This is a genomic window from Mycobacterium sp. SMC-13 (assembly GCF_045311035.1).
In the GTDB taxonomy this organism is placed as follows: domain Bacteria; phylum Actinomycetota; class Actinomycetes; order Mycobacteriales; family Mycobacteriaceae; genus Mycobacterium.
The window spans coordinates 57,672-114,226 of record NZ_JBJIAI010000014.1 but is presented as its reverse complement, the minus strand read 5'-3'; the positions used below and the strand labels follow the sequence as shown (position 1 = coordinate 114,226).

Here is a 56,555-nt window from a genome sequence, read left to right as displayed (position 1 = left end):
CGCCGGAGCCGAACTGGTGCTGTTCCCCGAGGCGACGATGTGCCGGTTCGGTGTCCCGCTCGCGCCCGTGGCACAACCACTCGACGGCCCGTGGGCCGACGCGGTCCGGGACCTCGCCGAACGTGCCGGCGTCACCGTGGTGGCGGGCATGTTCTGCCCGACCGCCGACGGCCGCGTCACCAACACGCTGCTCGCCACCGGCCCGGGCGTTGACGCGCACTACCACAAAATCCACCTCTACGACGCCTTCGGCTTCGACGAATCACGCACTGTCGCAAGAGGTTTCGAGCCCATCGTGATCGACGTGCCGACCGCCGACGGCGCCGTGCCCGTCGGCCTCACGACGTGCTACGACGTCCGCTTCCCGGAGCTGCACCTGGAACTCGCCGAACGCGGAGCCAAGCTGCTGACCGTCCACGCCTCGTGGGGGTCGGGCCCGGGCAAGCTCGAGCAGTGGACGCTGCTGGCCCGCGCCCGGGCGCTCGACACCGGCTGTTTCGTCGCCGCCGTCGACCAGCCGTACCCCGGTGACGAACTCGCGAAGAAGGGCCCGACCGGCAGCGGCGGCAGTCTGGTGGCCTCCCCCACAGCGGACATCGTGGTGCAGGCCGGGCTCGAGCCGGAACTGCTGGTCACCGACGTCGACCTGGCCGCGGTCGAGCGCGCCCGCGAGACCATCGCCGTGCTGCGCAACCGCACCACGATTCCGCGTAAGGCACAATCGCAAGGGTGACTGACCCCTGGGCCCGCCCCACCAATGAGGACGCTGCACCATCCGCCGAGCCTGCGCAGCAGGCCCCGGAGGCCCCGGGTGCCCAGCCCACCGAGGTGCTGACGGCCGCCGCACAACCGGCACCGGCCGCCGATGTCCCGCCCGCCTACGGCGCCGATACTCCGGCCCCGCCCGCCTACGGCGGCGACGTCCCGCCGACCTCCTACCCGGCGCCCCAGCAGGTGCCCGCCACCGACCCGCCCAAGAAGCGCCGCGGTGTCATGGACCTGCTGCGCGACCCGATGTCGCTGATCCTGATCATCGTCATCGCGCTCGCGCTGTCGGCGGCCGGTGTGGTCGGCGGCGAGTTCTATGCCCGAAGCCGCGGCAACAGCGTCGTCTCGCAGTCCGTCCAGTGCGTCGTCCAGGACAAGGTCGACGTGCAGTTCGGCGCGACCCCGTTCCTGTGGCAGGTCGCCAACCAGCACTACGACCACATCACGGTGACCACGGCCGGCAACCAGCTGCGGTTCGCCAAGGGCATGAAGGCCCAGATCCAGATCGACGACGTCAAGCTCGAGAAGACCGCGAAGTCGGCCGGCACCATCGGGGCGCTCGACGCGACCGTCACCTGGTCGGCCGACGGCATCAAGCAGACCATCGCCGACACCGTCCCGGTGCTCGGTGGCCTGGTCTCCGACGTCACCACCGACCCGTCGTCGGGCACCATCGTGCTGGACGCGCCGATGACCCAGATCGTGGCCAAGCCGACGCTGTCGGACGGCACCATCTCGCTCAAGGTGGAGCAGCTGACGGGGCTCGGCTTCCTGCTGCCGCGCGAGTCGATTCAGCCGGCGCTGGACTTGTTCGCCTCGCAGCTGACGAAGGACTACCCGATGGGCATCAAGCCGGAAGCCCTGCAGGTGACCGGTACCGGTGTGACCGCGAAGTTCGGCACCAAGAACGCGACGATCCCGCTGGGCCAGCAGGACAGCTGCTTCTCCGGCCTCTGATCCCCCGCCGACCCCAGGGGATTTGTGCACGATTTTCCGCGGTCACCGCGGAAAATCGTGCACAAATCCCTAGTTGAGGCCGTCGAGGACGGCGCGGGTACCGGACAGGCCGAGCCGGGTGGCGCCGGCGTCCAGCAGGGCCACGGCGTCGGCGGCTTGCCGGATGCCGCCGCTGGCCTTGATACCCAGCGCCGGGACCGTCTGCGCCATGATCTCCACGGCCTGCACCGACGCACCGCCCGCCGGGTGGAATCCGGTGGAGGTCTTCACGAAATCGGCGCCGGCATCGGCGGCCGCGCGGCAGACGTCGGCCAGCGTCGGCGCACCCGCCATGGTCAGCAGCGCCGCGGACTCGACGATCACCTTCAGCACCGCCGTCGGGGCGGCCCCGCGGACCGCGGCGATGTCGGCGAACACCGCCGAGATGTCGCCCGCGATGGCGGCACCCACGTCGATCACCATGTCGACCTCGTCGGCACCGCGCCGGCCGTCGGATCCGACGACCGACAACGCCGCCTCGCGGGCCTTGATCTGCGAGTCATGCTTGCCCGACGGGAATCCCACGACGGTCGCGATCTTGACGCGCTCGGGCACTTCGACCGCACCGAGCATCGACGGCGACACACAGACCGCGCACACCCCCAGATCGGCGGCCTCCCAGCACAGGCTCGCCACGTCGGCGGCGGTCGCCTCGGGCTTGAGCAGCGTGTGGTCGACCAGTGCGGCGACCTGCTGGCGGGTCCAACTCATCAGAACGGCTCCTCTGTGCCACCGGGATTGCAACGTGCTCTCACCATCTGGTTGTCGTCGACCACCGGGCGCCACGGCTCGAGATTCCAGCTGGTCTTGCCGGGCGCGCCCGCCTCGGCGAAATACCAGTGGCACATGAACTGGGCGCGCATTCCCGGGGTGTCGGCGTCAGGTGCCAGGGTCAGGACCTCGGCCCAGGCCTCGTCGCCCGACTGCGTGGCGCCCAGGCCGGAGGCGCGCCGGCCGGCCGACGTCGGATAGACCCGCAGGCTCGTCGCACCGTCCCACTGCGTCCACCGGGTGTGGTCGACGTAGGGCGGCGACGGAACGGGTTGTGGAACGGGTTCGGTGGGATCAGCGGCGGACGGCGGAGCCAGCGTCAACGCCGCGGCGGCCAGGGCGCCGCACAGGATCGAACGCACCGATTACCGGGATTTCCCTTGGACCTCAAGGAGTTTGGGCTTCACATCGACGAGGTAGACACCTGTGGCGCAGGCGGCGATCGCCGCGCCCACCGGCGGGCCGATGATCCAGCCCAGGACGGCACCACCGCCCAGGATCGCCAGCCACACCGGCTTGGTCAGTTTGTCGACCGCCGTGTAGGCGTCCGGCCGCTGCATGGCGGCATGCACGAACGCATAGACGGTCGTGGCCAGCACCGCGATCTGCAATGCGAAAAGGACGTAACCCACCAGGCTTCCGAGGTACACGCCCTCAGCCTATGTGGGTTACGTCCCTGACGTCGAACCTGATTACTTCTGAGTGACCTTCTTGGCCGGAGCGGCCTTCTTGGCCGGAGCCTTGGCGGCAGCCTTGGCCGGGGCGGCCTTGGTCGCAGCAGCCTTGGCCGGGGCCTTCTTGGCGGCCGGCGCCTTCTTGGCCGGGGCAGCCTTCTTGGCCGGGGCCTCTTCCTTCTCGGGCAGCTCGACGCCGACCAGCTTGGCGGCGCGCTCACCGACGGCGCGGGTCTGGCTGGCGACGTTGCCCAGGGCGTCCTGGGTCAGCTCGGTGACCTGCTCGGTGTAGTTCTCGACGCGGCCACGGACGTCCTCGACGCGCTCGCGGACGCTCTCGATCGACGACTGGGTGCGCAGGCGCTCCAGCGCGGCCTCGCCACGCTCGACCAGCTTGTTGTAGGTGGCCTGGGCATTCTCGGCGTAGGTCTCGGCGGCCTTGCGCAGCTCTTCGGTGCTGAACTTCTCGCGCAGCTCTTCAACCTGGCCCGGCAGTTCTTCCTGCAGCTTGGTCAGGCGGGCGCGGCCCTCTTCGACACGCGCGTTGGCATCGGTGCGGGCCTCTTCGGCACGCTCACGCAGGCTCGCGACGATCTCGTTGACGGTGGCCAGGGCGAGGTCCGCGGCGCCGACGGCGGCGAACAGGGGGGCCTTCAAGTCTTCGATGGTGGGCTGGCTGGTCTCTTTGTTCTCTGCCATGGTCGTTGTTTCCTTTCTCGGGTACTGCGTTGGTCAGTTCGCTACTTGGTGAGTGTCAGTCGTCGTTGTCTGCTCCTCACTCGCGGCTTCCAATTCAGGCTGATCAGGAAGCGATTTGGACTCGGCATCGTTCTGCTGCCGGAAGGACGTGTAGATGTCGAGCAGCACCTGCTTCTGCCGCTCGGTGATCGAGAGGTCCGCGATGATGGCGTCGCGCACCTCGCCGGCAGCGCTGGGCTCCAGAATTCCGGCCCGCACGTAGAGCACTTCGGCCGAAACCCTGAGCGCCTTGGCGATCTGGTTCAGCACATCGGCCGACGGCTTGCGCAGGCCACGCTCGATCTGGCTCAGGTAGGGGTTGCTGACGCCCGCCTTCTCCGCGAGTTGGCGGACCGAGACCTGCGCAGCCTCCCGCTGGGTGCGGATGAAGCTGCCGATGTCCTGGGCTGCATTCGACATGACGGCGGCGATATCTGCATCCTGCGCCATGTCGTACCCCTGTCTTCGTCGACCGCTTTTGGTTGGCGGTCCGTACCAAAACAACGGTACGAGGGGGTGCTAACTATTGCAAGCGCTAGCAAGCGCCAGCTAGCACTGTCAGACGAAAAGCTCGGCGATCGTGTAGATGACCAGGCCCGCCAGCGATCCGACGACGGTGCCGTTGATCCGGATGAACTGCAGGTCACGGCCCACATGGAGCTCGATTCGCCGGCTCGCCTCGTCGGCGTCCCAGCGTTCGATGGTCTCCGTGATGATGGCTGTGATCTCCGTCCCATATTGCGCCACAAGGTGTTTTGCGCCCCTGACGAGCCAGTTGTCGACCTTGTCGCGAAGCTCCGCGTCGTCCCGCAGGGACTCCCCGATGCGCACCACCGAGTCTGCAATCCGGGTGCGCAAAACTGACGACGGGTCGTCCACCGATTCGAGGATGATGCGCTTGGCGGTGCTCCACGCCGTCTCCGCGGCGCGGGCCACCTCGTCGCGCGCCAGGATCTGCTCCTTGATCCGCTCCGCCCGCGCGATGGTGTCCTCGTCGTTCTGCAGATCGTCGGCGAAATCGAAGAGGAACTTCGTCGCCGACATCCGCAGCTCGTGCTCAGGGTTGCGGCGCACCTTGTCGGTGAAGTCCATCAGCTCGCGGTGAATCCGGTCGCCCACGAGGTGGTCGACCCAGCGCGGCGACCACGTCGGCGAATCCCGCTCGATGACCCGCTCGATGATCTCGCCGGCGTTGAGCGACCACTGGAACGCCCGGTCGGCCAGCAGTTGCAGCAGGGCCTCCTGCCGCCGCTCCGCCAGCAGGCTCTCCAGCACGCGGCCGACCGGTGGACCCCACTGCGGTTCGGCGATCCGCTTGACGATCATCCGGTCCAGCACGTGCTGGACGTCTTCGTCGCGCAGCAGTTCCACCAGTACGCGCAGCACCGTCGACGCCTCGGCGGCCACCCGGGCCGCATGCACCGGCTCCGACAGCCACTTGCCCAGCCGGCTGGCGACCTGGGCGTCGCGCAGCTTGGTCTCCACCACTTCCTGCGACATGAAGTTCTCGCGGACGAAGGTGCCGAGCCCCTCGCCGAGCTGGTCCTTCTTGCGCGGAATGATCGCGGTGTGCGGGATCGGGATGCCCAGCGGATGCCGGAACAGCGCCGTGACGGCGAACCAGTCGGCCAGCGCGCCGACCATGCCGGCCTCCGCGGCGGCCCGCACATAGCCCACCCACGGCCCGGTCCAGCTGTACGCGCCGCCGCGGGACTGCAACCACGTGCACACCGCAAACAGCACCGTCGCACCGAGCAGGAAGCTCAGCGCGACCGCTTTCATCCGGCGCAGGTTGCGGCGTCGCTCTTCGTCGGCCGTCCGGTCCGCGCCGGCAAACGACTCCGCGAGGCTGACGTGCGGTTCGAGGGATGCCTGGTGCTTCGGATGAGCTCCAGTTCCCGGCCTGGGTCGGTGTGCCACGCTTCCATCATCCTGTATGCCAGGCATGGTCGCCCCGTATTATTAAGCGGACCTAGCGGAATGGACGTACTGCGACCGTGGCACAGCAAAACGCACCCTCGTCGGCAAAAGCCGACGGGCGTAAACGACGCTGGCACCAACACAAGGTCGATCGCCGCAACGAACTGGTAGACGGCACCCTCGAAGCCGTCCGGCGCCGTGGCAGCAACGTCAGCATGGACGAGATCGCGGCCGAGATCGGCGTGTCGAAGACCGTGCTCTACCGCTACTTCGTCGACAAGAACGATCTGACGACCGCCGTGATGATGCGGTTCGCGCAAACCACGCTGATCCCCAACATGGCGTCGGCGCTGTCGTCCAACCTCGACGGCTTCGAACTCACCCGCGAGATCATCCGGGTGTACGTCGACACCGTCGCCGCCGAGCCGGAGATCTACCCGTTCGTCTTCGCCAACAGCTCGGCGAGCAAGAGCAAGGCCATCGCCGACTCCGAACAGATCATCGCGCGGATGCTCGCCGTCGTGCTGCGCCGGCGCATGGCGCATGCCGGCATGAACACCGGCGGCGTCGAGGCCTGGGCGTTCCACACCGTCGGCGGCGTCCAGCTGGCCACCCACTCGTGGATGTCGAATCCGCGGATGACGGCCAAGGAGCTCATCGACTACCTGACCATGCTGTCGTGGAGCGCGCTGCGCGGCATCGTCGAGGTCGGCGGGTCACTCGAGGTGTTCAACTCGCAGCCCCATCCATCCCCGACACTGCCGAGTCATCTGCTTCACTGATCGCGTGACCTCCGATCTGCCGTCGTTGTGGACCCACGAACCGCACAAGCACCTGGAGTTCAAACCCGGTCTGCGCGTGAGCGACATCGATCCGGACGCGACTCCCGGATTCCGCGGCAAGAAGGCCGACGCCCCCGACCTGCAGGCCGAACGCAACGCGCGGTTCGCCGAACTGCAGGAGATGCTGTACGCCAACAGCCGCTCCGGCGACACCCGCTCGATCCTGCTGGTGTTGCAGGGCATGGACACCGCCGGCAAGGGCGGCATCGTCAAACATGTTGTGGGAGCCGGTAATCCGCAGGGAATTCGCTACTCCAGCTTCGGCAAGCCCACCGCGGAAGAGCTGTCGCACCACTACCTGTGGCGAATCCGCAACGCGCTGCCCACCGCCGGGCACATCGGGGTCTTCGACCGGTCGCACTACGAGGACGTGCTGATCGTGCGGGTGCACAACCTGGTACCGCCGCCGGTGTGGGAAGCCCGGTACGACGAGATCAACGCCTTCGAGCGCGAACTCGTCGACGCCGGGACGACGATCATCAAGGTGGCGATGTTCGTCTCGCTCGACGAGCAGAAGAAGCGGCTGGCCGAGCGGCTCGACCGGCCCGACAAGTACTGGAAGTTCAACCCGGGCGACATCGACGAGCGGCTGCTGTGGCCCAAGTACCAGGAGGCGTACCAGGCGGTGCTGGACCGCACCTCCACCGACTACGCGCCGTGGCACGTCGTGCCCTGCAACCGCAAGTGGTACTCGCGGCTGGCCATCACCGAGCTGTTGATCGAGGCGCTCGAACAACTCGAGCTGTCTTGGCCACCAGCGGATTTCGATGTCGAGGCGGAGAAGAAGCGGCTGGCGGAGGCCTAGGGCCCGGCGCGGCCAAGAGAGAGCGGAAACGAAAGCCGCCCCCGACGGCGTCGGGGGCGGCTTTTCGGAAAGCTACTTGACCAGCGTGAACTGACCGATGTTGGTGATGCCGCGACGGAAGAAGTCGGCGCAACCGGTCAGGTACTTCATGTAGCGGTCGTAGACCTCCTGGCCCTGCAGGGCGATGGCCTCGTCCTTCTTGGCGGCGAGGTTGGCCGCCCACATGTCCAGCGTGCGCGCGTAGTGCGGGCGCAGCAGGTGGGTGCGCTCCAGCGTGAAGCCCGAGCCCGCGGCGAGCTGCTCGATGTCCTCGACGGCCGGCAGCTGCCCGCCGGGGAAGATCTCGTCGCCGATGAACTTCATGAACTTCAGGTCGCTGATGGTCAGCTTGATGCCGTTCTCGCGGAAGAACTGCTGGGTGTGCGCAAGGATCGTGTGCAGCAGCATCCGGCCGCCGTTCTCCGGCAGGATGTTGTACGCCCGCTCGAAGAAGATCGGGTAGCGCTCCTGCTTGAAGGCCTCGAACGCGCCGATCGAGACGATGCGGTCGACGGGCTCGTCGAACTCTTCCCAACCCTGCATGCGGATTTCGATGCTGCGGTTGGTGTCGATCTTGGCGAGCCGCTCGCGGGCGTACTCGGACTGCGCCTTGCTGAGCGTGATGCCGATGACGTTCACGTCGAACTGGGTGATGGCCCGCTCCAGCGCGCCGCCCCAGCCACAGCCGATGTCGAGCAGGGTCATACCCGGCTTCAGGTCGAGCTTGCCGAGCGCCAAGTCGAACTTGGCGTTCTGCGACTCCTCGAGAGTCATGTCCTCGCGCTCGTAGTAACCGCACGTGTAACCCATGGTCGGGCCGAGCCAGAGGGCGAAGAACTCATTCGAGATGTCGTAGATCGACTGCGACTCCTCGTAATGGGGGGTCAAATCGATGTCGGCTTGTGACATGTCGGTATCTATCCTTTGCGTTTACGTTCGCCGGGACGGGCGGCGCGACCGCATGCTGCGGCCAGCTGACATACCCGTACGTGCGCGCCCTGACGGGCCCAGCGAAAAACAACCCGCACGCAAGGTTAACGAAAATTACTGTCAGGCTCCAACCCGGCGTCTGTCAGTAGGTGTAGAAGCCCTTGCCGGACTTCTTGCCCAGCTGGCCGGCCTCCACCATGCGCAGCAGCAACGGCGGGGCCGCGTACAGCGGCTCCTTGTACTCGTCGTACATGGAATCGGCGATCAGCTTCATGGTGTCCAGGCCCACCAGGTCAGCGAGCTTCAGCGGGCCCATCGGGTGCGACAGCCCGGCGACGACGGCGGTGTCGATGTCCTCGACGGTGGCGAAGCCGGACTCGGCCATCCGGATGGCGGCCAGCAGGTAGGGAACCAGCAGGAAGTTGACAACGAAGCCCGAGCGATCCGACGCCCGCACGACCTTCTTGCCCAGCACCTCGCCGGCGAAGGTCTCGACGCGCGCGGCGGCTTCGGGGGCGGTCGTCACCGAGGAGATGAGCTCGACCAGGGGCAGCACCGGCACCGGGTTGAAGAAGTGCAGACCGAGCACCCGGCTCGGGTTCTTGGTCGCGGCGGCGATGCGCATGATCGGGATGGACGACGTGTTCGACGCCAGCACCGCGTCGGGGTCGGTGATGATCTCGTCAAGCTGAGAAAAAACCTTCGTCTTGACGTTGACGTCTTCGACGATGGCCTCGATGACGAGCTGACGGTCGGCCATGTCGGCCAGGTCGTTGGTGAAGCTCAGTCGACCCAGCGCGGCGTCGCGGTCGGCCTCGGACAGCTTGCCCTTCTTGACGGCGTTGTCCAGCGACTTGGTGATCCGCTCCCGGCCGGCGGTGGTCAGCGCCTCTGTCGGTTCGAACGCCAGGACCTGTGCCCCGGCCTTGATGCAGACCTCGGCGATACCGCCGCCCATCTGCCCGGCCCCGATGACCCCGACTCGTTCGATTGCGTTGCTCACCGCTGTCCTCTCCTCGTGATTACTTCTGAAGATATGCGACAGGCCCCGCCCAGTTTCTGAGCGGGGCCTGCCGTAAAAGCCAGAGGACTCAGTGACTCAAGCCCTCGGTTCCACTTCGCAAGCTCAGTGGAACTGTCCCTCTTCGGTCGAGCCCTTCAGAGCCGCGGTCGAGGTGTTCGGGTCCACGGTGGTGGCGATCTTGTCGAAGTAACCGGCGCCGACCTCACGCTGGTGCTTGGTGGCGGTGTAGCCACGGGCCTCAGACGCGAACTCGCGCTCCTGCAGGTCGACGTAGGCGGTCATGCCCTCGCGGGCGTAGCCGTAGGCCAGGTCGAACATCGAGTAGTTGAGGGCGTGGAAGCCGGCCAGGGTGATGAACTGGAACTTGAAGCCCATGGCGCCGAGCTCACGCTGGAACTTGGCGATGGTGGCGTCGTCCAGGTGCTGCTTCCAGTTGAAGGACGGGCTGCAGTTGTAGGACAGCAGCTGGTCCGGGAAGTCGGCCTTGACGGCCTCGGCGAACTTGCGGGCGACCTCGAGGTCCGGCACACCGGTCTCCATCCAGATCATGTCGGCGTACGGGGCGTAGGCCTTGGCACGCGCGATGCAGGGCTCGATGCCCTTCTGGACGTTGTAGAAGCCCTCGGCGGTGCGCTCACCGGTGACGAACGGCTTGTCGCGGTCGTCCACGTCCGAGGTGATCAGGGTGGCGGCCTCGGCGTCGGTACGCGCGATGACGACGGTGGGGGTGTTGGCGACGTCGGCGGCCAGGCGAGCCGAGGTCAGGGTGCGGATGTGCTGCTGGGTCGGGATCAGCACCTTGCCACCGAGGTGGCCACACTTCTTCTCCGAGGCCAGCTGGTCCTCCCAGTGGGTACCGGCGGCACCCGCGGCGATCATGGCCTTCTGCAGCTCGTAGACGTTCAGGGCGCCACCGAAGCCGGCCTCACCGTCGGCGACGATCGGGACCAGCCAGTTGTCGACGCTCTTGTCGCCCTCGACGCGGGCGATCTCGTCGGCGCGCAGCAGCGCGTTGTTGATGCGACGGACGACGGCCGGCACCGAGTTGGCCGGGTAGAGGCTCTGGTCCGGGTAGGTGTGGCCCGAGAGGTTCGCGTCACCGGCGACCTGCCAACCCGAGAGGTAGATGGCCTTGAGGCCGGCGCGCACCTGCTGCACGGCCATGTTGCCGGTCAGTGCACCCAGCGCGTTGATGTAGGAGTCGTCGTCCTTGGTGACGCCTTCCCACAGGATCTCGGCGCCACGGCGGGCGAGGGTGTGCTCCTCGACGACGCTGCCCTGCAGCTCCTCAACCTGGGCTGCGGTGTAGTCGCGGGTGATGCCCTTCCAGCGGGGGTTGGTGTCCCAGTCCTGCTGAATCTCAGCGGCGGTACGTGGCTTTCCGACGTTGGACATTGTGCTCCTTCGTATTGGGCAGGTAAGCCGCGTCGCCGTGGGCGCCAGGATTCAAGCTGATTGTTAACGCTTCGGCGACTTCGCTTGTGTGCTGTTAACGACGATGACACAGCACATACCCGCAGGTCCAGCGGTTACAAGTGCCAATTTTCGCCAACACTTGTAGCGAAGTTGCGAAGATTGCGAAGTTGCTGAGGTGCTTGACCGGTTCAGAAGCTACCGGACGGTAACCGATATGCGCTGGTCAGTACGCTCGTACTGTTAAATCGGCGCACTCAGAGCGCGAAGAGGCAGGCGACCGCTTTGACCTCGTCACCGACCACATATGTGAGCGTTGTAACACTGCGGTCACACAGCTCGGGACCGAATTTTTCGGTCGATCCGGCCGGGTACTCGTGCGTGATGATCTCCAGCCGGTCCCCGAGTGCCACCGCGGCGTCGTGCTCGATGGTCACCCGCAGCGGCGCCTGGAGCAGCTCGGGACGGTAGGTCTGCAGGTAGTCCTCGACCACCGACCAATAGACGGAGTTGTTCATGTGGTCGAACAGGTCGATGTCGGTGACCCGCACCGGAAAGTCCGCGATTCGGAGTGCGTCGTCGCGAGCGCCGGCCTTGAGGTAGCCCTTCCAGCGCAGTCGGTCCGTGGTCGCGGTCCGCTTCAAACCCGCCAGGAAGTCGTCCGAGATGCGCGCCGGTCCCTGGGTCTCGAGGTTCATGTTGATCCAGAAGGCCTCGGACTCCATGAGGCCGCCCTTGCGGCCGTCGATCCGCACGCGCATCTCACACCACCGGTTCGACGTGCCCGAACACCAGCGCCGCAGCCGCAGGATGTCGCCGCGCTCGATGGGACGGATCAGATCCACCATGGTGCGCCGGACAACCCAGGCGGGATGGACGTCCTCGTAGCCCATCTGGCGCAGCTGGTCCTGGCCGATGTCCTGGATGTGACGGCAAGCGCCGTCGAACCGGAGCCGGCCGTCGCGATCGACGTCGGCCATCCGCAGCGGCCAGCTGGTGTCGAAGACGTCGGGATGCCCCTCCGGGACCGGCGCGAGCGTCTTGGCCAGGCCCGTTACGGCCTTCGCGTCGGTCTTTTCGGCGATTTCGATCGTGCTCATGGCGTCCCTTCAACGCGGGTCCCCTCGGCTGGATCACCCATTTCACCCGCGGCCCGATCCTGCCACAGGGCATTTTTGCCAATTATGCGAAGACGGTATTCACACCATTGCTAGCCTGGTTTCATGGCGAAGACTTTCGTTGGCTCACGGGTGCGTCAGCTCCGCGGCGAACGCGGCTTCAGCCAGGCCGCGCTGGCGCAGATGCTCGACATCTCTCCCAGTTATCTCAACCAGATCGAGCACGACGTCCGGCCGCTGAGCGTCGCCGTGCTGCTGCGCATCACCGAGGTGTTCGGGGTCGACGCGACGTTCTTCGCCTCGCAGGACGACACCCGTCTGGTCGCCGAGTTGCGCGAAGCGCTGATGGATCGCGACCTGGGCGTCGACGTCGACATCCCTGAGATCGCCGACCTGGTGAGCACGCACCCGACGATGGCCCGCGCGATGGTCGACCTGCACCGCCGCTACCGGTTGTCCACCGCGCAGCTGGCCGCCGCCACGGAAGACCGGTTCTCCGACGGCAGTGGCAGCGGGGCCATCACCATGCCGCACGAGGAGGTGCGCGACTACTTCTACACGCGCCAGAACTACCTCCACGAACTCGACACCGCGGCCGAGGAATTCATCCTCCGCATGCACATGCGCCGATCCGAACTGTCCCGCGAGCTGGCCGAGCGGCTGAGCCGCGTCCATCACGTGCGCATCGTGCAGCGGCTCGAACTCGGCGACAACGTGCTGCACCGGTACGACCCCGAAACCAGGACGCTGGAGATCGGCGGCCACCTGTCGTCGGGACAGTACGTGTTCAAACTGGCCGCCGAACTCGCCTACCTGGAATTCGGCGACCTGCTGGAAAGCCTGGTGGCCGAGGGCAATTTCACCAGCGAGGAGTCGGTGAAGCTGGCCCGCATGGGGCTGGCCAACTACTTCGCCGCGGCCGCGGTGCTGCCCTACGGCCAATTCCATGCTGTCGCCGAGGAATTTCGCTACGACGTCGAGCGGCTGTCGGCGTACCACTCGGTGAGTTACGAGACCATCGCGCACCGGCTGTCGACGCTGCAGCGGCCGTCGATGCGCGGCGTACCGCTGTCGTTCGTCCGCGTCGACCGCGCCGGCAACATGTCGAAACGCCAGTCCGCCACCGGTTTTCATTTCTCGTCGTCGGGCGGCACCTGTCCCCTGTGGAACGTCTACGAGACGTTCGCCAACCCCGGCAAGATGCTGGTGCAGATCGCCCAGATGCCCGACGGCCGCAACTACATGTGGGTGGCGCGCACCGTGGAACGACGCGCCGCGCGGTACGGCCAGCCGGGCAAGACGTTCGCCATCGGGCTGGGTTGCGAACTGCGCCATGCCAATCGGCTGGTCTACTCCGAGGGGCTGGATCTGTCCGGCGGCGCCGCGACGCCCATCGGCTCGGGCTGCCGGGTGTGCGAACGGGACAACTGTCCGCAGCGGGCATTCCCCGCACTCGGCCGCGAACTGGACCTCGACGAACACCGCAGCACCGTGACGCCGTACGTGGTGAAGCGGGCGAATCAGTGACGGGCAGCATGCAAGCGCGGGCATAGGCTTGATGCGTGGCTCTCTCGAACCTGAAGGTCGATCCCGCACGTCTGCGGTCACTCGCCGGAGAGTTCAGCGAGATTGCCGTCGGGTTGAAGGCGCCGCCCTCGCCCGCCGGGTCGGGCCCATCGTGGCAACCAAGCGCTGCGGCGGTGAGTGCTGTGTCTGCCGGGATTGATCATCTCGATGGTGAATGCGCGACGGCCCTGACCGAATTCGGTGCCAACCTGACCAAGGCCGCCACTGCCTACGAAGCCGCTGACGCCGCGGGCGGCGCAGGCATATCGCGGGCGATGCCGGGTCGGTAGGAGTCTTGACCGCACCGATCTCGATGCCGACGAAGTCACAGGTCCAGTCTTGGAACACCGAGTTGCTGGACGCTGCGGCAAAGGACTGGGGCCAGCGCGCCACGAAACTGAAGGACGCCTACGACAAAGCCCAGCACGGACTCGAGAACGCCGACTGGAGCGGCACCGCGGGTGAACAGGCCAAGGCACGCATGCAGGCTGACGTAGCTAAGGTCCATTCGGTTCTGGAACGGATCGAGCACGCTCAAACGACGGCTACCAAGGGTGCCCAGACGATCGGCGCCGCGAAGCGAGACGCAGTCAAGGCGATCGACGACGCCGAGGATGAAATGTTCTCGGTCAGCGAGGACCTAACGGTCACCGATCGTCTGCCGAAGATTCTCGTCGCCCCGATGCTGCTTGTGCGCGAACTCGCACGGCACGCATACCAGGCAGCCATCCGCGGTCGGTCGATGAAGTTGGCCACCGTCGACGCAGAGGTCGCCGCGGCATTGAAGCTGATCAGCACCCAATTGACCGGATTCAAGCTGGGCCCTGGCGGCGGTCCGGGGCCTGACGGTTCGGTGCCTCCGGGCGGGGTGAAGAACCTCGGCCCCATTGCCGGCACGGGGGCGCAGCCCGGCATCCCGGGCATCGGTGCCGCCGACCTCGGGGAGATCGTCGAGCTCCCGGACGGCCGATTAGTGGCTGTCTTCGGAGACTCGTTCAAGGGCGACAAGGTCGGCGGCCCTGACAACGAGCACTACCGCTCAGTCGCCGTGCCGATCGTCGGCTGGGACAAGGACGGCAGGCCCATCTTCGGCCAGCCGCTCAACAGCCCGGGCGGCCCCGGCACCCCAGGTGTCCTGTTCCCGCCCCCACCGGAAGCATTGGCGATCGACCCGAACACCAATCCCCTGCCTGCCGGCTCATTTCAGGCCAACGGCAAGACCTACATGATGGTCAGCGGAACCTCCGGCCTGAAGCCGACAGCTGGCTCATGGCTCGTCGAGGTCTCCAACGATCCGTCCAAAGGTTGGCAACCCGTGCCCGGCTCGTGGCGTCCCTCCGCTCCTGGCTTACCCGGAAACCCGCCTACACAGGTCAGCGGCTACCAGGGGCAAGGACGGAATGGTGTACATAGCGGGAGACTCGTTCGACCGCAGCCAGGGCGTCACGATGTACCGAGTCGATCCGGCGCACGCCGCGGATCGCAGTGCATGGCAGCCGTGGACCGGCAACGACTGGGGAAATCCGGGACAGGTGCCCGTGGTCGTCAGCCAACAAGGCGCGCACTACGGCGAACTGAGTTTCCGAGAAATCGACGGACGCCCGGTGCTTTCCGCTTTCAACAGCACCCCCAACGTCAATCAGGTTCAAGTCCTCGTAGGCGACTCACCGACCGACATTTTCAAGGGTGGCCCGCCGATCATTGCGGCCCAGCAGAGCTCGCCTGCAGCACCGGGCTACGTCTTCCAGCCGTACGGCGGCTACATCATGCCAGGATCATCGCTCAATGACCTGAATATCCTTGTCAGTCAATGGAATACCCAGAATGGTCCGGACGGTCAGCCTCTGGGAGCGCCCTACGACACTCAGCAGGTGCAGGTCAATGCATCCAAGTAACACAAACCGGACGGGACACGATTACCGATCAGCTGATTCTGGAAGGATCTGACATGAGAGCACTCCGCAGAGCTCCTTTCATCGTCACGGTGATGACCCTGCTCAGCATCGCCTTCGAATCCAGCGCCTGGGCAGACCCACCGTCGTTTCCCGACATGAGCCACTACACCCCGGCCAACGTCACCGACTATGAAATCGACGCGTCCACGCCAGGCATCCATGCCACCCAGGTCGTCTTCCTCACACCGGACAGCATCAGGTGCTCGTTCAACCCGCCTGTGGCGGGCTGCACAGGCAACAACTTTCCTGCGGTGCCCCCAGCGGTGAACGGCGTAAACAACATTGGAACCGACCAAGGCATCTACTCGGCGTTCGACGGAATCCCGTATCCGAGCAACATCAAAACCCTCCCGCCATTTCACACTCTCACTGTCAATGGCGTGACCTGCGGCGTCGACGACAAGCGCACCACCGCGTGCAAGGACTCCCAAGGGCACGGATTCGTCTTGTCCCCCTACGGATCTGGCTGGCTGCCGCGGGTCTGAGTCGAGGGCATCTGCCATCCGTTGGAGAAGCGACTTCCATACGGCCTTCGTCGTCCAGCCGTCACGCCGCCGGACTTTCTGACTCCTCGCCGGTCAATCGCTCGATCGCCGGCGCAGGTGCGCCCGGACGCGCGAAGAACGTGCCGTAGAAGCCGTAGGCCAGCGTCGCGAGTGCTCCAATGATCAGAAGCCCGAACATGATCGGATACTGCGCCATCCACCCGGACAGGTAGCGGACACACAGCATCACGCCGACGATGACGGCGGTGCCACCGGCAATCAGCCGTAGCCGGGCATGGGGCGTCGGCCGAATTGGTTCCCGCAGAGCCGATTCCACCGTCAGGCACAATGCCGCACCGACGACCAGGTCGACGCCGTAGTGGAAGCCGAAGCCCAGCGTCGCGGCCAAAGTGCCCACCAGCCAACAAGTGCCACCGACACGCAGCCACCGCGGGCCGGATCGCGAATGGATGAACACGGCCAGCGCCCACGCCGTGTGCAGCGACGGCATGCAGTTGCGCGGGGTCGACGTGTCGAACGCGAGGGGCACCGCCGGCCCGTCGACGGGCGGCAGCAGGGCCGGCCAGAAGTCGCCGACCTGAAAGCCGCCACCGGCCGCGCCGAAGGCGTAGGTGGGCCCCACCAGCGGGAACATCAGATAGATCAGCGGGCCGACCAGACCCAGCACCAGAAAGGTGCGCACGACGAAATGCCGCGGCCACCGTCCACCCGTGGTCACGTTGCGCAGCTGGTAGATCGCGACGACGGTCGCGGCGGCAGACAGTTCGAGATAGACCCAATGCAGCAGGAAGTAGAGCACCGAGTGGTGCTGCACCAGCTGGCCCAGCACCCATGACGGTTGGCCGAGCGCGACGTCGGCCCGTGCCGCGAACTCGTCGAGAACGGTGGGACGCGTCAGGGACGTGATGGTCAGCCAGGCGTCACCGGCCTTGGTGGCGAGCACGAGCAGCAGGCCGGTGGCGACGCCCTTGAGCGCGGTGTCGCGCTGCGGACCGGTCCACCGCGTCAGCGCAAACGCACCGAGGCCGGTCAGCACGACCAGCGCGCCGCTACCCATCGCTGACGGAAGACCGACGTACTCCCGGCCGACGACAAAGACCACATCGAGCCCCAGTGCGGCGCCCGCGATCGGCAAACGGTATTCGCGTGGCACCGCGACCAGCGCCACCACCAACGCCGCCCACGGCACCGTGAACCCCGCCGGGGTTCCGACGTAATCGCTGATCAGGCGCTCGAGCGGACCCCGGAATCCACACAGCATGGCCGTAATCTGCAGCGCACACATGAACGTCGCGACCAGCGCAATGCCGATCGCGACCTTCGTCCGGGGCGGTACACCCTCCTTAAGGAAGGGTGAATGTTCGGTGAACACGCATAGACGATAGGCCGTCGGCCGTCGCTACCAGCAATTTGCGATCAATTTGGGACTTGGCGACGTCACGCCGGCGCTCGACCCTACGACCGCCCCGCCTGTGCCAGACTCGGGAATTGTGAACAGCATCGAGCCGGCCCGCATCGAACCCGGCGGAATCCGTGAACTGGGCCCGCTCAACTGGGTCATCGCCAAGATCGGCGCCAAGACCATCCGGGCCCCGAGGTTTGCGCTCTTCAACGTCCTCGGCCAGCACCACCTGCTGTTCCTGACGTTCCTGCCCTACTCCGGCATGCTGCTGGGCCGCAGCAAGCTGGGGCTCAAGGACGCCGAGCTGGTGATCCTGCGCGTCGCCCATCTGCGCGGCAGCGAGTACGAGCTGCAGCAGCACCGCCGCCTGGCCCGCAGCCGCGGCGTCGACGCCGAGACGCAGGCCCGCATTTTCGAGGGGCCGGACGCCGAGGGTCTCACCGACCGGCAGCGCGTGCTGATCACCGCGACGGACGAGTTCGTCATCACGCGGTCGGTGTCCGACCAGACATGGAAGTCGCTGGCGTCGTACCTCGATCGCAAGCAGCTCATCGACTTCTGCCTGCTGGCAGCGCAATACGACGGGCTGGCGGCGACCATTGCCACCCTGCGCGTGCCGCTGGACTTCCCGGACTAGAGCGCTCGAACCTGAGCTTGTGCGCGAAATTTCAAGAGAATTTGGCACACAAGCTCAGGCTCGACCGCCTAGAGGTAGGTGACCCCGAGTACCGCCAGCGTCATCAACACCGGCGCGACGGGTAGGCACCAGAGGAACGCGGACTTCGCAAAAGCCTTGCGCTCCTGAAACTTTCGAGCGAAGAACACCGCGACGCCGGCCACCACGAAGACCACGGCGGACACCACCAGCACCCAGAAACTGATGCTGGTGGTGTCCATCGCGAGCGAGATGGCCAGCAGCCACAGCATGTGACCGACGACCAAACCGCCTATCGCGGCAACGACATTCGCGCGCAAAACCGACTCAGAAGTTGATCATGTGGCCGGTCAGGCCGTGGAAGCATTCCTGCAGCGCCTCCGACAGCGTCGGGTGGGTGTGCACGTTGCGGGCCAGCTCGTTGGCGGTCAGGTCCCACTTCTGGGCCAGGGTCAGCTCGGGCAGCAGCTCGGAGACGTCCGGACCGATCAGGTGACCACCGAGCAGCTCGAGGTGCTTCTTGTCGGCGATCAGCTTCACGAAGCCCGTCGGGTCGGCGAGGCCGTGCGCCTTGCCGTTGGCGGTGAACGGGAACTTGGCAACGACGACGTCGTAACCCTCGGCCTTGGCCTGCTCCTCGGTGAGGCCGAAGCTGGCGACCTGCGGCTGGCAGAAGGTGGCGCGCGGCATCATGCGGTAGTCGCCGAGCGTCAGGGTCTCGGCACCGGCGATGGTCTCGGCCGCGACGACGCCCTGGGCCTCGGCGACGTGCGCGAGCTGCAGCTTGGCCGTCACGTCACCGATGGCGTAGATGTGCGGCACGTTGGTGCGCATGTTGTCGTCGATCGCGATGGCACCGCGCTCGGTGAGCGCGACACCGGCGGTCTCCAGTCCGTAGCCGTCGACGTTGGGCCCGAAGCCGATGGCCTGCAACACCTTGTCGGCCTTGAGCTCCTGCGTGGCGCCGTCCTTGCTGACGACGACGGTCACCTCGCTGCCGGAATCCTCGATCGACTCGACCTTGGTACCGGTGAGGATCTTGACGCCCAGCTTCTTGTACTGCTTCTCGATCTCCTTGGAGACCTCGGCGTCCTCGTTGGGCAGCGCGCGCGGCAGGAACTCGACGATGGTGACATCGACGCCGTAGTTCTTCAGCACGTACGCGAACTCCATGCCGATGGCACCCGCGCCGGCGATGATGATCGAGCCCGGCAGGTCCCGCGTCATGATCTGGGTCTCGTAGGTGACGACGTTCTCACTCAGCGAGGTGCCGGGCACCAGCCGCACCGACGAGCCGGTGGCGATGATCGCGTTGTCGAAGGTGACGTCCTCGGTTCCGCCGGCGTTCAGCGCGACGCGCATCGAGTTGGGTCCGGTGAAGGTGCCGTAGCCCTCCAGCTCGGTGATCTTGTTCTTCTTCATCAGGAAGTGCACGCCGGCGACGCGGCCTTCGGCGACCTTGCGGCTGCGGTCGAACGCCGCGCCGAAGTCGAAGCTGGCCTCGCCGCTGATGCCGAAGGTCTTGGCTTCCTTGTGGAAGATGTGCGCCAGCTCCGCGTTGCGCAGCAGGGCCTTGGATGGGATGCATCCCACGTTGAGACAGACGCCGCCCCAGTACTTCGGTTCGACGATGGCGGTGGTCAGCCCCAGCTGGGCTGCGCGAATTGCGGCGACATATCCGCCGGGACCGGCTCCGAGAACGACGACGTCATAGTGAGTCACATGCACACCTTATAGGCGCGGCGACGTCGAGAGTCGGGAGACCGATTCAACTGCGGGAAACCGGGTATTCGGCGGGGACCTTCGTCAGAAAGGGTCGATGCCCCATGTCCAATTCCCTCATGCCGCACTTCACCGATGTGCAGGCGCATTACGACCTCTCCGACGAGTTCTTCCGGCTGTTCCTCGATCCGACACAGACCTACAGCTGCGCGTATTTCGTGCGCGACGACATGACGCTGCAGGAAGCGCAGCTGGCGAAGATCGACCTGGCGCTGAGCAAGCTCGGCCTGCTGCCGGGCATGAAGTTGCTGGACATCGGCTGCGGCTGGGGGTCGACGATGCTGCGTGCCGTCGAACGGTACGACGTCGACGTGATCGGGCTGACGCTGTCGAGGAATCAGGCGGCCCATGTCCAGCGCACCTTCGACCGGATGGACACCGCCCGCAGCCGCGAGGTCCGGCTGCAGGGCTGGGAGCAGTTCGACGAGCCCGTCGACCGGATCGTGTCGATCGGCGCCTTCGAGCACTTCGGCCCCGACCGCTACCCGGAGTTCTTCCGGCGGACGTATGCGGCCATGCCGCCCGACGGCGTGATGCTGCTGCACACCATCTGCGGTTTCGACTTCCGGGACGCCAAGGAGCTCGGCATCCCGCTGACCTTCGAATTCGCCCGGTTCGTGAAGTTCCTGATGACGGACATCTTCCCGGGCGGCCGGCTGCCGATCATCCCCGTCGTGGAGGAACTCGCGACCGCGGCCGGATACCACGTCACCCGGAAACACTCATTGCAGCCGCACTACGCCACGACCCTCGACATCTGGGCCCGGAACCTGGCGGCACACCGGGACGAGGCCATCAAGATCCAGTCGCAAGAGGTCTATGACCGCTACATCAAGTACCTGACCGGATGTGCGGAGTTGTTCCGCAACAAGCAGGCCGACGTCGTGCAGTTCACGTTGCAGAAGTAGTCACCACGAACGAAACCGCCTGCACCGCAATCTGGTGACCTACGCCAAGCCCGGACGCGCACCGGGCACCGGGCACGCCTCCTCGGCGTGCTCGACGATCAACGTGCCGTCCCGCGCCGGCCGGACGCCCTGCGCATACTGGGCGCCGGTCACGGGCGGTTGTGCATTGAGCTCGGCGTTCTCCGCCTCGGTGAACACCCGACCGCGCGACAGGAAGCGCTTGCCTTCGGGCGCCTCCAGGCTGAACCCGCTGCCCCGGCCCGCGACCACGTCGATGATGAGCTGGGTGTGCTGCCAGGCCTCGAACTGCGGCCCGGAGATCCACACCGGGACGCCGTCGGGCCCGACGTCGAGTACCGCCAGCAGCACGTCGCGGTCGCCGACGATGAAGTCGCCGTCGGGGTAACACATCGGCGACGAGCCGTCGCAGCATCCACCCGACTGGTGAAACATCAAGGGGCCGTGCTGGTTCTGCAGCGCGCGCAGCAGGTCCGCGGCCTCGGCGGTGATCAGTGCCCGAGATGGCATACGGCCACCCTACGCCGGGGAGTAAGAATGACCAGGTGAGTTCTGAATCGGTCGCCCCGGAAGATCCCGCCGCTCCGCTCGCCACAGGAGAAGATCCCTACCTCTGGCTCGAGGACGTCACCGGTGACGACGCCCTCGCCTGGGTGCGCCCGCACAACGAGCCGACGATCGCCGAGTTCGGCGGCGAGCGCTTCGAGCAGATGCGCGCCGACGCCCTCGAGGTGATGGACACCGACGCCCGCATCCCGTACGTCCGGCGGCGCGGCGAGTTCCTCTACAACTACTGGCGCGATGCGGAGAACCCGCGCGGGCTGTGGCGGCGCACCACGCTGGACAGCTACCGCACCGACGCCCCCGAGTGGGACGTGCTGATCGACCTCGACAAGCTGGCGGCCGACGAGGACGAGAACTGGGTCTGGGCCGGCGCCGACGTCATCGAACCGGGCCTGCACCTCGCGCTGATCGCGTTGTCGCGCGGCGGGGCCGACGCCACTGTCGTACGCGAATTCGACATGGAGACAAGGCAGTTCGTCGAGGACGGGTTCAACCTGCCGGAAGCCAAGTCCAGCGTCTCCTGGGAGACCCCCGACACGGTGTTGGTGGGCACCGATTTCGGGCCCGGCGCCATGACCGAGTCGGGGTACCCCCGGATCGTCAAACGGTGGCACCGCGGGCAGCCGCTGGCCGACGCCGTCACGATCTTCGAAGGCGCGGCCACCGATGTCAGCGTCGGCGCCGGCTACGACAGCACACCGGGTTTCGAGCGGCTGCTGGTGTCGCAGTCCACCGACTTCTTCAACCGCGAACGCTTCGAGGTCCGCGGCGACGAGCTGGTCCGCATCGACGTCCCCACCGATGCCGCGATCTCGATTCACCGGGAATGGCTCCTGATCCGGCCGCGTGCCGACTGGACCGTCGGCGAGACGACATACGCGCCGGGAACGCTGCTGGCCGCGCGCTATGACGACTACCTCGCCGGAAACCGCGACCTGACCGTGGTTTTCGAGCCCGACGACCACAGCAGCATGCAGAACTTCGCGTGGACGCGCGACCGGCTGCTGCTGCAGACGCTGGTCGACGTCATCGGCCACATCGAGCTCGTCACCCCCGGCACGTGGGAACGCGAGGACATCCCGGGCGTACCGAAGCACGCCACCACGGTCATCGTCGACGTCGACGAGTACGGCGACGAAATCTTCCTGGACTCAAGCGGATTCGACAGCCCGTCGCGCCTGCTCTGGGGCCACGCCGGTGGCGCGGTCACCGAGATCAAGCGCGCACCGGCGTTCTTCGACGCGTCCGAGGTCGAGGTGTCGCAGCATTTCGCGACGTCCGCCGACGGCACCCGCATCCCGTATTTCGTTGTGGGACAACGCGGTGTCACCGAGCCACGCAAGACGCTGCTGAGCGGATACGGCGGCTTCGAGTCGTCGCTGCTGCCCGGCTACGCCGGGGTGCTCGGCCGGTTGTGGCTGACGCAGGGCGGTACCTACGTCGAGGCCAACATCCGCGGCGGCGGCGAGTACGGGCCGCGCTGGCACACGCAGGCCATGCGCGAGGGCCGTCACCTGGTGTACGAGGACTTCGCCGCCGTCGCAGCCGATCTGGTGCGCCGCGGCATCACCACCGTCGAACAACTCGCCGCCGAGGGCGGCAGCAACGGCGGACTGCTCATGGGCGTCATGCTCACGCGGTACCCGGAGTTGTTCGGGGCCCTGGTGTGCAGCGTGCCGCTGCTCGACATGAAGCGGTACCACCTGCTGCTCGCCGGTGCGTCATGGGTGGCCGAGTACGGCGACCCCGACAACCCCGACGACTGGGAATTCATCTCGAAGTACTCGCCGTACCAGAACATCTCGGCCGACCGGAAGTACCCGGCGCTCCTGATGACCACGTCGACGCGCGACGACCGGGTGCACCCCGGCCATGCGCGGAAGATGACGGCGGCCCTGGAGGCCGCCGGCCACCGCGTCCACTACTACGAGAACATCGAGGGCGGACACGGCGGGGCGGCGGACAACTCGCAGGCCGCGTTCAAGGCCGCGCTGGTCTACTCGTTCCTGGAACGCACCGTCGGCTCGTGATTTGTGCACGATTTTCCGCGCCGGCCGCGGATTTCCGTGCACAAATCCCTAGTCAGGCGGCGGCGGGGGCGGGCTTGGACTTACGGACCACGCGACGGCCGAGGTTGCCCAGCAGCGTGACGAGCACGCCCAGCACCACCAGACCGCCGCCGATCGCGAGGGTGATGTTGAGCCACTGGTGGGCGTTGGCGATGGCCGTGTCGACCATGACGTCGGCCACCTGGCGGACGTTGCCGGTGGTGCGGTTCAGCCCGTCGTTGATGTAGCGCCGACCCGCCTCGATGCCGGCCCAGCCCGCGGCGCCGACGATCATGGTCGAGATACCCAGAGCGGCAATGGTTTTCCCGCGTGACCGGCTCATCGCCAGAGTGAGCAGAGCGAATATGCCCGTCAACACGCAGATGCCGATCCGTGCCCACGGTCCCCACGTCGTCGCCGCGCGGAACTGGCCCGGCCGCAACGATTGGGCCGAGTCGGTGATCGGTACTTCGATCTTCGACGGGACCCGGATCCCGAACGCCGCCAAGGTCGCCTTGAACGATCGGTCCGACAGCATCGGCGACAGGTCGATGGTCCAGCGACCGGACGCGTCCGAGTGGGCCATGGTGTCGGTGAACAGCCAATCGTGCGCGTAGCCGTTCGCGGCGCCGAACTGCCCCGGGAACGCCGAGCTGGACGTGTAGATGCCGGCGGCATTCGACACGGTGCTGGTGCTCAGGTCATATCCCGCACCGCTGGCCAGCCTGTTGACCTGGATGCCCAGCTCGCTGGCCGTGGCCTTCTGCAGCTCGTGGTTCTTGGCTGCCGTGGTGGCCAGCGCGACATAGCCGCCCCGGTCGACAAGTGTGTGCTGCGCCCAGCAGACCGGCACGGCCACCGCCACAGCGACGGTGGTGACCAGCCACAACAGCAATGTCGCGACGAATCGCAAGCGCCCTCCTACGTTGGTGGGCGCCGCTCAGTCGGACAGCGCCCGTCCCACGATCAGCGGATCGGCGTGTCCGACCACCTCATGGTCCTTGTTGTCGTAGTCGAATTTACCGAGAACATGCCGCATGGCGTTGATCCGGGCGCGCTTCTTGTCGTTGCTCTTCACCACGGTCCACGGCGCGACCTCGGTATCCGTCCAGGCGAACATCTCTTCCTTGGCCGCGGTGTAGGCGTCCCACTTGTCCAGCGAGGCCAGGTCCGTCGGCGAGAGTTTCCACTGCCGCACCGGGTCGACCTGACGAATGGTGAAGCGGGTGCGCTGCTCGGCCTGGGTCACCGAGAACCACAGCTTGGTGAGGCTGATGCCGTCGTTCGTCAGCATCTGCTCGAAAAGCGGTGCCTGACGGACGAATTCAGCGTGTTGCTTGGGCGTGCAGTACCCCATCACGCGCTCCACGCCGGCCCGGTTGTACCAGGAGCGGTCGAACAGCACGATCTCGCCGGCGGCCGGCAGATGCGTGACGTAGCGCTGGAAGTACCACTGGGTGCGTTCCTTCTCGGTCGGCTTCTCCAGCGCGACGACGCGGGCCCCACGCGGGTTGAGGTGCTCCATGAACCGCTTGATGGTGCCGCCCTTGCCGGCGGCGTCGCGGCCCTCGAAGACGATGACGTGCCGCAGCCCGTTGGCCTGGCTCCATTTCTGCAGCTTCAGCAGCTCGATCTGCAGCAGGCGCTTCTGCTCTTCGTAGTCGTGCCGGTTCATCCGCTCGTCGTACGGATAGCCCTCGCGCCAGGTGTCGACCACTTCCCCGCTGGGCAGCAGCACCAGTTCGGGGTCGTCGTCGTCATCATCGCGGACGGTGTAGGTGTCGGCGGCAGATGCGTCCAGAGTCACCGGCTGAACGTAACCGCCGGGCCGAACCTGGCGGTGACGTGACGGTGAACAACTGGTGGTGCTACTTGGCGGTGCGCTTGGGCCGGATCAACGACACCTTGGTCAGGACGTTGTTCATCCGGGCCAGGGCTTTCATCGAGTTGTGGTAGTAGTTGCCGCCCGTGCCCTTGCTCGTGCGCGGCTCGACGACCGTCTCCTGGCGACAGAACTTGCGGATGCCGTCGGCCCCGCCGAACCGTGCGCCGATGCCCGACGTCTTCCAGCCACCCATCGGGGCGGTGGTGCACATCAGGTTGGCCAGCACGTCGTTGATGTTGACGGCGCCGCAGTCGAGCTGCAGTGCCACGTCCTTGGCCCGCTGCACATCGCCCGAGAACACGGTGGCGCTCAGACCGTACGGGCTGTCGTTGGCCAGGCGGACCGCCTCACCGACGGTCGCGACCTTCATGATCGGCAGGGTCGGGCCGAACGTCTCCTCGGTCATGCAGGCCATCGAGTGGTCGACGTCGACGAGCACCGTCGGCGGGTAGAAGCTGCCCGGGCCGTCGGGGCGCTTGCCGCCAGTCAACGCGCGAGCGCCGGCCGCCACCGCCTCGTTGACGTGCCGCTCGGTGATGTCCACCTGGCTGGCGTCGATCTGCGCCCCGAGGTGGTAGCCCTCGCCGGCGCCCACCTTGAGGTTCTGCACCGCCTTGACGACGGCGTCGACGAACGCGTCGTAGGCCGGTTCCAGCACGTAGACGCGCTCGACGGACACGCACGTCTGCCCGGCGTTGAACATCGCGCCCCAGACCGCGGCGTTGGCGGCCAGCTCGACGTCGGCGTCCTCGAGGACAATCATCGGGTCCTTGCCGCCGAGTTCGAGGCTGACCGGCGTGAGGCGGCGCGCCGCGCGCTCCATGACCTTGCGGCCGGTGGCCGTCGAGCCGGTGAACTGGATGAAATCGGAGTTGTCGATGACGGCCTCGGACACCTCACGGGCACCCTGCGCGAGGGCCAGCACCTCAGGGGCGCCGGAGTCGGTCCAGCCGCGCAGCAGCAGCTCGGCGGTCAGCGGGGTGCGCTCGGACGGCTTGAGCAGCACGGCGCAGCCTGCCGCGAGTGCCCCGATGGCGTCCATCAACGCATTGGCCACCGGGTAGTTCCACGGCGCGATGATGCCGACCACCGCGCGTGGGCGGTAGTGCACGGTGATCTTCTTGACCGACAGCATGGGCAGCGGGGCCGGCCGGGTGTCGGGCGCCAGCGCCTTCTCCATGGTCTTGACCACGTACGAGATGATCAGGATCGCCAGCGGAATTTCGGCCTTGGCGTCGACCATCGACTTGCCGGTCTCGCGGATCAGCAGGGCCTCGACCTCGTCGCGGTGGTCATTGAGCCACACCGCGAAACGGGCCAGCACCTTCGCGCGGCCCTGCGGCCCGCGGGCTTCCCATTCGCGCTGCGCGGCGCGCAGGCCGGCGGCGATGCGAGGAACGTCGGCCGGGTCCGTCCAGCTCACGGTTCCTGCGATGGCACCCGTGGCGGGGTCGTAAATGGTGCCGGAGCCGGGCGAACGGACGTCAGACGTAGCGGTCATACCGCCATCGTAACGACCAGGTGTGACGCGGGTCGCATCCGGCTTGACGCGTGTCAAAACCGAGGCGTACCGCACCGGGCGCTAGAGGATCACGCCAGGGCTTTCCGCGGGGTGCTCGGTGACCAGGCGGGCCGCCAGGCACACCAGACTGGACCCGAACAGCAAGGCGCCGACGGTGTCGGTGAAGTAGTGGTACGTGAAGGCCTGTCCGAGCATGCCCAACGGAACGAAGATGCCGGCCAGCACGCGTGACCACAGCACGGCCCCGGCCGCCAGGACGATGACGCCCAGCACCGTCACCATCAGCACGGTGTGTCCGCTGGGATACGCGAGCGCCCCACCTTTGTGACGACCGAACAGCTCCTTCAGGCCGCGCTCGATGAACACCGCCAGCTGGGGCGTCAACGCGAGGACCGCGGCCAGACGCCAGCGCTTGTGCCACAACGCGATTCCCACCGCGATCACCAGCATCGCCATGAGCACACGCGGGTCGGTGAAGAACAGCAGCCAGCCGGTATACGGCTGGCCGTCCCGGCCCGCGTCCTGAAAGACGTCATCGACCGGCGTCGAGGCCTTGCCCACGCCCCAGCCCAACAGGGCCATCAGCCCCAGCCCGACTGGCGGCCACCAGCGGACGAACTTCTCGGTTGTCATCTGTGGGCGGCGATGCCCCGTACATACGCGGCCTGCCCGAGGTGCTGCGCGCAGTCGTCGACGATGCTCACCAGCCGCGCACTCGCGGTGACCGGAGGATTCCAGCGTCGGTCGACGATCCGCTCGAGGTCCTCGGCCGTCACGCCCGCGACATATTCGAGCGTCACCTTGTGCACCGCGCGGTAGTAGCCGACGAGCAACTCGACCGGCGGCCGCACCTTGCCGACGTCCTCGGCGGTGTGGCCGTATCCGATGTCGTAACCGGGCGCGTCGCTCTTCGGCAGGTCGAGCGCGAACCGCTGCTCCCAGCCGGCACTCGTCCACACCTGGTCGATGCCCGCGACCTCGCACAGCTGCATGTCCTGGCACCGCGCACTGTGCCAGAGCAGCCAGGCGATGCTGTTGGCCTCCGGCGTCGGCCGCCACAGCGACACCTCTTCGGTCAGGCCGTCGGTGACCTCGTCGACGTGCTCGATGAGCCGAGTGAACGAGTCGCGCAACAGTTCCCGCGCCGCAGCGGTATCAGACATATCGCCGACGCTACCGGAGCGCACCACTACCCGGCTGCGCCATGGAAGACCGCCTCGACGTTGTTGCCGTCGGGGTCGCGGACGAAGGCCCCGAAGTAGCCGGGGTGGTACTCGGGCCACAGCCGGGGTGCGTGCAACGACTCGGCGCCGAGTTGGACGGCCGCGTCGTGGAACGCGGTGACCGCGTCGGTGTCCGCGGCCTGGAAAGCGACGTGCACCTCGCGGTTCGGACCCGAGGCCTCCCCCGCGCCGGCATCGGCGATCCAGAAGTCGGGCTTGCCGTCGCGGCCGTAACCGATGGCGACGCCGAAATCCAGCTGCCGGCTGAAGCCGAGCACGCCGAGCACCGCGTCGTAGAACTGCTGGGACTTGGCCCAGTCACTGCAGTTGATACCGAAATGGTCGATCATGCCCAGATCGTGCCACGGGGCACCGACAACGCCGGAGCGACGAACCCGCATGGGTCCGCCGCTCCGGGCGTCGGTCGTGTCAGTTGTCGGCCAGGGTGCGGTAGAGCGCCTTCTTGGCCTCGGCGACCGCGGCGGACAGCGTGCTGACCGCCGTCTTCAGATCGGCCTTCTGCGCGTCGTTTCCGGTGAACTTGATCGTGCGCGCCAGCCCGGCGAGCTCGAACAAATCCTTGCGCAGCTTGATGACATCGCCGAACTTCCCCGCCTGCCCGAGGAAGGCCTGCACCGTCTCGCTGCTGACACCGCGCCAGGCGAGCAGCTGCTCACCGAACTCGGTCAGCGTCGCGACGCCGTCCTCGACCGTGGCCACGCCACGAGCCGCGAGCAGCGAGATGACGAACTCGACCTTGTCCACCGGAGGGGTGAATGCGCCGTCGGTGATCTCCGAAACCCGCTGCGAGAGCTGCTCGGCCGTGGCCGGGCCTTCCTGTAGTAGCGCAGCCGCGGCAATCGCGGCACGCTTGAGACGACCCTTGAAGAAGTGGTGCCCGGCACCCGGCCCGAAGCCGCCGCCGAAACCGCCACCGAAGCCGGGCCCGCAGGCACCGGGACCACCCGCGCCCGGACCGAAGCCCCCGAATCCGGGGCCGAAGCCTCCACCGAAACCGGGGCCGAAACCAGCTGAGAACATCGCATTTCCTTTCGTTGTTTTCGATGCATCTTGTACCTATCACGATACATCGGTTTTGCAATGCCTAGCCGTTCTAACTTCAACTCAAAGCCAACTCACAGATCTGATGACGGCCTGAGTCGTACGTTGTTCACATGAACGCAGCGGGCGTCGCCTACGACATCGTCATTCGCAACGGACTCATCGCCGACGGGTTGGGCGGCGCACCCTTCCAGGGCGATGTCGCAGTTCAGGACGGGTTGATTGCAGCCGTGGGCACGGTCGACGGGACCGGCGCCCGGGAGATCGACGCCACCGGCCTGCTCGTCACCCCTGGCTTCGTCGACCTGCACACGCACTACGACGGACAGGCCATCTGGTCCGACCGGATGACCCCGTCTTCCGCTCACGGCGTAACAACCGCCGTCATGGGTAACTGCGGCGTCGGCTTCGCGCCCTGCCGCCCCGACGACCACGACGTGCTCGTCGACGTGATGGCCGGCGTCGAGGACATCCCCGGCGTCGTGATGGTCGACGGCCTGCCCTGGACGTGGGAGACGTTCCCCGAATTCCTGGACGCCGTCGAGGCGCGGCACCGGGATATCGATGTGGCCGCGTTCCTCCCGCACTCGCCGCTACGGGTGTACGTCATGGGCCGGCGCGGCGTCGACCGCGAGCCCGCCACCCCCGAAGACCTGGCCCTGATGCGCAAGCTCGCGGCCGAGGCCGTGGAGTGCGGCGCGCTGGGCTTCGCGTCGTCGCGACTGACGCTGCACAAAACCTCTGGCGGACAGCCCATTCCGAGCCACGACGCGGCACAGGTCGAGATCGAAGCCATCGCCCGCGGCGTCGCGGACGGCGGCGGCGGACTGATCCAGTTCGTGCCCGACCTGCTGGCCGGTGACTACGAGATCGCGCTGAAAACCGTCTTCGACGTCGCGGCCGACGTCGGCCTGCCGGTGACGTTCACCCTGGCCGTCGGCAATGCCGGGCCGGCCACATTCGAGGACGCGCTGCGGATGGTCGAGAAGGCCAACGCCGACGGCGGGTCGATCTCGGCGCAGATTTTCCCGCGCCCCATCGGCCTGGTCATCGGCCTGGAGTTGTCCGGCAATCCGTTCGTGCTGTACCCGTCGTACCGCGAGATCGCCGATCTACCGCTGGCCGAGCGCGTCGCCGAGATGCGCAGACCCGAAGTACGCCAACGCATCCTGAACGACACCGCAGCTGCCGACGGCCACCCACTGATGTTCGCGGTGCAGGCGTGGGACTACATGTTCCCCCTCGGCACTCCCCCGAATTACGAACCGGCACCGTCGGATTCGATCGCCGCGCGCGCCGCCGCCCGCGGCGTCAGCCCGCTCGAAGAGGCCTACGACCGCGTCCTCGACGACGACGGCCGCGCCATGCTGCTCGTCACCCTCGCCAACTTCCGTGACGGTTCCCTCGACACCGTCGCCGAACTGATCCAGCGCGACGACGTCATCCTGGGCCTCGGCGACGGTGGCGCACACTACGGAATGATCTGCGACGCATCGTTTCCCACCTATCTGCTGACGCACTGGGTCCGCGACCGCGCCGCCTCCCGGCTGGACCTGGCGCACGCCGTGAAGGAACTGACATCGGTACCGGCGCGCGTCGCCGGCCTGAACGACCGCGGCCGAATCGCGGTGGGCTACAAGGCCGATCTCAACGTGATCGACCAGGACGCGCTGACGCTGCACAAGCCCACCATCGAACACGACCTGCCCGCCGGCGGGCGCCGCCTGGACCAGACCGCCGACGGCTACGTCGCGACCATCGTGTCCGGCGAGATCATCGCGGAGAACGGGGTACCCACGGCGGCCCGGCCAGGTCGGTTGGTGCGCGGCCGGCAACCCGCGCCGGCGTGAGCGGCGACCTATCCTGGCCTCATGAGTGTGAAGGTGGATCTGGAAAAACTCGGCGACACCTTGGCCGACTTCCCGTTCGGCTTTCTGATCACCGTCGGTGACGATTTCCGCCCGCACACGGTGGCCGTCGTCCCGACATTCGCCGGCGGCGCGCTGACGATCGAGCCCATCGGTAACACCACGCGGCGCAACGCCGGCGCTCACCCGGCCGTGACGGTGCTGTGGCCGCCGCGCGAACCCACCGGATACTCGCTGATCGTCGACGGCACCGCCGAAGCCACCGACACGGGCCTGCACGTCGTGCCCACCCGCGCAGTGCTGCACCGCAGCCCCGAAGGCGTCCACGACTGCGTGTCACTCAAGGAGACCTGAGTTATCCACAGGCTGACGATTGGGTACTACCGCCGCCCACCGTTGTCGGCTGCTATTGAGCGATGGGGGAAATAGAACAACTGGCGGCTGCGAACGGCGGGGTGGTGTCCGCGGCGCAACTGCGCGCCGCGGGAATGCCGCGCCCAGCAGGCTGGCCGCCGGTGCGGCGCGGCTGGTATGCCGGCCCCTCCGCAAACCCGCAGGTCGTCCGCGCGGTCTCCGCCGGTGGCATTTTGAGCTGTGTCTCTGTGCTACGCCACTACGGCGTCTGGGTGCCAGATTCTGGTTTGCATGTCCGGTATTCGAGGCGGGCCCGCCAATCCCGCCCGAGAGTTCGGTCCTGCCAGCCGTACCGCCTCGATCCACCCATCGTCGGAGCCATCGACCCGATCGACATTGCCGTCGCGTCGGCGGCGCACTGCCTGGACACTGAGGGGCTGATCGTCGTCCTGGACTCGATGCTGAACAAGCAAATGATCGAGATGGCCGACGCGCGGGACATTGTGTCGGCATCGCGCTTTGCGCATCTGAACCTGGCCGAGCGATTGGACCCGAAGAGCGAATCGGGCACGGAGACGATGATCCGATTACGCTTGCGCGCCTTGGGGATCCACCTACAAACCCAAGTGGACATTCCGGGAGTGGGCCGCGTCGACCTTTTGGTGGGCGACCGACTGATCATCGAAGCCGACAGCCGTGAGCACCATCTGTCCAAGTATCAGCCCGACCGGACGAGGGACAGGGTGGCCGTCGGCTTGGGGTTCCTGGCCATGCGACTGACCCATGAGGACGTTGTCTACCGCTGGGATCTGATTCTGGAGGACATTCTGTCGGTGGTCCGCAGGGGTGCACATCACGGCACGATCGCAATGTGACGCTGACAGCGTCACCATCGCAAATACGACCATGGCGGCGCTGTCAGCGTCACACAAGAAAAGGCCCGGCCTCCGAAGAGACCGGGCCTTCCCGTAAGAGCTGGACTTAGAAGTCCATACCGCCCATGCCACCGGTCGGGTCGCCGGCGGGAGCCGCGGCCTTCTCCGGCTTGTCGGCGACGACGGCCTCGGTGGTGAGGAACAGCGCCGCGATGGACGCCGCGTTCTGCAGCGCCGAGCGGGTGACCTTGACCGGGTCGGCAACGCCGGCGGCCAGCAGGTCCTCGTACACGTTGGTCGCGGCGTTCAGGCCGTGACCCGAGGGCAGGTTCGACACCTTCTCGGCGACGACGCCCGGCTCCAGACCACCGTTGAAGGCGATCTGCTTCAGCGGAGCCGACAGGGCGACACGCACGATGTTGGCACCGGTGGCCTCGTCACCCTCGAGCTTCAGCTCGTCGAGAGCCGGAGCCGACTGCAGCAGGGCCACGCCACCACCGGCGACGATGCCCTCTTCGACGGCGGCCTTCGCGTTGCGAACGGCGTCCTCGATGCGGTGCTTGCGCTCCTTGAGCTCCACCTCGGTGGCAGCGCCGGCCTTGATGACTGCAACGCCACCGGCCAGCTTGGCCAGGCGCTCCTGCAGCTTCTCGCGGTCGTAGTCGGAGTCGCTGTTCTCGATCTCGCTGCGGATCTGGGCCACGCGGCCGGCGATGGCCTCGGCGTCGCCGGCACCCTCGACGATGGTGGTCTCGTCCTTGGTCACGACGACCTTGCGGGCCTTGCCCAGCAGGGTGATGTCGGCGGTCTCGAGGGACAGGCCGACCTCTTCGCTGATGACCTGGCCACCGGTGAGGATCGCCATGTCCTGCAGCATCGCCTTGCGACGGTCACCGAAGCCCGGGGCCTTGACGGCGATGGACTTGAAGGTGCCGCGGATCTTGTTGACGACCAGGGTCGACAGGGCTTCGCCCTCGACGTCCTCGGCGATGATCAGCAGCGGCTTGCCCGACTGGATGACCTTCTCCAGCAGCGGCAGCAGGTCCTTGACGGTCGAGATCTTCGAGCTGACCAGCAGGATGAACGGGTCCTCGAGGACCGCTTCCTGACGCTCGGCGTCGGTCACGAAGTAACCCGAGATGTAGCCCTTGTCGAAGCGCATACCCTCGGTGAGCTCCAGCTGCAGGCCGAAGGTGTTGCTCTCCTCGACGGTGATGACACCCTCGTTGCCGACCTTGTCCATGGCCTCGGCGATCAGGTCACCGATGGACTGGTCACCGGCCGAGATACCGGCGGTGGCGGCGATCTGCTCCTTGGTCTCGACCTCCTTGGCGGAAGCCAGCAGACCCTTGGTGACAGCCTCGACGGCCTTCTCGATGCCGCGCTTCAGGCCGAGCGGGTTGGCGCCGGCCGCGACGTTGCGCAGGCCTTCGCGAACCAGGGCCTGGGCCAGCACGGTGGCGGTGGTGGTGCCGTCGCCAGCGACGTCGTCCGTCTTCTTGGCAACTTCCTTGACCAGCTCAGCGCCGATCTTCTCGTACGGGTCCTCGAGCTCGATCTCCTTGGCGATGGACACACCATCGTTGGTGATCGTGGGGGCGCCCCACTTCTTCTCCAGGACGACGTTGCGGCCCTTGGGGCCCAGCGTCACCTTTACGGCGTCGGCGAGGCTGTTCAGGCCCCGCTCGAGGCCACGGCGGGCCTCTTCGTCATACGCAATTGTCTTGGCCATTGCGAAGTAATTCCTCCGGTTGGGAATTGCACGTCTTTGGTCAGGCGCAGCGCCCGCGACGGACGGCCTGGGCTGTGCTCGCAGATGCGGCCCCGGCCTCACTGTCCCGACCTAGCACTCACCTATCGAGAGTGCCAACGTCTTTTTAGCACTCAGGCAGGGCGAGTGCAAGGTTGTTCGCCATCCGCGCAGGCACCGCTTAGCGGCCGGAAATCAGGACGCCGACCGGTACTGCGCCACCTGCGCCGCGTAATCGTCGAGCAGGCGCAGCGATTCGTCCTTGCCGACCGACGGCAGGAACAAACCGAGCTGGCCGAAGCCGAGGTCTTCAGCGGTACGCCAGTAGTCCGGTTTCAGGGGTGCACCGAACATCGCGAGTGGCACGTCGTAGTCCGCGCCCGAGCGCAACTGCGCCGTTCGTTCCGCCAGCACGTCCCTGGGGAAAGGATTCGAAATCCAGCCCGCACGGTGACGCAGCACCCGCTTGACGGTGGCATCGGAGTTGCCGCCGACATAGATGGGCGGATGCGGTTTCCGGACCGGCTTGGGCCTGCAGTACGACGCATCGAAGTTGACGAATTTGCCGTGATATTCGGCGGGCTCGGTGGTCCACAGCGCCGTGATGGCTTCGATGCTCTCGTCCAGCCGGGCGCCACGAGTTTTCGGATCGGTGCCGTGGTCCCGCATCTCCTCGAGGTTCCAGCCGGCACCGACGCCGAAGATGAACCGGCCACCGGAGATGAGATCGATGCTGGCGGCCTCTTTGGCCGTGTGGATCGGATCCCGCTGGATGAGCAGGGCGATGCCGGTGAACAGCTCGATGGTCGACGTCACCGCCGCCGCCGCGGCAAGCGTCACGAACGGGTCGAGCGTGTTGTAGTACCAGGGCGGCAGCTCCCCACCGTTCGGATACGGCGACTCACGGCTCGCGGGAATGTGACTGTGCTCGGCGACGATGAGCGACGCGAAGCCGCGCTCTTCGATCGCGCGGGCCAGCGAAACCGGATCAATACTGTCGTCATCGACGAAGGTCGAGATCCCGAACTTCATACGGCCGACGCTACTGACGGGGCCGGAGTCCGTCCATCATCAATTCGACGACGCGGTCAGCGGCGTCGGCGCTGTACCGCTGCGCGGCGTTCGCCGCCACGAGCAGCGTCTTCACATCCGAGGCCGTGACGTCCGCCCGAACGGCGCCGGCGCCCTGGGCGGCGGCCAGCAGTTCACCCAGCAGCGCCAGGAATTCCTCTTCGACATCGGGCACCAGGGCGTGGACGTCGATCCCGAGGCCGGCAAGTGCGTCGACCAGGCCCTGATCGGTTTCGCCCCACCGAACCATCGACCGCAGGAAGTCGAACAGCGCGTCGCCCGGCGCGTCCGACGCCAGGCACGCCCGGCCGGCCCCCATGACCGTTTCCAGCCGATCCTCGATCACCGCGCGGTAGAGGTCGTCCTTGGTCGGGAAGTGCCGGTAGACGGTGCCGGCGCCGACGCCGGCCCGCCGGGCGATCTCGTCGATGGGCACGGAAAGGCCCTCGTCGGCGAAGGTTTGATAGGCGACTTCCAGCACGCGAGCGCGGTTCCGGGCCGCGTCGGCCCGCAGTGGCCTCTTCGGTTTGCAGATCATCATGCTCCCGGGAACAAATTAAACGGGGCGACCGTTCCGGATAGGTGAAGCATCCGGGGCGCTCGCCCCGGATAAGGCCCAGGCTACCGAGGAACCGTCATGACCAAGTGGACCACCGCCAACATCCCCGACCAGACCGGACGCACCGCCGTCATCACCGGCGCCAACACCGGCCTCGGCTACGAGACCGCAGCAGCGCTCGCCGCCAAGAACGCACACGTCGTGCTCGCCGTCCGCAATCTCGACAAGGGCAAGGACGCCGTCGACCGCATCCGGCAGGCCACGCCCGACGCCGACGTCGCCCTTCAGGAACTCGACCTCAGCTCGTTGCAGTCGGTTCGCGAAACCGCCGAACAGCTGAAGTCCGAATACCCGGCGATCGACCTGCTGATCAACAACGCCGGCGTGATGTGGACGCCGAAACAGACCACCGCCGACGGGTTCGAGATGCAGTTCGGCACCAACCACCTGGGACACTTCGCATTGACCGGACTCCTGCTCGACCAGCTGCTGACGGTGCCCGGCTCACGCGTCGTGACGGTCAGCAGCCTGGGCCACCGGATTCGCGCCGCCATCCACTTCGACGACCTGCAATGGGAACGCCGCTACAACCGAGTGGAGGCCTACGGCCAGTCCAAGCTCGCCAACCTGCTCTTCACGTATGAACTGCAGCGCCGGCTGACGGGCGCCGAGACCGTCGCCCTCGCCGCACACCCGGGCGGGTCGAACACCGAACTGGCGCGGCACGTGCCGGTGCCGCCCGCCGTCCTGGCACCCGTCGTCGACCGGCTGTTCCAGAGCGCCGCGATGGGCGCCCTACCCACCCTGCGCGCCGCCACCGACCCCGCCGCGTTCGGCGGCCAGTACTACGGACCCGACGGACGGTTCCAGCAGACCGGGCACCCGAAGGTCGTCGGCTCGAGCGACCAGTCCCATGACACCGAGCTGCAGCAGCGGCTGTGGGCGGTGTCCGAGGAACTGACCGGGGTCACCTTCCCGGTCTGAGCAAGGAGTCCTGTGGGTTGCACGCCAGGAGGTTTCGCGCAACCCACAGGGCCACCCATCCCCACCGGACCACGAGCCTGAACATGCGGTGCCGCCACGCCCCAACCGCACCCGGCAGGGGCCGTCACATGAGCGTTGCGCTGCACCGACAGTGATTACCGGTTGCGCACAATAGAACTGAACGTGTTCTAAGTAGCAGCCAAGCGCCATCGCGTCCGCAGCTCGCCACCAGGCGCGCTTGCCAACCATCAAAGTCCCGTCGGGCACCAAAATATGCAATAAGGCCGACTTCTCCGCAGGTGAGAACGCCTTTTTCAAGATCGTCCCGGTACCGGCGGTCCGCGATATGAACGGCCGCTCACTTTCCTCAAGATGTTCCCAGCTTGCGATTACGGGTGTTAGTCTCCCCACGTTTATTGACGGGGGTGGTGTTTCTCACACCCGACGCACGAGGAGGATCGTGGGCAAGCACAGGGCAGTGGGGACGAACAGCTGGTGGAGCGCCGCCGGGCCGCTCGCGGCCGCGGGGTTGACGAGCGCGGCATTCGCCAGCGCCGGCGTCATGCTGCTGCTGGGACCCGATTCTCCGACGATGCAGTCGGTGACCGCGGACATCCGGCTCGTCAACACCGAGAGCTCCACCGGCGACAGCGGCTCCAAGTCGAGCAACTCCGGCGCCACCAAGACCACGGACAGCAAGACCAAGAACCCGAGCAAGCCCAAGCCGACGAAGCCGTCCACGAAGCCGACGCCGTCGACCGAGCCCGGTGACACCTCTTCGCCCGGTTCCACGAGCGGCACCCCGCGCAACCCGCGTCAACAGGCGCAGGACCGGATGCGCCAGTACGCCGACGAAGCCAGAAAGGCGCTCAACGATCTGGCGAAGGGCCCCAAGGTAAAGCCCACCCCGGGCAACAAGCCCAAGCACGCCAGCACCCCTGACGGCACCTCGAGCGCCTCGACCGGTAGCTCCAACGCCGGCACCCCCGGTACTCGCCCCGCACGGGGCCCGCAGTCAACTGCCGGGGTGTCCACCGACGGCACTGCCGGCGGACGCAAGGCCACCGCACCCGGCACCAAGCCGACGGCACCGAACCCCACGACCAGCCCGGCCGGCGCCACGACCCCGACGGTTCCGAGTGGCCCGTCCATCTCGTCGGGCGCGGCTACCCCGGGAACCGGGGCGGTCATGACGGCCCCCACGAGCAGGCCGTTCAACCCGATCACCGGCCTGCTGTCCGCCGTCGGCCTGGGCACCATGCTGGCTCCCGACGCGCCGACCCATCCCGACCAGATGCCCGGCGTCTGGGCCGTGATGGCCTGGGTGCGTCGCCAGGTGGAGTACGGCGTCGTCGCCAACAAGCGCCTGCACCCGGCAGCCGCGGCTGCCGTGTCCGCCACGGCCCCGCCGACCGCGGCCAAGCCGCTGAGCGCCGTCAACCCGCTCGCGGCGGCCAACCCCACGGCTGCGCCCGCACCTGAGGCCGCGGTCAACCCGCTGGCTGCCGTCAACCCACTGGCTGCCGTCAACCCGCTCGCCGCAGTCGGCCCGCTGGCGCTGCCCACGTTCGTCGACCCGACGGTCATCGTCGCCAACTGGATTTACCAGAACGTGCACTTCGGCGTGCAGGCCTGGATCAACAGCCCCATCGGCTTCGTGGTCGACACCGGCATCAACCTGTTGGCCGGCCAGTACCTGATCGGCAACGGCGCCAACGGCAACGTGATCAACCCCAACGGCGGCAACGGCGGTCTGTGGTTCGGTGACGGCGGCAAGGGTTACTCGAGCGGCCTTCCCGGCGTCACCGGCGGCAACGGCGGCAACGCCCGCGGCTTCGGCAACGGCGGCGCGGGCGGTGCCGGCTACTCGGGCTTCGGCATCTTCACGCCGACGGCCGGCGGTAACGGCGGCAACGCCGGCGGGATCGGTCATGGCGGCGCGGGCGGTAAGGGCGGCGACGGTGCCAACGGCGCCGACGGCCTTGCCGCGCTGGGCCAGAACGGCGGCAACGGTCAGACCGGCGCCAACGGCGGCATCGGCGGCAATGGCGGCCACATCTTCGGCATCGGCGGACGCGGTGGCGCCGGCGGCAAGGCCGGCAACGGCGGTAACGGTGGCTCGGGCGTCCTCGGTGGCGGAGCCCTCGGCGGCGGCGGAAACGGCGGAAACGGCGGCAACGGTGGCGTCGGCGGCAAGGGCGGCCAGAAGGTCGGGCTGATCGGTACGGTCGGCGCCGGCGGCACGGGCGGCGCGGCCGGATACGGCGGCAACGGCGGCAACGGCTCCGACGGCAGTTCGTCGCTGATCCCCGACGGCGGCAAGGGCGGCGACGGCGGCAACGCCGGTACCGCAGGCGCCGGCGGCTTCAACGGCAGCGGCAAGAAGCAGGCCGCGACCGGCAACGCCAGCGCGACCGGCGGCAACGGCGGTAAGGGCGGCAACGGATTCGACACCATCACCGCGATCGGCGTCGCGGGCAATGGCGGCGCCGGCGGCAACGGCGGCTCGGGTGGAACGGCGGGCAACGGCGGTAACGGCGGAGCGGGCGGCACTGGCGGCAACGGCGCCAATGGCCTTGCCGCACTTGGGGAGAACGGCCCCAACGGCGGCAACGGCGGCGCGGGCGGCAACGGTGGCGCGGGCGGTACCCAGTCCGGCAACGGCGGCAAGGGCGGTGCCGGTGGCGACGCAGGCAACGGCGGCAGCGGCGGCTCGGGTGTCCTCGGTGGCGGAGCCCTCGGCGGCGGCGGTAACGGCGGCAGCGGTGGCAACGGCGGCGGTGGCGGCAAGGGCGGCGCGGCAGCCCACGGCACCGTGGGGGCCGGCGGCACCGGCGGCGCAGCCGGAAACGGCGGCAACGGCGGCAACGGCTCCGACGGCAGCTCGTCGCTGATCCCCGACGGCGGCAAGGGCGGCAACGGTGGCAACGCCGGCACCTCGGGCGCCGGCGGCTTCAACGGCGCAGGTGTCAGCCAGGCCGCGAATGGCGCGGGCGGCAACGGTGGCAACGGCGGTAAGGGCGGCAACGGGTTCAACACCATCACCGCGATCGGCGTGGCCGGTAACGGCGGCGCCGGCGGTAACGGTGGTTCCGGCGGATCCAACGGCAACGGTGGCAACGGCGGCGCGGGCGGTATCGGCGGTAGCGGCGCCGATGGCCTTGCCGCACTTGGCGAGAACGGCCCCAACGGCGGCAACGGCGGTGCCGGTGGCATCGGTGGCGCCGGCGGCACCAACGCCGGTAACGGCGGCACCGGCGGTGTCGGCGGCGCGGGTGGCAATGGCGGCAGCGGCGGCTCGGGCGTCCTCGGTGGCGGAGCCCTCGGCGGCGGCGGCAAGGGCGGCAACGGCGGTAACGGCGGCGTCGGTGGCAAGGGCGGCGCGGCAGCCCACGGCACCGTCGGTAGCGGTGGCAAGGGCGGCGCAGCCGGAAACGGCAGCGACGGCGGCAACGGCTCCGACGGAAGTTCCTCGCTGATCCCCGACGGCGGCAAGGGCGGTGATGGCGGCAATGCCGGCACCTCGGGCGCCGGCGGCTTCAACGGCGCGGGCGTCAACCAGGCCGCCAGTGGGGCGGGCGGCAACGGTGGCAACGGCGGTAAGGGCGGCAACGGGTTCAACACCATCACCGCAGTCGGCGTGGCCGGTAACGGCGGCGCCGGCGGTAACGGTGGTTCCGGCGGATCCAACGGCAACGGTGGCAACGGCGGTGCCGGTGGCATCGGTGGCAACGGCGCCAATGGTCTTGCCGCACTTGGCGAGAACGGCCCCAACGGCGGCCACGGCGGTGCCGGTGGCATCGGTGGCGCCGGCGGCACCAACGCCGGTAACGGCGGCACCGGCGGTGTCGGCGGCAAGGGCGGTAATGGCGGCAGCGGCGGCTCGGGCGTGCTCGGCGGCAACACCGGTGGTTCCGGTGGTGTGGGCGGTAACGGCGGCGCCGGCGGCAAGGGCGGCGCGGCCGCCCACGGCACCGTCGGCAACGGCGGCAAGGGCGGCGCAGCCGGAAACGGCGGCACCGGTGGCGCCGGGTCGGACGGCATTTCGTCGATCCAGCGCAACGGCGGCACGGGCGGTGCCGGTGGCGCCGCGGGCAACGCCGGGGCCGGCGGCTTCAACGGCGCCGGCGTCAACCAGGCCGCCAACGGTGTGGGCGGTAACGGCGGGGACGGCGGCAAGGGCGGCAACGGCTTCGACGCCCTCACGATCCTGGGCACCGCGGGCCGTGGTGGCGACGGCGGCGCCGGCGGTGCGGGCGGCCTGACCGGCAACGGCGGCGCGGGTGGCGCCGGCGGTACCGGTGGCAACGGCGCCGACGGGACCATCGGGGCATCGCTGGGAGCCACCGGCCTGTCCGGCACCAGCGGTGGTGCCGGCGGTAACGGTGGCGTCGGCGGCGCGGGCGGCACGGTCTCGGGCGTCGGCGGTGCGGGCGGCGTCGGCGGCACCGGTGGCACCGGCGGAAACGGCGGCGTCGGCGGCCTTCCGGCTTTCGGCTCCAACAACGCGGCCGGTATCAGCGGCGGTGGTGGCTTCGGAGGCACGGGTGGCGCCGGCGGCGTCGGTGGCAACGGTGGTGCCGGCGGATTCTCCGCGAACGGCATCGACGGAGCCGGCGGCAATGGTGGCGTCGGCGGCAATGGTGGCCTCGGCGGCGACGGGCAGGACGGCGCGAACGGCATTCCGTTCATCAACGGCAACGCCGGTGCCACCGGCGGCGTCGGTGGCCACGGCGGCGCCGCAGGCGCCGGCGGTAATGGCGGCTCCTCTGGCGACAACGTCGGTGGTGTCGGCGGTAACGGTGGCATCGGCGGTGCCGGTGGCACCGGTGGCGACGGCGGCAATGGCTACAACGACAACATCACCCAGTGGGGCAACGGTGGCAACGGCGGAGCCGGCGGCACCGGTGGTACCAGTGGCAATGGCGGTAACGGCGGCACCGGTTCGATAACCGGCGCCGGCGGCAACGGTCCCGCCGGTGGCGCGGGCGGCGCGGGCGGTTCGGGCGGCGCCAACGGCGGCCACGGCACGCACGACGGCACCGATGGCGCCACGGGCGCCGGCGGCGCCAGTGGTTCCGGCGGCACCGGCAACCCGGCCGGCGGCTCCGGAGTCCTGATCTAGCCACGAATGACGAATGCGGTGTGGCGCCGGTCGGCGCCACACCGCATTCGTCTGTTCAGGACGGCCCGTGCCGTCACCTGCGCAGGTCCAACAACTCCTCCTGGAACCCGCCGAACCGTCGGCCCGGTTCGACGAGATGCACTTCGAGAATCCAATGACATTGCCGCCCTTGGGAATCCAGTCGCCGCATCGGCAGGTCCGAGCCGGGCGCCACATAGGAGTCGATCTCGTGGCCACGAATCTTCTCGTGTGGAAACTCCCCGACGAGGTGCCCGGCGATCGCGCCGCCGAATTCCCAGCCGGCAGCGCGGCTCAACCCGACGACGTGGTCGAACAACTGCGCGCCGGTGATGTCCGGGGTCGACTCGAAGTGCGCCCGCGCCGCTTCCCACACCTTCGGTAAGTCGTTGCGCAAGGCCAACTTTCGCGGATCGTCGCCGAGCACGAAGGTACGGCCGAAGTCGGCTTCCCACTCTTCGAAGAGCGGGCCGAGGTCGACGAACACGATATCGTCGTCGGTGATCACCCGGTCCGGCGGATTGTCCCGCGCGGTCGCGAGCGTGTTCTCGCCGCCATGGACGATCCGCTTGTGCCAGTGCCGGGTGACGCCGAGGATTTCGGCCGCCAGATCACGGATCTCGTCGGTCACCTGACGCTCGCCGACGCCCGGCCGGATCAGCCCGCGTTCTTCGATGGCGGCGAACAGTTCCGCCGCTTTGTCCTGAGCATCCAGAAGCCGCGCGGCGCGCATGCCCTCGTCAAACTTCTCCACCGCACCGATGCTAGGCGGGCCGCACGAACTCCCACCCGGCCGCCCGCATATCGGCGATGGCCCCGGCGTAGCCGGCCGCGGTACCCGAGCCCGGGTGGTTCATGTGGGAGATGACGATGGAACCGGGCTGCGCTCCAACGACATTCGCGCGCACCCGGCCCGCGGGCAAGGTGGCGCCGCAATCACCGTTGACGCTGAACCCGAGCGGCTGCAGCCCGAGGTCGCGCACGATCTGCACGGCGACATCGTCGTAGTGCGCGGTGCCGGGCCGGAACCAGGTGGGTGCCCGGCCGGTCAGTGCGGTGAGCTTCAGCTGGTTGCCCCACACCTCGTCGACGACCTCGGCGGCCGACCGCGTGCCGGCGATGCCGTAGGCGGCCCGGCCGGTCACCGACAGCGGCACATGACGGGTGCCGTGGTTGCCGATCTCGAACAACGGGTTGGCGGCCAGCTGTTCGGCGCGGTCGGGGTGCTGGTCGATCCACCGGGAATTGAAGAAGAGCACCGCGGGCACGTTGTTGCGCTGCAACGTGTCGAGCAGCGCGTCGTCGACACCGCCGCGGCAGGCGTCGAACGTCAGCGCGAGCTGACGCCCGCGGGCCGGGATCGACGTGACGATCCCGGGCAGCGCCATCCCCCATTGCGTCGGCACCCGCCGCGCGTACTGGCCGGCGACGGCGCTCGGATCCTGCGCGGCCACGCTCGGCGCGGCCAGCGCCAGCGAACCGGCAGCTGCGGCCCCAGCAGCCAGGAAGGCGCGTCTGGTTATCACCGCACGGACGCTAGGCCGGGACTCTGAACAACGCGTGTCCGCAGCCTGTGAGTTCGCCCCGAACCGCGTGAACGGCGGGCCGTCCTATGGTGAGAGTCGAGGAGCCAGACGCTCGATGGCCACCAGGAGTCGATCATGTCGTTGGTAGTACCGCCTTATCCCCCGGCCCGGTACACATCCGCTCAACCAGAAGTCAGTGCCACGCTGCGGCGCGGTGACGAGCCGCCCGACTACGACTCACACGGCGTGATCCAGTACCACTACCTCGCGAACCAGAAGAAGACCGCGGGCGACTACGGCCTGTACCGCGTCGACATCGTGCCGCGCGGCGGTGGCCCGGGCCCACATTTCCACCGCGCCATGTCCGAGGCGTTCTTCGTGCTGTCCGGCACCATGACGCTGTACGACGGCACCGACTGGGTGCAGGCCGGCCCCAACGACTTCCTCTACGTCCCGCCGGGTGGCATCCACGGTTTCCGCAACGAGGCCGACGAGCCTGCGTCGGTTCTGATGCTGTTCGCCCCGGGTGCACCCCGCGAGGCCTACTTCGAGGGGTTCGGCCAACTCGCCGACATGACGGACGACGAACGTCGCGAGTGGTTCATCAAGCACGACAACTTCTTCGTGGAATAACGCCCGGCGGCCGGGCCTCGGACCGGCGTTCCTCTCGAGCCGTGCACATTGAGTCATTTGTCTCTACCGGCCAGTAACACAAACATCCCATGATGTGCGTTGCCGTCAATATTTGTTCGATCCGTGATCGAACCGACGGAAAAGTCAGGTAGACGCTGCCGCCACCATCCGGCCGCAGCGAATGAGAGGAAACCCATCTTGCACGCCGCCGTTCGATCGTCCGTCCTTTCCGGAGCCACCCTGCTGACGGCGGGAGCCATCGCAGTCACTCCCGTCCAACCACTGGCCCACATGCCGTCGCTCCCGTCGATCAGTCACGCGGTGTCGACTGCCGCCGTCAACCTGACCAGCAGTCCGTTCGACCTGTACGGCCAGGTTTTGAAGACCGCCGCCGGCAACCTGCAGGCCGACGTGAAGTCCTACCTGGACATGGGGCTGTTCCCGATCCTGCGTCAGATTCTGACCAACCAGGTCGGCACCATGACCGGTCTGGTCAACGCCCTCGGCGAGAGCGGCAAGGCCGTGGCCACGGCGCTGACCAAAGAGGTGCCCGGCTACCTCGGGGCCGCGTTCAGCGACCTCGGCAAGGCCAACGTCGAGGGCGCGCTCAACAACCTCCAGCTGGCGATCGTGCTGCCCATCTTCGCCGCGATCAACCCGATCGGGCCCCTGCCCAAGGCCCTCGGCAACCTGATTTCGCAGCCGCTGCAGAGCGTCATCAACATCGCCAACGATCTGCCGAACATCATGCTCGAGCTCGGCGTCGGCCTCATCGGACCGGTCGCCAGCACCCTGGGCGCCATGGGGACCGCCACGCAGAACGTCATCAACGCGATGAAGGCCGGCGACCTCGGCAAGCTGGCGACCGCCGTCATCCAGGCGCCCGCCACCGTCATCGACGGCCTGCTCAACGGTGGCTACGGCCCCAACCTCGGTGCGCTGCTGGGACTCAACATCCCCGGCTTCAACATCTACGGCGGCGGCCTGTTCGGCGGCGGGGCAACCGTCCCCGGCGGCACCACGATCGCCGGTACGGTGCAGGCCATCGTCGCCGTCGTGAAGTCGATCCTCAACGACATCACCCCCGCCAAGCCGGCTGCGGCTGCCGCAACGACCACCACCAAGGCCGTCTCCGATATCGCCGCCGTGCCCTCCACCACCGCCACGACGGTGACGCTGAGCACCGCCGCGGCGACGAAGGCCGGCGCGACCGACACCGCGAGCACCGACAAGGTCAAGGCGACCGGCTCGACGAGCGAGTCGACCGGTCCGGCGACCGAGGGCACGACCAAGGCCGGTGAGACCAAGGCCGGCGAGACCACCGGCACCGACGGCAAGGCCACGGACTCGGCGTCGGCCGGTGGCACCAAGCCCGGTGACAGCAAGACCGGTGACAGCAAGACGGGTGACACCAAGACCGGCGACACCAAGACGGGTTCCAGCTCCAGCTCCAGCAGCTCGGGCTCGTCCTCGTCCTCCTCGTCGTCGTCCTCGGGCAGCGATGGCACCAAGACGACCACCCCCGGCCGCAAGGGCCATCAGGGCAAGGCGGGCTCCGACTCCGGTTCGAGCGCCGGCGCCGGCACGGGTTCGTCGTCGAGCTCTTCGGGTTCGGCGTCGGGATCGGACTCGGGCGCCAAGGGCGGCAGCACCAAGGGTGGCAGTGACAAGGGCTCGCACACCGGCTCGAAAAGCAAGTCGAAGTCGCACAGCGCGGCCTGACGCGTGAGACCGGTCGGCGGCGGCGGATTTTCCGTCGCCGCCGACTTTCCGTTTGCGGACCTCAGGGACGGTCGCTCGTCCAGCCGGCTGGGCGCGCCACATCATGAATCTGATGGCGGCTGGTGACACCGAGCTTGGGGAACGACCGATACAGGTGGTTGGACACCGTTCGCACCGACAGGTTCAAGATGCTCGCGATCTGCGGGTTGGTGTACCCCTCGCTGACGAGGTAGACGACGTTGTGTTCCTGCGAGCTCAATGTGCCGGTCTGCACCGACGACGAATGCGGTCGCACCCCGGCCGCCCGCAACTCACGGGTGCACAGGTCGACCCACGGCGCCGCGCCGAGGTCCTGCATGACGGTCAGGGCCGCGGCCAATTGATGCTGGCAGTCCCGGCGCCGTCGGTGCCGGCGCAGCCATCCAGCGTAACTGATGCGCAGCCGCGCCCGCTCGAACGGCCACCGGTTGCCTGCCGGATCGGCGAGCGCCTCGACATAGCGCGCCCCGGCGGTCTCTGGATTGAGGACGGCGTCCGCATGCGCGACCAGCTGGGTCAACCGCGGTGACACGGATCTGGGTAGATGACTCACAATCCGGGTCAGTTGTTCGCGGGCCCGGTCGATGCGGCCCGTCAGCACCGCGGCCTCGGCGTAATCCGCCAACGCCAGATACGACGCATATGCGTGCAGCGGCAATCCGGACTCGTCGAACAGCTCCGCCAGTTCGGCGTGGGCGGTCGTGTCCTGGTTCTCGGCCAGGGCGATCGAACCCGCGATGTGGTGCATCCACGCCGCCAGCGCGGGCCGGTCCCGGAAATCTGCCAACGCCGCGGCCGACTTGAGGCGCGCACGGCCGGTGGCGATCTGCCCGCGCCGGGCCGCCACGGTGGCGATCACCAGATCCGCGATCCGCGCGACGACCGGAACGCCGGCGACGGCCGCCGAGGAACTCATGGTGGTTGCCGCGTCGACGGCCTCGTCCCAGCGGCCCGATTCGACGAAGGCCCAGGACAGGGCGGTCGAGGCCAAGCCACCGAAGCGCGGCGCCAGCGCTCCGGTGTGCGCGCCGCGCAGGCAGCGCACCGCCAGGTCAGGTTCGCCGGCGAGCCAGGCCGCCGCCCCGACCGCGGTGAGCCCGACGGCGTCGCCGACCCGGCCGGACAGCGCGACGATCTCCGGCGACATCAGATGGGCCCGGTGCGGATCGGTGGCGGTACGGATCCAGAGCCGGTCGGCGAGGGCGGGCACGTTCCGGGGTGCCGCGGTGTCCTCCAACTGCCGCAGCAGGCGGGTGACACCACATCGCCCCGCGGCGTCGTCGGCGATGAAGGTGACCGTCGCGGCCACCCGCAGCGACTCCCAGGCGACCGCCGGAGCGACGTCGATCGCCAGGCCGGCCGACTCCAGCAGCAGGTCCAGCACCCGCTGGTTGTCGGCATCCCAGCAGCGCGCCGATCCCAACTCGGTGTGGGCGCGCACCCGGGAGATGACGTCATCGACGCCGTCGAGCGCACACCGGCTCAGCGCCGCGGCCCAGTGCGGGTCGCCGGCGTTGCGGGCCAGGGGCGCGGCGCGCACCAGATGCCGGGCATGTTCGCCGATATCGGTGGTCAGCATCGCCGCGCGCTGCATGGTCACGGCGGCGGCCAGGTAGCCATCCCGGCGCAGCACCTCGTCGCAGGTGTCGGCCAGCTGCGCGGCCAGCGCATCGTCGGGCTTGAGCGCCGCTTGCGCGCGATGCCAGACCTGCCGGTGCGGTAGCGCGGCCAGGGCATCGGCGAGCCTGAGATGTGCCGCCGAGCGGGCTGCCGCCGGGGCCCGGTGATACGCCGCGGACCGCAGCAGCGGATCGAGGAACCGCACGCCGCCGGGCTCGACCCGGACGATCCCGGCGATCTCGGCCGGGGCGAGGACCTCGGGGTCCGCCAGTGCCGCGGGCATCAGATGCCGCAGATCGTGGTCGGAGGCCGCCGCGAGCACGAGCAGCGCGGCCCGCGTCGTTCCGGGCAGCAGTGCAAGGCGGCGGCTGTAGAAACCGAGGCTCGCGGCGGGCAGCGCCAGGGGCTCGGCGGCGGGGCCCACCGTGAGGTCAGCGGCCGCGGCGGTCTCGGCGAAGGCGATGACGGCCGCGGGGTTGCCCGCGGCGGCCGTCAGCACCTGCTCGCGGCGCAAGCCCCGCGGTACCGATGGCTGCCGGTCGAGCAGCACGGCAGCGTCACCGCGCTCGAGCGGCGAAAGTTCGATCTCGACGGCGCGGCCGTCCCCGCTGAGGATCTTTCCGGCCGTGGCCGGGATCGCCAGCACGACGGTCAACGACCGCCCTGCGCTGCGACGGGCCGCGAATATCATCGCCGTGCGCGACGGGGCGTCGAGCCACTGCCCGTCGTCGATGCAGACCAGGACCGACTGCCGTTTCTCCACCGCGTCCAGGAGGCCGAGCAGCGCCATGGCGACCCGGACGGTCTCGAGTTGCTCCCCGCTGGGCGACCGCAGCGCCTCGTCGATGACGCGCTGGTACTGCCGCGCCTCGTCGCCCCAGCAGCCCAGGGCGTGCACGAGCTGGTGGACGCCGGCGAACGGGGTATCGGCTTCACCCGGCGTTCCGGCGATCGACAGCACCCGGAACCCGAGCTCACATGCGTGCCGGCAGGCGACGTCGAGCAGTGCGGTCTTGCCGGACCCGGCGGCACCGGACACCACCACGGTGCGCCCGCGCGGGGTGTCGCTGATCGCGGCCATCAACCGCGAAAGTTGTTCGCCGCGACCGACGAGTTCCGGGGGCGGCGCGGCCAACCGTTCCGGACAGGGCTCAGCGACCACACCACCTCCTGTGATCCACGTCCCACCCGATGCCGAACGTTAGGCAGGCCTCACCTCACTGTCAACTAATTAGTTAGTTAGCAAACGCCGACCCGGCAGCTAAAATCTCCGGAATGGGCCACCCGCGAGATTCCGACGCCACGCGCGCGCGGCTGCTCTGCGCGGCGACCACCGAATTCGCCCAGTACGGCATCGCCGGAGCGCGGGTTGATCGCATCGCCGCCAACGCCGGCGCCAACAAGGCGCAGATCTATCACTACTTCGGCAGCAAAGATCAGCTGTTCGACGCCGTCTGGGCCGCGATGACGCAGAAGTTCTTCGCCGACAGCCCGGTGGTCGCCGACGACCTGCCCGCGTACGCCGCCCATCTGATCGATGTCTATGCCGGCCAGCCCGAAGTCGGCCGGCTGATCTCCTGGCACCGGCTGGAGCGAGCCGACGACACCGCCGCGGGGTTTCCCGGCGAGACGATGCACGAACAGATCGCGTCCATCGCCGCCGCCCAGGCCGACGGCAAGCTCACGGGTGAGCTGCCCGCGCCGGTGCTGTTCACCCTGGTGCTCACCATCGCGTCGATGTGGCACAACCTCAGCCCCACGCTGCTCGCCGTGATCGGCATCGACGACCATGCCCAGCGCAAGGCCATCGTCTGCGACGCGGTGACGCGCCTGATCAGCACCTCGGCCGGCGACACCGACGAGCCGAGCGCCAGGACACGCCGGGCAAATGTGCATCCGCCAAACCCGTTGCCCTAGACTGCCCTTCGACCAAGGAGGAGTCTTCGGGTGCGGGCTTATGCAGCGCCCAGCACCCAGGCTTTGCGGGGCTGGCAGCGTCGGGCTTTGGTGCGGTATCTGACCGCCAAGCCACGTGATTTTCTTGCGGTCGCGACCCCGGGCGCAGGCAAAACGACCTTCGCGCTGCGGATCGCCGGCGAGCTGCTGACGGAGCGCACCGTCGACCAGGTTGTGGTCGTCGTCCCGACCGAGCACCTCAAGACCCAGTGGGCGGAAGCCGCGGCGCGCGTCGGCATGGCGCTCGATCCCAAGTTCAGCAACTCGACGGGCCAGACGTCGTCGGACTACCACGGCATCGTCGTCACCTATGCCCAGGTGGCCAGCCACCCGACGAAGCACCGGGTGCGCACCGAGAACCACAAGACCCTGGTGATCTTCGATGAGGTCCACCACGGCGGCGACTCGAAGAGCTGGGGCGAGGCCATCCGCGAGGCCTACGACGACGCGACGCGGCGCCTCTGCCTGACCGGGACCCCGTTCCGGTCCGACGACAGCCCCATCCCCTTCGTGCAGTACGAGCCCGACGGCAGCGGCCATCAGCAGTCGGTGGCCGACCACACCTACGGCTACTCCGATGCGCTCGCCGACGGCGTGGTCCGCCCGGTGGTGTTCATGGCGTACTCGGGCGAGGCCCGCTGGCGCGACAGCGCCGGCGAGGAGCACGCGGCCCGCCTCGGCGAACCGCTCACCGCCGAGCAGACGGCCCGGGCCTGGCGCACCGCGCTGAACCCCGAGGGTGAATGGATGCCCGCGGTGATCGCGGCGGCCAACAAGCGGCTGGGCCAGTTGCGGCAGAGCATCCCGGACGCCGGCGGCATGATCATCGCCACCGACCAGACCACGGCGCGTGCCTACGCCAAGCTGTTGCACACCATCACGGGCGAGGAGGCGACGGTCATCCTGTCGGATGACCCGACGGCATCGGCCCGCATCTCGCAGTTCTCCGAGGGCACCAGCCGCTGGCTCGTCGCGGTCCGCATGGTGTCCGAGGGCGTCGACGTGCCGCGCCTCGCGGTCGGGGTGTACGCCACGAGTGCGTCGACCCCGCTGTTCTTCGCGCAGGCCATCGGCCGGTTCGTGCGCCTGCGCCGCAAGGGCGAGACGGCCAGCATCTTCCTGCCGTCGGTGCCGAACCTGCTGGAGCTGGCCAGCGAGCTGGAGCGCGAGCGCAACCACGTGCTCGGCAAGCCGCACCGCGTGTCCGACGGACTCGACGACGAACTGCTCGAGCAGGCGCAGAAGAAGGAAGACGAGAAGTCGGAGCTGGAGAACGGCTTCGAGATGCTCGGGTCGGACGCCGAGCTGGATCAGGTGATCTTCGACGGCTCGTCGTTCGGTACCGCGACGGAGACCGGCAGCGACGAGGAAGCCGACTACCTGGGCATCCCGGGCCTGCTCGACCCCAGCCAGATGCGTGACCTGCTCAGCAAGCGCCAGGACGAGCAGCTGCAGAAGCGCAGCGCCAAGGCCGCCGCCACGGGCGCGCCGCCCCCACCCATGACGACGCACGGCCAGCTGCGCGAGCTGCGCAAGGAGCTCAACCTGCTGGTGTCGGCGTTCCACCACCGCACCGGCAAGCCGCACGGCTGGATCCACAACGAGTTGCGGCGCCGGCACCCCGGTCCGCCGGTGGCCGCCGCGACCCGCGAGCAGCTGCAGGACCGCATCGCCGCGATCCGGAACATGCAGCGCGAGCTGACGGCCTAGAGCCGTTAGAGCCCCAGCAGCTCCGGCAGATCGGCGACGGAGTCGACCACATAGTTCGGCTGCATCGCGAATTCGTCTGCGGCCCAACGGTCCAGCGTGTCCTGGCGGAACTTGCCGGTGCGCACCAGCACGCCGGTCATCCCGACGACCTGGGCCGCGAGGACGTCGTTGTTGAGGTCGTCGCCGACCATGTACATCTCTTCGGGTTCGACGCCGAGCCGGGCGGCCGCGGCCAGGAACCCGGCGGGTGCGGGCTTGCCGACGGCGGTGCCCTGATAGCCGGTGGTCTGTTCCAGCCCGGCCAGGTAGAGCCCGGTGTCCACCCGCAGGCCGTCGGCGGTGTTCCATGCGTTGCTGCGGTGCATGGCGACGACGGGCACGCCGCGGGCCATCCAGTCGTAGACCCAGCTGAGGGTCAGATGCGTGTATTCGGGTCCCGCGCCACCGAGCAGCACGACGTCGGGCGTGTCGGGCTGCTGTGGGCCGGCGAAGTCGGACGCGTACACCAGATCGACACCGGGCATGTCGGCACCGATCTGGCCGCTGTTCACCAGGAAACATCGGGCGCCGGGGTAGCGGTCGCGCACGTAGTCGGCGGTCAGCACCGCGGCGGTGACGACCTCGTCGGCGGCGACGTCAATGCCTGCCGCACACAGCAATTCGGCGATCTGCTGGCGGGTGCGGGTGGTGGTGTTGGTGAGGAACGAGCGGGCGATCTGGTGCTCCTCCAGCGCCCGCAGGGTCTCGGCCGCACCGTCGATCGGACGCCACGAGGTCACCAGGACACCATCGATGTCGAAGAGCACCCCGCCGATTGCCATGGTGCCGACAGTAAACGCCCGCCGCTCCCGCGCAACTCAGGCGGTCCGCTCGGTAGTGTCTTCGGCCATGACCACCAAATGGACCGCCAATGATGTGCCGGACCAGACAGGGCGCGTGGCGATCGTCACCGGCTCCAACACCGGGCTGGGTTACGAGACGGCGCGGGTGTTGGCGGGCAAGGGCGCTCGCGTGGTGCTGGCGGTGCGCGACACCGCCAAGGGGGACGACGCCGCCGCACGGCTGCGGGCGAGCACCCCGAACGCCGACGTCGTCGTGCAGAAGCTGGACCTGGGATCGCTGACCTCGGTCCGCGCGGCGGCCGACGACCTGCGCGCGGCCTATCCGCGGATCGACCTGCTGATCAACAACGCCGGCGTGATGTACCCGCCCAAGCAGACGACCGCCGACGGCTTCGAATTGCAGTTCGGCACCAACCATCTCGGCGCCTTCGCGCTCACCGGCCTGCTCATCGAGAACCTGCTGTCCGTCCCCGGCTCGCGGGTGGTGACGCTCGGCAGCATCGCGCACCGCATCCTGGGCAAGATCGACTTCACCGACCTGCAGTGGGAGAAGCGCCGCTACAACCGGGTCGCCGCCTACGGCCAGTCGAAGCTGGCCAACCTGATGTTCGCCTATGAGCTGCAACGCCGGCTCGTGGCCACCAATGCCGAGACCATCTCGGTCGCGGCGCATCCGGGCATCTCCAACACCGAGCTGATGCGCCACATCCCCGGTTCGAGCCTGCCCGGGTTCAACGCCCTGAGCGGGCTGGTCGCCAACAGCCCCGAGGTCGGCGCGCTGGCCACGTTGCGCGCCGCCGTCGATCCGGATGCGCGCGGCGGCGAGTACTACGGCCCGTCCGGTATCCGGCAGCTGGTCGGCCACCCGGTGCTGGTGCAGTCGAGCGCCCAGTCGCACGACGCCGGCATTCAGCGGCGGCTGTGGGCGGTGTCCGAAGAGCTCACCGGCGTCACCTTCGCGATCTAGCGTCATGCGGACCGTCGAGGAACATCAGCAGGTCGTCGCCGGCTTGATCAGCGCCCGGCCGGCCGTCGCCGTACCGCTGGCCGAGGCCCTCGGGCTCGCCCTGGCCGAGGATGTGGTGGCGCCGCTGTCACTGCCCGGTTTCGACAACTCGGCAATGGACGGCTATGCCGTCCTGGCCACCGACGTGGCCACCGCCACTGCCGAAAATCCCGTGAAACTGCCTGTCGCCGAAGACATTCCGGCCGGCCGCACCGACCTGCTGACCTTGGCGCCCGGCACCGCGCACCGGATCATGACGGGCGCCATGCTGCCGGCCGGGGCCACCGCGGTGGTCCAGGTGGAGGCCACGGACGGGGCGACCGATGTCGTGTCCATCTACTCGGCGGTCCCCGAAGGTCGCAGCATCCGGCGCGCGGGCGAGGACGTCACCGCCGGGATGACGGTGCTGTCCGCCGGTGAGGTGCTGTCCCCCGCGGCGCTGGGCCTGGCCGCCGCCCTCGGCTTGGCCGAGCTGAAAGTGATTCCGCGGCAACGGGTCCTGGTGTTGTCCACCGGGACCGAGCTCGTCACGCCGGGCACCCCGCTGCAGCCGGGCCAGATCTACGAGTCGAACGCCGTCATGCTGGCCGCCGCGCTGCGGGAGGCCGGCGCCGACGTCACGACCGCACCGGCGACGTCCGATGACGTCGCGCTGTTCCGGGAGACCCTGGCCGGTCATGCTGCCGGCGTCGACCTGATCGTCACCACGGGCGGCGTCAGCGCCGGCGCCTACGAGGTGGTGAAGGACGCGCTTTCGGGCGATGTCGAGTTCGTGAAGGTCGCCATGCAGCCCGGCATGCCGCAGGGCGCCGGACGCTTGAAGGACACACCCAACGGCACCTCGATTATCACGCTGCCGGGCAACCCGGTGTCGGCGCTGGTTTCGTTCGAGGTGTTCATCCGGCCCCCGCTGCGCGCCGCGATGGGGCTGCCGTCGCAACGGCCGCGCCGCTCGGCGACCCTCACCGAGAAGCTGACCTCCCCCGCCGGGAAACGCCAGTTCCGCCGCGGCGTGCTCGGCACCGATGAACAGGTCAGCAGCTACGGCCCGCCGGCGTCGCACCACCTGCGGTGGCTGGCGACGGCAAACTGCCTGCTGGACATCGGCGAGGACGTGGTCGAATTACCGGCTGGATCGCCCGTGCCCGTCTGGGATCTCAGTTAGAGCCCCGCAAACCGTAGAATCGAGTCCCCATGGCCAGACCTGCGCGCCCCCCAGCTGACACCCCAGAGTCCGAACTGTCCCGTTTCGTCGACCTGGTCCGTTCCACCGTTCCCCCGATGCACCCGGCCGGGCTGCCGTTCGTCGGTGGCGCCCTCGGCGTCGCCGCGATCGGCCACCGCAAGCGCTGGGTCCGGGCGGCCGGTCTGGCCGCGGCCGCCGCGTGCGCCGGGTTCTTCCGGCATCCGCCGCGGACGCCACCGAGCCGGCCCGGCGTCGTCGTCGCCCCGGCCGACGGCCTGGTGACGCTCATCGACGAGGCCGTCCCGCCCGCCGAGCTGAACCTCTCGGACGAGCCGCTGCCGCGGGTCAGCATCTTCCTGTCGCTGTTCGACGCGCATGTGCAGCGCGCGCCGGTGGCCGGTGAGGTCATCACCGTCAAGCACAAGCCGGGCCAGTTCCTGTCCGCCGACAAGGCCGAGGCCAGCGAGGACAACGAGCGCAACAGCATCTGGCTGCGCACCGCCGACGGCCATGACGTCGTCGCGGTGCAGCTGGCCGGTCTGCTGGCCCGCCGCATCGTGTGCGACACCCACCCGGGTGCGCACCTGGCGCTCGGCGAGACGTACGGCCTGATCCGGTTCGGCTCCCGCCTGGACACCTACCTGCCCAAGGGCTCGGTGATCGAGGTCGAGATCGGGCAGCGCGCCATCGGCGGCGAGACCGTGCTGGCAGAGCTCCCGACCACCGGATCGCCGGCATGAAACCCCGGATCAAGACTCCGCAGGTGAGCCTGCGGAAGCTGGTCCCCAGCGCCCTGACGGTCGCGGCGATCTGCCTGGGTCTGTCGGCGGTGAAGTACGCCCTCGACCACCGGCCCACCGAGGCCATGGCACTGCTGGCCGGTGCCGCGATCCTCGACGCGCTCGACGGCCGCGCCGCCCGCATGCTGAACGCGACGTCCAAGATGGGCGCCGAGATCGACTCGCTGGCCGACGCCGTGAACTTCGGCGTGGCGCCGGCGTTCATCGTGTACGCGACGCTGCTGGAGCACAACACCTCGCCGCTGGCGTGGATCGTGGTGCTGCTGTACGCGGTGTGCATCGTGCTGCGCCTGGCCCGCTTCAACGCGATGCTCGACGTGGAGGGCCCGGCGTTCGAGAAGGAGTTCTTCACCGGCATGCCGGCCCCGGCCGGCGCGATCGGCGCCATCGGCCCGCTGGCGGCCAAGATGCAGTTCCCGGGCCCGTGGTGGGATTCGCACTGGGGTCAGGTGTTCATCTGCGTGTGGCTGATCGGTGTCTCGCTGCTGGTGGTCAGCACCGTGCCGATGCGCAAGGTGCACACGTTCGCCATTCCGCCGAACATGGCGTTGCCGCTGCTGGCGCTGCTGGCCATCCTGGTGGCCGCCTCGGTGATGTACGGCTACATCGTGATCCTGGTGATCATCGTCGCCTACGTGTTGCACATCCCGTTCGCCATCCGCACCAAGGCCTGGCTGCGTGCGCACCCCGAAGTCTGGGACGACAAACCGCGGGAACAGCGGCAGGCCCGCCGCGCCATCCGCCGTGCGCAGCCGCGGCGCACCGACCGCGGCCAGCGCCGGTCCACGGCCCGACTGCGGTTGCGTAGGCCGGGTCCGCGTCGATGACGCAGGGCGTGCGGGACGCGGCGTCACCTGAACCCCCACCGGGCCAATTGCGGCTCACCGCACGGCTCAACACCTCGGCACTCGACGCCCGTCGCGGCGTGGTGATGCTGCACCCGGAAGCGATTGCTGCCCTGGGTATCCGCGAGTGGGACGCGGTGTCGCTGACCGGCACGCGCACCACCTGCGCGGTGGTCGGTGTCGCCGCCGCCGGCACTCCCCCGGGCACCGCACTGCTCGACGACGTGACGCTGTCCAATGCCGGCATCCGGGCCGACGCGCCGGTGCTGGTGTCACCCGCGACGGTGTACGGCGCCCGCTCGGTGACCGTCAGCGGTTCGCGGCTGGCCAGCAGTTCGATATCGCCGGCGACGTTGCGAATGGCGTTGCTGGGCAAGGTGATGACGGTCGGCGACACGGTGTCGCTGCTGCCGCGGGACCTGGGCCCGGGCACCTCGACGTCGGCGGCCACCGCGGCGCTGGCCACCCAGGTCGGCATCACCTGGACCTCGGAGCTGCTCACCGTGACGGGCGTCGACCCCGCCGGCCCGGTCAGTGTGCAGCCGAATTCGGTGGTCACCTGGAGCGACACGACCGTCGTCACGGCCACCGCGGCCGCGCAGCCGGTGATCTCGCCGGCCGAAACCGGTGCCGCCCAAGCTCTTTCGATCGATGATCTCAAGGGCATGACCGCCCAGGTGACCCGGCTGACCGAGTGGCTCAAGCTGGCTCTGGACGAGCCCCAGTTGCTCGAAACCCTCGGCGCCACCGCCAATCTGGGAGTCCTGGTGTCTGGGCCCGCGGGCGTCGGGAAGGCCGCCATGGTGCGGACGGTGTGCGCGTCGCGTCGCCTGGTCGAGCTCGACGGGCCGGAGGTCGGGGCGCTGCGCGCGGAGGACCGGCTGGCCGGTGTCGCCGCTGCCGTGAGTTCGGTGCGCGACGGCGGTGGCGTC

General features: G+C 68.2%; 53 protein-coding genes (2 of these 53 cut by a window edge). 25 read left to right on the top strand and 28 right to left on the bottom strand.

Annotated elements, in window-relative coordinates; all coding sequences use genetic code 11:
* Together ACJH6I_RS20590 and ACJH6I_RS20585 are read left to right on the top strand one after the other, a co-directional pair.
* A protein-coding gene (locus ACJH6I_RS20590) for a carbon-nitrogen hydrolase family protein (protein WP_226519669.1) crosses the window boundary here: on the top strand, positions 1–733 show its 3' portion. 89 nt of this gene lie to the left of the window's left edge; only the last 733 of its 822 coding nucleotides appear in the window; the start codon falls outside the window, past its left edge; its stop codon occupies positions 731–733.
* Complete coding sequence (locus ACJH6I_RS20585) at positions 730–1,725, top strand: DUF2993 domain-containing protein (RefSeq protein WP_226519670.1); 996 nt, start codon at positions 730–732, stop codon at positions 1,723–1,725. The genes ACJH6I_RS20590 and ACJH6I_RS20585 overlap by 4 nt, the downstream gene beginning before the upstream one ends.
* A 69-nt stretch (positions 1,726–1,794) precedes the next feature.
* Here ACJH6I_RS20585 and deoC read toward each other — a convergent pair whose 3' ends face one another.
* The 6 genes from deoC to ACJH6I_RS20555 all read right to left on the bottom strand — a co-directional run bounded on the left by deoC (position 1,795) and on the right by ACJH6I_RS20555 (position 5,894).
* The gene (gene deoC / locus ACJH6I_RS20580; protein ID WP_212807074.1) at positions 1,795–2,475 is read right to left on the bottom strand and encodes a deoxyribose-phosphate aldolase; all 681 of its coding nucleotides are present in this window, start codon (positions 2,473–2,475) and stop codon (positions 1,795–1,797) included.
* Entirely contained in the window at positions 2,475–2,897 is a 423-nt protein-coding gene (locus ACJH6I_RS20575) for a DUF2599 domain-containing protein (protein WP_406784434.1), read from the bottom strand. The genes deoC and ACJH6I_RS20575 overlap by 1 nt, the downstream gene beginning before the upstream one ends.
* 3 nt (positions 2,898–2,900) lie before the next feature.
* A complete protein-coding gene (locus tag ACJH6I_RS20570; RefSeq protein ID WP_020101171.1) occupies positions 2,901–3,185 on the bottom strand; it encodes a DUF2516 family protein in 285 nt (94 codons plus the stop codon).
* 42 nt (positions 3,186–3,227) lie between these two features.
* Entirely contained in the window at positions 3,228–3,908 is a 681-nt protein-coding gene (locus tag ACJH6I_RS20565; protein WP_212807076.1) for a heparin-binding hemagglutinin, read from the bottom strand.
* A 33-nt stretch (positions 3,909–3,941) separates the two neighbouring features.
* Complete coding sequence (locus tag ACJH6I_RS20560; protein WP_135356103.1) at positions 3,942–4,397, bottom strand: helix-turn-helix domain-containing protein; 456 nt, start codon at positions 4,395–4,397, stop codon at positions 3,942–3,944.
* Between the two features lie 108 nt (positions 4,398–4,505).
* Entirely contained in the window at positions 4,506–5,894 is a 1,389-nt protein-coding gene (locus ACJH6I_RS20555; RefSeq protein ID WP_212807077.1) for a DUF445 domain-containing protein, read from the bottom strand.
* 50 nt (positions 5,895–5,944) lie between these two features.
* On the opposite strand from ACJH6I_RS20555, the gene ACJH6I_RS20550 reads away from it, so the two are divergent.
* Complete coding sequence (locus ACJH6I_RS20550) at positions 5,945–6,649, top strand: TetR/AcrR family transcriptional regulator (RefSeq protein WP_212807078.1); 705 nt, start codon at positions 5,945–5,947, stop codon at positions 6,647–6,649.
* Between the two features lie 4 nt (positions 6,650–6,653).
* Complete coding sequence (locus ACJH6I_RS20545; protein WP_226519672.1) at positions 6,654–7,514, top strand: polyphosphate kinase 2 family protein; 861 nt, start codon at positions 6,654–6,656, stop codon at positions 7,512–7,514.
* A gap of 72 nt (positions 7,515–7,586) precedes the next feature.
* On the opposite strand, the gene ACJH6I_RS20540 is transcribed toward ACJH6I_RS20545, so the two are convergent.
* The 4 genes from ACJH6I_RS20540 to ACJH6I_RS20525 form a co-directional block, all read right to left on the bottom strand.
* Positions 7,587–8,462 carry a cyclopropane mycolic acid synthase family methyltransferase gene (locus tag ACJH6I_RS20540; RefSeq protein ID WP_226519673.1) on the bottom strand — a complete coding sequence of 292 codons (876 nt, stop codon included), beginning with the start codon at positions 8,460–8,462 and terminating at the stop codon, positions 7,587–7,589.
* A 163-nt stretch (positions 8,463–8,625) separates the two neighbouring features.
* The gene (locus tag ACJH6I_RS20535) at positions 8,626–9,486 is read right to left on the bottom strand and encodes a 3-hydroxybutyryl-CoA dehydrogenase (protein ID WP_212807079.1); all 861 of its coding nucleotides are present in this window, start codon (positions 9,484–9,486) and stop codon (positions 8,626–8,628) included.
* Between the two features lie 123 nt (positions 9,487–9,609).
* A complete protein-coding gene (gene aceA / locus ACJH6I_RS20530) occupies positions 9,610–10,902 on the bottom strand; it encodes an isocitrate lyase (protein WP_212807080.1) in 1,293 nt (430 codons plus the stop codon).
* A 275-nt stretch (positions 10,903–11,177) separates the two neighbouring features.
* On the bottom strand, positions 11,178–12,020 hold the full coding sequence (locus ACJH6I_RS20525; protein WP_226519674.1) for an acyl-[acyl-carrier-protein] thioesterase: 843 nt from the start codon (positions 12,018–12,020) through the stop codon (positions 11,178–11,180).
* Between the two features lie 123 nt (positions 12,021–12,143).
* Between ACJH6I_RS20525 and ramB the strand changes: the two genes are divergently transcribed.
* From ramB to ACJH6I_RS20505, 4 genes are all read left to right on the top strand, one after another.
* The gene (ramB, locus tag ACJH6I_RS20520) at positions 12,144–13,565 is read left to right on the top strand and encodes an acetate metabolism transcriptional regulator RamB (RefSeq protein WP_212807082.1); all 1,422 of its coding nucleotides are present in this window, start codon (positions 12,144–12,146) and stop codon (positions 13,563–13,565) included.
* 35 nt (positions 13,566–13,600) lie between these two features.
* Positions 13,601–13,894, top strand: a complete 294-nt coding sequence (locus tag ACJH6I_RS20515) for a type VII secretion target (RefSeq protein ID WP_226519675.1) — start codon at positions 13,601–13,603, stop codon at positions 13,892–13,894.
* 1,110 nt (positions 13,895–15,004) lie between these two features.
* On the top strand, positions 15,005–15,499 hold the full coding sequence (locus tag ACJH6I_RS20510; protein WP_235742255.1) for a DUF4185 domain-containing protein: 495 nt from the start codon (positions 15,005–15,007) through the stop codon (positions 15,497–15,499).
* A gap of 53 nt (positions 15,500–15,552) precedes the next feature.
* Positions 15,553–16,044, top strand: coding sequence for a hypothetical protein (locus tag ACJH6I_RS20505; RefSeq protein ID WP_212814998.1), 492 nt, complete (start codon positions 15,553–15,555; stop codon positions 16,042–16,044).
* 61 nt (positions 16,045–16,105) lie between these two features.
* Here ACJH6I_RS20505 and ACJH6I_RS20500 read toward each other — a convergent pair whose 3' ends face one another.
* Positions 16,106–17,437 (bottom strand): phosphatase PAP2 family protein, encoded by a 1,332-nt coding sequence (locus ACJH6I_RS20500; protein ID WP_226519676.1) that lies wholly within the window; start codon positions 17,435–17,437, stop codon positions 16,106–16,108.
* Between the two features lie 118 nt (positions 17,438–17,555).
* Between ACJH6I_RS20500 and ACJH6I_RS20495 the strand changes: the two genes are divergently transcribed.
* Entirely contained in the window at positions 17,556–18,104 is a 549-nt protein-coding gene (locus ACJH6I_RS20495; protein ID WP_212807084.1) for a carboxymuconolactone decarboxylase family protein, read from the top strand.
* Positions 18,105–18,172: 68 nt separating this feature from the next.
* Here the strand turns inward: ACJH6I_RS20495 and ACJH6I_RS20490 are convergent, their stop codons facing one another.
* Together ACJH6I_RS20490 and lpdA are read right to left on the bottom strand one after the other, a co-directional pair.
* Entirely contained in the window at positions 18,173–18,409 is a 237-nt protein-coding gene (locus ACJH6I_RS20490; protein WP_226519677.1) for a hypothetical protein, read from the bottom strand.
* Between the two features lie 40 nt (positions 18,410–18,449).
* Entirely contained in the window at positions 18,450–19,844 is a 1,395-nt protein-coding gene (lpdA, locus tag ACJH6I_RS20485) for a dihydrolipoyl dehydrogenase (RefSeq protein WP_226519678.1), read from the bottom strand.
* Positions 19,845–19,948: 104 nt separating this feature from the next.
* On the opposite strand from lpdA, the gene ACJH6I_RS20480 reads away from it, so the two are divergent.
* On the top strand, positions 19,949–20,812 hold the full coding sequence (locus tag ACJH6I_RS20480; protein WP_226519679.1) for a cyclopropane mycolic acid synthase family methyltransferase: 864 nt from the start codon (positions 19,949–19,951) through the stop codon (positions 20,810–20,812).
* Between the two features lie 39 nt (positions 20,813–20,851).
* Here the strand turns inward: ACJH6I_RS20480 and ACJH6I_RS20475 are convergent, their stop codons facing one another.
* The gene (locus ACJH6I_RS20475) at positions 20,852–21,340 is read right to left on the bottom strand and encodes a DUF779 domain-containing protein (protein WP_226519680.1); all 489 of its coding nucleotides are present in this window, start codon (positions 21,338–21,340) and stop codon (positions 20,852–20,854) included.
* Between the two features lie 35 nt (positions 21,341–21,375).
* Between ACJH6I_RS20475 and ACJH6I_RS20470 the strand changes: the two genes are divergently transcribed.
* Positions 21,376–23,424 carry a prolyl oligopeptidase family protein gene (locus ACJH6I_RS20470; protein WP_226519681.1) on the top strand — a complete coding sequence of 683 codons (2,049 nt, stop codon included), beginning with the start codon at positions 21,376–21,378 and terminating at the stop codon, positions 23,422–23,424.
* Between the two features lie 52 nt (positions 23,425–23,476).
* Here ACJH6I_RS20470 and ACJH6I_RS20465 read toward each other — a convergent pair whose 3' ends face one another.
* The 7 genes from ACJH6I_RS20465 to ACJH6I_RS20435 all read right to left on the bottom strand — a co-directional run bounded on the left by ACJH6I_RS20465 (position 23,477) and on the right by ACJH6I_RS20435 (position 29,113).
* Positions 23,477–24,355 (bottom strand): hypothetical protein, encoded by an 879-nt coding sequence (locus tag ACJH6I_RS20465; protein ID WP_226519682.1) that lies wholly within the window; start codon positions 24,353–24,355, stop codon positions 23,477–23,479.
* A 27-nt stretch (positions 24,356–24,382) separates the two neighbouring features.
* Positions 24,383–25,249, bottom strand: coding sequence for a polyphosphate kinase 2 (gene ppk2, locus ACJH6I_RS20460; RefSeq protein ID WP_212807091.1), 867 nt, complete (start codon positions 25,247–25,249; stop codon positions 24,383–24,385).
* Positions 25,250–25,310: 61 nt separating this feature from the next.
* The gene (locus ACJH6I_RS20455; protein ID WP_226519683.1) at positions 25,311–26,828 is read right to left on the bottom strand and encodes an aldehyde dehydrogenase family protein; all 1,518 of its coding nucleotides are present in this window, start codon (positions 26,826–26,828) and stop codon (positions 25,311–25,313) included.
* An 81-nt stretch (positions 26,829–26,909) separates the two neighbouring features.
* Entirely contained in the window at positions 26,910–27,482 is a 573-nt protein-coding gene (locus ACJH6I_RS20450) for a PA-phosphatase (protein WP_406784433.1), read from the bottom strand.
* Entirely contained in the window at positions 27,479–28,012 is a 534-nt protein-coding gene (locus ACJH6I_RS20445) for a mycothiol transferase (RefSeq protein WP_212807094.1), read from the bottom strand. Before ACJH6I_RS20445 ends, ACJH6I_RS20450 begins: the two co-directional genes overlap by 4 nt.
* Positions 28,013–28,038: 26 nt before the next feature.
* On the bottom strand, positions 28,039–28,422 hold the full coding sequence (locus ACJH6I_RS20440) for a VOC family protein (RefSeq protein WP_406774398.1): 384 nt from the start codon (positions 28,420–28,422) through the stop codon (positions 28,039–28,041).
* Positions 28,423–28,501: 79 nt separating this feature from the next.
* The gene (locus ACJH6I_RS20435; RefSeq protein WP_212807095.1) at positions 28,502–29,113 is read right to left on the bottom strand and encodes a hypothetical protein; all 612 of its coding nucleotides are present in this window, start codon (positions 29,111–29,113) and stop codon (positions 28,502–28,504) included.
* Between the two features lie 134 nt (positions 29,114–29,247).
* Here ACJH6I_RS20435 and ACJH6I_RS20430 point away from each other — a divergent pair, with 134 nt between their 5' ends.
* The 3 genes from ACJH6I_RS20430 to ACJH6I_RS20420 all read left to right on the top strand — a co-directional run bounded on the left by ACJH6I_RS20430 (position 29,248) and on the right by ACJH6I_RS20420 (position 32,231).
* Complete coding sequence (locus tag ACJH6I_RS20430; RefSeq protein WP_226519687.1) at positions 29,248–30,984, top strand: amidohydrolase family protein; 1,737 nt, start codon at positions 29,248–29,250, stop codon at positions 30,982–30,984.
* Between the two features lie 21 nt (positions 30,985–31,005).
* Positions 31,006–31,356, top strand: a complete 351-nt coding sequence (locus ACJH6I_RS20425; protein WP_226519688.1) for a pyridoxamine 5'-phosphate oxidase family protein — start codon at positions 31,006–31,008, stop codon at positions 31,354–31,356.
* Positions 31,357–31,418: 62 nt separating this feature from the next.
* Positions 31,419–32,231, top strand: coding sequence for an endonuclease domain-containing protein (locus ACJH6I_RS20420; RefSeq protein ID WP_226519689.1), 813 nt, complete (start codon positions 31,419–31,421; stop codon positions 32,229–32,231).
* 106 nt (positions 32,232–32,337) lie between these two features.
* On the opposite strand, the gene groL is transcribed toward ACJH6I_RS20420, so the two are convergent.
* The 3 genes from groL to ACJH6I_RS20405 form a co-directional block, all read right to left on the bottom strand.
* On the bottom strand, positions 32,338–33,963 hold the full coding sequence (gene groL, locus ACJH6I_RS20415) for a chaperonin GroEL (RefSeq protein WP_020101134.1): 1,626 nt from the start codon (positions 33,961–33,963) through the stop codon (positions 32,338–32,340).
* A 213-nt stretch (positions 33,964–34,176) separates the two neighbouring features.
* Positions 34,177–35,013, bottom strand: coding sequence for an LLM class F420-dependent oxidoreductase (locus ACJH6I_RS20410; RefSeq protein ID WP_318986621.1), 837 nt, complete (start codon positions 35,011–35,013; stop codon positions 34,177–34,179).
* Between the two features lie 10 nt (positions 35,014–35,023).
* The gene (locus tag ACJH6I_RS20405) at positions 35,024–35,587 is read right to left on the bottom strand and encodes a helix-turn-helix domain-containing protein (RefSeq protein WP_318986666.1); all 564 of its coding nucleotides are present in this window, start codon (positions 35,585–35,587) and stop codon (positions 35,024–35,026) included.
* Positions 35,588–35,689: 102 nt separating this feature from the next.
* Between ACJH6I_RS20405 and ACJH6I_RS20400 the strand changes: the two genes are divergently transcribed.
* Positions 35,690–36,595, top strand: a complete 906-nt coding sequence (locus tag ACJH6I_RS20400; protein WP_318986622.1) for an SDR family NAD(P)-dependent oxidoreductase — start codon at positions 35,690–35,692, stop codon at positions 36,593–36,595.
* Positions 36,596–37,055: 460 nt separating this feature from the next.
* Positions 37,056–41,720: a PGRS repeat-containing protein gene (locus ACJH6I_RS20395; protein WP_406784432.1), complete on the top strand. Its 4,665-nt coding sequence runs from the start codon at positions 37,056–37,058 to the stop codon at positions 41,718–41,720.
* A 73-nt stretch (positions 41,721–41,793) separates the two neighbouring features.
* Here ACJH6I_RS20395 and ACJH6I_RS20390 read toward each other — a convergent pair whose 3' ends face one another.
* Positions 41,794–42,471, bottom strand: a complete 678-nt coding sequence (locus ACJH6I_RS20390) for a M24 family metallopeptidase (RefSeq protein WP_318986667.1) — start codon at positions 42,469–42,471, stop codon at positions 41,794–41,796.
* A gap of 31 nt (positions 42,472–42,502) precedes the next feature.
* Complete coding sequence (locus ACJH6I_RS20385; RefSeq protein WP_318986624.1) at positions 42,503–43,264, bottom strand: polysaccharide deacetylase family protein; 762 nt, start codon at positions 43,262–43,264, stop codon at positions 42,503–42,505.
* A 135-nt stretch (positions 43,265–43,399) separates the two neighbouring features.
* On the opposite strand from ACJH6I_RS20385, the gene ACJH6I_RS20380 reads away from it, so the two are divergent.
* The gene (locus ACJH6I_RS20380; protein ID WP_318986625.1) at positions 43,400–43,897 is read left to right on the top strand and encodes a cupin domain-containing protein; all 498 of its coding nucleotides are present in this window, start codon (positions 43,400–43,402) and stop codon (positions 43,895–43,897) included.
* Positions 43,898–44,188: 291 nt separating this feature from the next.
* Positions 44,189–45,619 (top strand): hypothetical protein, encoded by a 1,431-nt coding sequence (locus ACJH6I_RS20375; RefSeq protein WP_406784431.1) that lies wholly within the window; start codon positions 44,189–44,191, stop codon positions 45,617–45,619.
* Positions 45,620–45,680: 61 nt separating this feature from the next.
* Here ACJH6I_RS20375 and ACJH6I_RS20370 read toward each other — a convergent pair whose 3' ends face one another.
* Positions 45,681–48,440: a LuxR family transcriptional regulator gene (locus tag ACJH6I_RS20370; protein WP_318986627.1), complete on the bottom strand. Its 2,760-nt coding sequence runs from the start codon at positions 48,438–48,440 to the stop codon at positions 45,681–45,683.
* A gap of 113 nt (positions 48,441–48,553) precedes the next feature.
* On the opposite strand from ACJH6I_RS20370, the gene ACJH6I_RS20365 reads away from it, so the two are divergent.
* Positions 48,554–49,195 carry a TetR family transcriptional regulator gene (locus tag ACJH6I_RS20365; RefSeq protein WP_318986628.1) on the top strand — a complete coding sequence of 214 codons (642 nt, stop codon included), beginning with the start codon at positions 48,554–48,556 and terminating at the stop codon, positions 49,193–49,195.
* Positions 49,196–49,225: 30 nt separating this feature from the next.
* Positions 49,226–50,944, top strand: coding sequence for a DEAD/DEAH box helicase (locus ACJH6I_RS20360; RefSeq protein WP_318986629.1), 1,719 nt, complete (start codon positions 49,226–49,228; stop codon positions 50,942–50,944).
* 5 nt (positions 50,945–50,949) lie between these two features.
* Here ACJH6I_RS20360 and ACJH6I_RS20355 read toward each other — a convergent pair whose 3' ends face one another.
* Positions 50,950–51,765, bottom strand: a complete 816-nt coding sequence (locus ACJH6I_RS20355; RefSeq protein ID WP_318986630.1) for an HAD-IIA family hydrolase — start codon at positions 51,763–51,765, stop codon at positions 50,950–50,952.
* 67 nt (positions 51,766–51,832) lie between these two features.
* Here ACJH6I_RS20355 and ACJH6I_RS20350 point away from each other — a divergent pair, with 67 nt between their 5' ends.
* The 5 genes in view from ACJH6I_RS20350 to ACJH6I_RS20330 are tightly spaced (at most 29 nt apart) and all read left to right on the top strand, a layout consistent with a single transcriptional unit that may run on beyond the window.
* A complete protein-coding gene (locus tag ACJH6I_RS20350; protein WP_318986631.1) occupies positions 51,833–52,753 on the top strand; it encodes an SDR family NAD(P)-dependent oxidoreductase in 921 nt (306 codons plus the stop codon).
* A 4-nt stretch (positions 52,754–52,757) separates the two neighbouring features.
* Positions 52,758–53,957 (top strand): gephyrin-like molybdotransferase Glp, encoded by a 1,200-nt coding sequence (gene glp / locus ACJH6I_RS20345; RefSeq protein ID WP_318986632.1) that lies wholly within the window; start codon positions 52,758–52,760, stop codon positions 53,955–53,957.
* 29 nt (positions 53,958–53,986) lie between these two features.
* Complete coding sequence (locus ACJH6I_RS20340) at positions 53,987–54,718, top strand: phosphatidylserine decarboxylase (RefSeq protein WP_318986633.1); 732 nt, start codon at positions 53,987–53,989, stop codon at positions 54,716–54,718.
* The gene (gene pssA / locus ACJH6I_RS20335; protein ID WP_318986634.1) at positions 54,715–55,605 is read left to right on the top strand and encodes a CDP-diacylglycerol--serine O-phosphatidyltransferase; all 891 of its coding nucleotides are present in this window, start codon (positions 54,715–54,717) and stop codon (positions 55,603–55,605) included. The genes ACJH6I_RS20340 and pssA overlap by 4 nt, the downstream gene beginning before the upstream one ends.
* A protein-coding gene (locus ACJH6I_RS20330; RefSeq protein WP_318986635.1) for an AAA family ATPase crosses the window boundary here: on the top strand, positions 55,602–56,555 show its 5' end (the start). The gene runs 1,257 nt beyond the window's last position; only the first 954 of its 2,211 coding nucleotides appear in the window; the start codon lies at positions 55,602–55,604; its stop codon lies off the right edge, out of view. The genes pssA and ACJH6I_RS20330 overlap by 4 nt, the downstream gene beginning before the upstream one ends.

What these genes read in the sequence shown, in the direction of transcription:
- ACJH6I_RS20475 (WP_226519680.1), bottom strand. Translation starts at nt 21,340, where the DNA reads ATGCCATCTCGGGCACTGATCACCGCCGAGGCCGCGGACCTGCTGCGC.
- ACJH6I_RS20455 (WP_226519683.1), bottom strand. Translation starts at nt 26,828, where the DNA reads ATGACCGCTACGTCTGACGTCCGTTCGCCCGGCTCCGGCACCATTTAC.
- ACJH6I_RS20355 (WP_318986630.1), bottom strand. Translation starts at nt 51,765, where the DNA reads ATGGCAATCGGCGGGGTGCTCTTCGACATCGATGGTGTCCTGGTGACC.
- ACJH6I_RS20565 (WP_212807076.1), bottom strand. Translation starts at nt 3,908, where the DNA reads ATGGCAGAGAACAAAGAGACCAGCCAGCCCACCATCGAAGACTTGAAG.
- ACJH6I_RS20400 (WP_318986622.1), top strand. Translation starts at nt 35,690, where the DNA reads ATGACCAAGTGGACCACCGCCAACATCCCCGACCAGACCGGACGCACC.
- ACJH6I_RS20375 (WP_406784431.1), top strand. Translation starts at nt 44,189, where the DNA reads ATGCCGTCGCTCCCGTCGATCAGTCACGCGGTGTCGACTGCCGCCGTC.
- ramB (WP_212807082.1), top strand. Translation starts at nt 12,144, where the DNA reads ATGGCGAAGACTTTCGTTGGCTCACGGGTGCGTCAGCTCCGCGGCGAA.
- ACJH6I_RS20390 (WP_318986667.1), bottom strand. Translation starts at nt 42,471, where the DNA reads ATGCGCGCCGCGCGGCTTCTGGATGCTCAGGACAAAGCGGCGGAACTG.
- glp (WP_318986632.1), top strand. Translation starts at nt 52,758, where the DNA reads ATGCGGACCGTCGAGGAACATCAGCAGGTCGTCGCCGGCTTGATCAGC.
- ACJH6I_RS20560 (WP_135356103.1), bottom strand. Translation starts at nt 4,397, where the DNA reads ATGGCGCAGGATGCAGATATCGCCGCCGTCATGTCGAATGCAGCCCAG.
- ACJH6I_RS20555 (WP_212807077.1), bottom strand. Translation starts at nt 5,894, where the DNA reads ATGCCTGGCATACAGGATGATGGAAGCGTGGCACACCGACCCAGGCCG.
- ACJH6I_RS20435 (WP_212807095.1), bottom strand. Translation starts at nt 29,113, where the DNA reads ATGTTCTCAGCTGGTTTCGGCCCCGGTTTCGGTGGAGGCTTCGGCCCC.
- ACJH6I_RS20365 (WP_318986628.1), top strand. Translation starts at nt 48,554, where the DNA reads ATGGGCCACCCGCGAGATTCCGACGCCACGCGCGCGCGGCTGCTCTGC.
- ACJH6I_RS20380 (WP_318986625.1), top strand. Translation starts at nt 43,400, where the DNA reads ATGTCGTTGGTAGTACCGCCTTATCCCCCGGCCCGGTACACATCCGCT.
- ACJH6I_RS20440 (WP_406774398.1), bottom strand. Translation starts at nt 28,422, where the DNA reads ATGATCGACCATTTCGGTATCAACTGCAGTGACTGGGCCAAGTCCCAG.
- ACJH6I_RS20540 (WP_226519673.1), bottom strand. Translation starts at nt 8,462, where the DNA reads ATGTCACAAGCCGACATCGATTTGACCCCCCATTACGAGGAGTCGCAG.
- ACJH6I_RS20340 (WP_318986633.1), top strand. Translation starts at nt 53,987, where the DNA reads ATGGCCAGACCTGCGCGCCCCCCAGCTGACACCCCAGAGTCCGAACTG.
- aceA (WP_212807080.1), bottom strand. Translation starts at nt 10,902, where the DNA reads ATGTCCAACGTCGGAAAGCCACGTACCGCCGCTGAGATTCAGCAGGAC.
- ACJH6I_RS20525 (WP_226519674.1), bottom strand. Translation starts at nt 12,020, where the DNA reads ATGAGCACGATCGAAATCGCCGAAAAGACCGACGCGAAGGCCGTAACG.
- deoC (WP_212807074.1), bottom strand. Translation starts at nt 2,475, where the DNA reads ATGAGTTGGACCCGCCAGCAGGTCGCCGCACTGGTCGACCACACGCTG.
- ACJH6I_RS20410 (WP_318986621.1), bottom strand. Translation starts at nt 35,013, where the DNA reads ATGAAGTTCGGGATCTCGACCTTCGTCGATGACGACAGTATTGATCCG.
- ACJH6I_RS20425 (WP_226519688.1), top strand. Translation starts at nt 31,006, where the DNA reads ATGAGTGTGAAGGTGGATCTGGAAAAACTCGGCGACACCTTGGCCGAC.
- ACJH6I_RS20505 (WP_212814998.1), top strand. Translation starts at nt 15,553, where the DNA reads ATGAGAGCACTCCGCAGAGCTCCTTTCATCGTCACGGTGATGACCCTG.
- ACJH6I_RS20445 (WP_212807094.1), bottom strand. Translation starts at nt 28,012, where the DNA reads ATGTCTGATACCGCTGCGGCGCGGGAACTGTTGCGCGACTCGTTCACT.
- ACJH6I_RS20480 (WP_226519679.1), top strand. Translation starts at nt 19,949, where the DNA reads ATGTCCAATTCCCTCATGCCGCACTTCACCGATGTGCAGGCGCATTAC.
- ACJH6I_RS20420 (WP_226519689.1), top strand. Translation starts at nt 31,419, where the DNA reads ATGGGGGAAATAGAACAACTGGCGGCTGCGAACGGCGGGGTGGTGTCC.
- ACJH6I_RS20350 (WP_318986631.1), top strand. Translation starts at nt 51,833, where the DNA reads ATGACCACCAAATGGACCGCCAATGATGTGCCGGACCAGACAGGGCGC.
- groL (WP_020101134.1), bottom strand. Translation starts at nt 33,963, where the DNA reads ATGGCCAAGACAATTGCGTATGACGAAGAGGCCCGCCGTGGCCTCGAG.
- pssA (WP_318986634.1), top strand. Translation starts at nt 54,715, where the DNA reads ATGAAACCCCGGATCAAGACTCCGCAGGTGAGCCTGCGGAAGCTGGTC.
- ACJH6I_RS20510 (WP_235742255.1), top strand. Translation starts at nt 15,005, where the DNA reads ATGGTGTACATAGCGGGAGACTCGTTCGACCGCAGCCAGGGCGTCACG.
- ACJH6I_RS20430 (WP_226519687.1), top strand. Translation starts at nt 29,248, where the DNA reads ATGAACGCAGCGGGCGTCGCCTACGACATCGTCATTCGCAACGGACTC.
- ACJH6I_RS20450 (WP_406784433.1), bottom strand. Translation starts at nt 27,482, where the DNA reads ATGACAACCGAGAAGTTCGTCCGCTGGTGGCCGCCAGTCGGGCTGGGG.